The sequence below is a fragment of the Streptomyces sp. NPDC058773 genome, assembly GCF_042746015.1.
In the GTDB taxonomy this organism is placed as follows: domain Bacteria; phylum Actinomycetota; class Actinomycetes; order Streptomycetales; family Streptomycetaceae; genus Streptomyces.
The window spans coordinates 286,591-342,174 of the sequence record NZ_JBHYPE010000001.1 but is presented as its reverse complement, the minus strand read 5'-3'; the positions used below and the strand labels follow the sequence as shown (position 1 = coordinate 342,174).

The window sequence follows — 55,584 nt, the reverse complement described above, 5'->3', positions numbered from 1 at the left end:
GGGCGTGCTCGTCGAAGGGGCCGCCGAGCCGGATCCGCTGGGCGCGGGAGACCAGTTCGTCGGTGAAGGCGTCGTGCAGCTCCTCCTGGACGAGCAGCCGGGCGCCCGCCGAGCAGACCTGCCCGGAGTGCAGAAAGACCGCCATCAGCGCGTAGTCCACCGCGGCGTCGAAGTCGGCGTCCGCGAAGACGATGTTGGGGTTCTTGCCGCCCAGCTCCAGCGCGATCTTCTTCACGGTGGGCGCCGCGGCGGCCATGATGCGCCGTCCGGTGACCAGACCGCCGGTGAACGACACCATGTCCACCCGCGGGTCCTCGGTCAGCACCGCTCCCACGTCCGGGCCGGTGCCCAGCACCAGGTTGGCGGCCCCGGCGGGCAGCCCGGCCTCGTCCAGCAGCCGCATGAGGTGGACGGCGGTGTGCGGGGTCAGCTCACTGGGCTTCAGGACGAAGGTGTTGCCCGCGACCAGACAGGGGGCGACCTTCCAGGCGGTCTGCAGCAGCGGGTAGTTCCACGGGGTGATCAGCGCGCAGACGCCGACCGGTTCGTGGCGCACGGTGCTGTCGATCTCCGGGGCACCGGCGTCCACCACCCGGTCGGTGCCGCCGGCCGCGCCGAGGTTGCCGAAGTGGCGGAAGCAGTTGGCGATGTCGTCCATGTCGTAGCCGCTCTCGATGAGCCGCTTGCCGGTGTCCAGTGACTCCGCCCTGGCCAGCGTGTCCCGGTCGCGCTCCAGCAGCTCGGCGACGCGCAGCACCAGCCGGCCGCGCTCGGCGACCGGAGTGCGCGGCCAGGACCCGTCGTCGAAGGCCGTACGGGCGGCGGAGATCGCCGCCACCGCGTCCTTCGGCCCGCCCTCGTCGACGGTCGCGACCAGCGTGCCGTCCGCCGGGCAGCGGATCTCACGCACCTGCCCGTCGGCCGCTGCGGTCCACTGACCGCCGATGAACAGCTCCGGCATGGTGATGCCTCCGGTCTCCGGGCTCGTACGGGGCGGCCGCGGCAGGCGCGGCGCCCCGGCCGACGGCGTCAGGCCGCCGGGCGGCCCGCCGTGCGGACCTCGGTGACGCTCACTGCACCGAGAGTAAGGCGGCCGGTGTGGCTCCGCACGGTACGAGCGGCCGGGGGAGAGGGGAGCGGCACCGGGTGGGGCCGACGGAGTGAGGTGCGCCGGCAGGCGGGAGAATGGCGGGATGGACAGCGAGTGTGCGAGGACGCCGGAGCGGGAAGAGCCGGCCGCGGGGCCGTACCCCGTCCCCGACGTCGGGGCGTACTTCGCCGGCCGCTGGAGCATCGAGCGCACCGTCTCCGACCTGCGGAACGGTGCCGAGGGCAGCTTCCGCGGCACCGCCGGCTTCCGGCCGGGACCGGCGGGCGGGGGGCTGCTGCACCACGAGGAGGGGCGGCTCAGCTGGGGCGGGACGGTGCAGCCGGCGAGCCGCACACTGCGCTGGCGGCCCCGCCCGGACGGCACCGCCGCGATCGACTTCGCCGACGGGCGGCCGTTCCACGACCTCGACCTCAGGACCGGCCGGTGGACCGCCGTCCACCCCTGTGCCGCGGACCTCTACGAGGGGACCTTCACCGTCGTCGGGCCGGACACCTGGCATCTGGAGTGGCGGGTCGGCGGACCGGCCAAGGAGCAGCTGCTGTGCTCGGTGTACCGGCGGCTGGGCTGACGGCGCCCGTGTACGGAAGCACACCGGGCCGGACGCCGAGGGCACAGCGCACGGCACCCCCGGGGACAGCTGTCCCCGGGGGTGCCGGTGCCGGTCAGGAGCGCGATCAGGCGGGAGGCAGCTTGCCCCGTCCGAAGAGCTTGCGCTCGCCGTGCAGGGCGAACGGCGTGGTCCGCAGATCGGCGATCTGGATGCCGAAGATCTTCAGCTGCAGCATCAGCTCGGTCTTCAGGTCATAGCCCGCACTGAGTGCCCATGCCGGGGTGCCGCCGTCGGACGCGCCCGCGGCCCGTCCGGTGAGGTGGACGGACAGATCGCCGCCGACGCCCGCCGTGTCGTAGAGGAAGACCTTGGCCTGTGCCCCGATACGGGCCGTCGCGGTGGCCGCGCCCTCGACCCGCGGCGCCGTGCCCTTGGTCTGCTGCCGCGCTTCGTGCAGCGGCTGCCACCCCTGCTCGCGGTCGTACTTCGCGCCGACCGCGAACGAACCGGCGGTGCGCTGGTCGGCGTCGAGCACGATGCGGCCGTCCGCGGTGAAGCGGTAGGTGAAGGTGACCTCGGTGCTGACCACGACGGGGACCGGGCCCACCCAGAAGACGTGCCGTCCGGTGACCGCCGCGATCGGCACCGCGACCTGCCCGGTGTCCGCGGTACCCCGCACCTTGCCGTGCACCTGCCAGCCGTAGCCGTAGGTGCCGCCCAGGCCGATGGCCGCCTTCTGCGGCAGCAGGTTCAGCCCGCCGCGCTTCTCGTACTGGAAGATCAGCTCGGGCCGGAACGAGACCTCGCCGGACAGCCGGGCGGGAGACTTGGCGGTCGCCTGCACGCCCTTGGGCAGCGGCACATTGAGCCCCAGCCGCAGGGTGGTGAGCGCCTTCCGCGCCTCGGGCGACAGCGCGGTCCCGGAGGAGGAGGGCGACGGGCGGGTATCGGACGGGGCGAGCTGGGTGCGGACCCCGGAGGATTCGGACGCCGAGGGGCTCGGGGAGCCGGAGGCGCCGGCGTCGGGGCTGCCGGACGGGCTGCCCGGCTCGCCGGACGGAGTCGCCGTGCTGCCGCTGTCCGAACCGGCGCCGGACGGGGCCTGCTTCACGGTGACGCCCGAGGAGAGCGGCTTGACCGAGATCTCACCGGGGCGCAACGCCGTGCGCTGGTCCACCTTCTGATCGCCGAGCAGCTCCGACAGCGTGGCGGGCGTGGTGGTCACCCGGACCTTGCCGTCGTGGGAGCCGGTGACCTTGCGGACCTTGAACAGCGCACCCGAGGGGGCGTGCCGGTTGGGCGCGGCGGCGACCACATCTCCGGTCTTCACGGTCTTGCCGGCGGACGGCTTGAGCTCCGCCTGCTTGCGCTGCGCGTCGTACGACGAGAGCTGCACGGAGACCGAGTTGCCGGAACGGGTCGGCGCGTCGGACGGCCGGGCGACCGCGGCAGCGCCCTCCGGACCCGAGGCACGGGCATCGTCCGGCACGGCACCGGGAGCCGTCGGCCCGGAGGCGGGTATGCCGGCCGAGGGCTTGCGCGGCTCGTCGGGACCCGAGAGCAGGGCATGGGTGCCGAGGGCGGCGGGGACGAGCACGCCGACCGCGGCGGCGGGCACCGCGAGGCGACGCCAGGAAACAGCCATGGAATTCCTTGATGGTGCGGGGGGTGACGGGGGAACAGCGGGATCGCGCACCGAACTCCGGGACGAGCCGGACGGCAGGGGAAAAGTCGTCCAACATCGAACATCTGTAGGGGTTCGGGCGGCTTCCTCGTAGCATGGCGACGAATGATCGCTTTGGCCATGGAGAAAGTCACCGAGTCGGGAGGGGTCGGGTGGAGACTTCCACAACGGTGCCGGAGTCCGCCGCCGCGCTGCACGCGGGCATCGACGCGCTCACCGACGAGGTCATCGACGGCCTGCGGGCCCAACTCCCCTCCTACGCCGCGGTGTCGGCGGCCCATCTCCGGCCACGGGTGATGACATCGCTGCGCAACGGCCTCTCGCTGGTGCAGCGCTGGGCCGAGGAGCGGCGCACCGCGCGCGGAGCCGGCGAAGCGGACCCGGTGTACGGCATCCCGGAGACCCACCTCGACGAGGTGACCACCCTGGCCCACTCGCTGCCCCTTGAGGACGTCATCTCGGCCTACCGGATCGGTACGGACATCGTCTGGCGGCGGTTCGGCGAGGAGATGACGGCCCGGGGCGGCACCGCCGAGGACCTGCTGCCGATCGCCGAAACCCTCCGGGCCTGGATCGAGGCCAACACCCTGCGGATCGTGCGTAGTTCCCGGGCCGGACTCCAGGGCGACGACCCCACGGCGGACCGGCGGCACGCCACCCTGGTCCGCGCCCTGCTGCTCGGCGAGGTGCGCTGGGACAAGTCCCCGGCCGGCGCGGGTGCCCGGGGCGCCGGGAGCGCCGGTGACGGCCCGGCCGGCGGATACCGGCCCGAGCGTCCCGCCGACGACGCCGAGAGCACGGACGGCTCGCACGGGCACCGGGCCCTCCGCCTCCCTTTCCGTGCGCGGCTCCCGGACGACGCCCCGCCCGGCGACCCGGAGAGAGCCGCCGACCCCGGTCATCCCGGCCCCGGCGACCGGGCCTTCCAACGGATCGTCGCCCTGCTGCGTCCCTGGCTCGCCGTGGACGAGACGGGGCGGGCCCTGGTCACGACCGTGGACGGGGATGTGGCGGGACTGCTGGTCGGGCGGCCGGCCGGGCTCTGCCGCAGCCTGATCCTCGGACTGGGTGCCCCGGCGCCCGTGTCCGGTATCGCCATCGAATTCACCCGGGCCACCCAGGCGCTGCGGGCCGCCGCCGGGTTCGGGCTGGTCGGTGCCTACACCCGCGAGGAGCTGGGGCTGCGGGCCACGGTCGTGGCGTTGCCGGCCGTGGGGGAGCAGCTGGTGCGGCTCCGGCTCGCACCGCTGGCCGAACGGGGCGAGGACGGGGCTCAGTTGGAGGAAGCCGCGGCCGCCTATCTACGACAGGGGCTGCGCCTGGAGGCCGCCGCGCGGACCCTGTACGTCCACCCCAACACCCTGCGCAACCGCCTGCGGCGCTTCGAGGAGATCACCGGTACCAACCTCCGTGACCCGGCCGATCTGGCCGAGGTCTGGTGGGCGCTGACCCACCGCCGGTTCCACGGGCCGACGAGCTGAGACGCAGGCCGCGGACCTCGCCGGTCCCGGTGGCCGTGACGCCCACCGGGACCGTACGGAGCGCCCGCCGACGGCTCAGGGCTTGACCGCCCGCAGTGCGTACAGCAGCGGAACGATCGGCTCCGAGGGCGGAAGGCGCCACCAGCCGTTCTCCGCCGGGACCATGGTGTCGAACCGCTTCCAGGGCAGCAGCTCGGTCTCCCGCACCAGTTCGACGGTCAGCCCCGCGCCGATCACGGCGGAGATGACCTCCCCGAGGCCGTGCCGCCACTCATAGCTCGTCGTGGCGCCCTGCACCGGCGGACCATCGGTGTAGGTGCACGGCGTATCGCTCCTGAGGGGGCCGCGGCCCCCTAAGTAGTCGTTCCGGAGCCGCAGATCCTGCTGGTCCGGGCCACCGGCCGGCCCCAGTGAGTCCAGCAGCGGATGGAACTCCACCAGATAGAACGTCCCGCCGGGACGGAGCAGTGAGCTGACGATCCCCGCCCAGGTGGTGAGGTCCGGCAGGTAGCACAGTGCCCCCTTGCCGGTGTAGATCACATCGAAGCGCCGTGCGCCGAGCGCCTCCGGGGCCCGGTGCACATCCGCCTGGACGAACTCCATGCTCCGGCCGGTCTCCTGGGCGAGCCGCCGGGCCTCCGCGACCGCCGCCGCGGAGAAGTCGAGGCCGACCGTGTGCGCCGCGCCCCGTTCGGCGAACGCGGCCGTCTCGGTGCCCAGATGGCACTGCAGATGCAGCACGTCCCGCCCGGTCAGCTCGCCGAGGTCCGTCCACTCGAAGGGCGCGAACCAGTCCTCGGCGGTGCGCGAACCGTCCAGTCCGTAGAACGCGCTGGCCACATGGATCGGGGTACGGGCGTCCCAGTTGGCCTGGTTGGCCAGGACCATCTCCTCGGCGGTGGTGGGGATTCCCGGAAGGGGCGTCAGTTCACTCTCGTTCATGGTCATCCGTCCCTTGTACCCACCGGGCCCGGGTGCCCACCAGTGGGTGACGCAGGAACGGCGGGCGCCCTACCCCTCCCCGGCCGGGGTCGTCCACACCTCCCCGTCGAGGACATTGCGCATCCCCACCCACACCATGTTCATCAGCCGCACGGTGATCCGCTCCGGGTGCTCATCGGGGTGCAGCACCATCCAGTCGGTCAGCGAGTCCGCCGCCCCGACCAGGGTGTACGCCACGAAGTCGGCCTCGTCGTCGGGGCAGGCCGCCCCGGTGCCCTGTGCACTGCAGGTCCGGACGAGTCCGGAGACCTCGCTGAGCACCGCCCGCCGGGTCCGCACCAGCTCCGCCGCGATCGCCGGGCTCAGCTCCGATGCCTGGCGGTGCAGCACCACCCAGCTGTCCGGGTGCTCGGTGACGAAGGTGAAGAACGCCAGCAGCCCCGCCCGCAGCCGCAGTTCAGGGGAGGGCGCGGGGCCCGCGGCGGCCCGGAACACGGCCACCAGACGCTCGGCCTCGCGGCGCAGACAGGCGAGGAACAGCCCCTCCTTGGAGTCGAGGTAGAGATAGACCATCGGTTTGGTGATGCCGGCGAGTTCCGCGATCTCGTCGACCGAGGAGGCGTGATAGCCGCGCTTGGCGAAGACCCCGATCGCCGCGTCGATGATCAGCTGCTCCCGGACCGGCCGGGGCATGCGTCGCCTGCGTATATCGCTCATCCGTGGAGCCTACCCCAGCCTTACTGGCGAGTAAGTTTACTGCGATGTCAGATGACGGGAGGTCCCCGCCGCTGGTCGGCGCCGTGATCGACAGGTGTAAAGCGGGGGGACGGTGGTAGGCGTCCCGAAGCAACGCTCCTTTCCGCAACGGCAGTTGCTCGGGTGCCTGACGGTGCGGACCGGATGCGGCGGGGCCCGGAGGTGTTCCTGGGCGGGCCCGTGCCGCGCGGGGCGTGCCCGGCGTCGGGTGTCGCCGGAAAATGGAACGGGCCGCCGCCGGTGAGTGGCGCGGTGGCGGCCCGTACCCCGCGCCGTACGGCCGATCTCCCGTGATGGTTCCGCACGGTGACGGCCCATCACCTCACACACACCACCGGGTAACACTGCCGCTCGTCTGTAACAGCCGCCATCCGCTGGGTATGTTGGGGACTGCGGGGCGTGGTCGTACAATCACGCAACGGTCCGGCCGCTGCCCCCTGGCTGATGGCTGCCGAAGCGACGGGAAAGTGTGGAATGAGCCAAGAAATGCGACCGCCGGCCGGCGCCGTCGACGTCAGCATCCCGAGTGTGGCGCGGATGTACGACTACTACCTCGGTGGCAAGGACAACTACGCCGTCGACCGCGAGGCCTGCGACGAGCTGAGCAAGGTCGTCCCCAGCACCCAGGTGCTGGCGATCAACAACCGGCGCTTTCTGCAGCGGGTGGTCCGCTGGCTGGCCCGGGAGCACGGCATCCGGCAGTTCATCGACCACGGCTCAGGCCTGCCGACCCAGGACAACGTCCACCAGGTCGCCCAGCAGGTCGACCCGCGGTCCCGTGTGGTGTACGTCGACAACGACCCCATCGTGCTGGCCCACGGCCGTGCCCTGCTGGAGGAGAACGAGAACACCGCCGTCATCCAGGCGGACATGCGGGACACCGACGGCATCTTCGGCAGTCCCGAGGTCGAGCGGCTGATCGACTTCGACCAGCCCGTCGCCGCGCTGTTCGTCTCCGTGCTCCACTGCATACCGGACGCCGACGACCCGGCCGGTCTGATCAAGCGGGTCGCCGACCGGCTGGTGCCCGGCAGCTTCCTGGTGGTGTGTCAGCTGGTCAGCGAGGACGCCGCGACCCGTGATTTCGTCACCGAATTCATGCGGGTCAGTACGCACGGCCAGTGGGGCCGGGTGCGGCAGGAGCATGAACTGGCCGGTTTCCTGGACGGATTGGAGATTCAGGAACCGGGCCTGGTGGAGGTCTCCACCTGGAAGCCGGACGCGGACATCGGCCCCAAGCAGCTCACCCAGGAGTGGATCGAGTACGGCGGCGTCGCCCGCAAGCCGTAGCGCCCGGGCCCCGCAACGCGGAAGCGGGGCGCGGCACCCGGTGGGCACCCCGCCCCGCTCCGCGGACGCCGTGCGGATCAGCTCTCCTGCTTGAGCAGCCGCTCCAGTATCGCCACGGATTCGCGCGGCGACTCGGACTGGGCGCTGAGCCGGTCCATCACCGCGAGGTAGTGGTCCACGTCATCGCGCTTGTCCAGATAGAGCGCGCTGGTGAGCTGTTCCAGATAGACGATGTCCGGCAGGTCCGGCTCCAGGAACCGCAGGATCGTGATCGGACCACCGGCCGCTGCCAGTCCGCCGAGGCTGAACGGCGCGATCTGGAGCGTGACATTCGGCAGCTCGGTCATCTTCAGCAGATGTCTGAGCTGGCCCGTCATCACCTCAGGACCGCCGAGCGGGCGGCGCAGCGACGCCTCGTCGATCACCGCCCACACCCGCGGTGCGTCCGGGAGGGTCAACAGCTCCTGACGCTGGACCCGCAGCCGCACCCGGCGCTCGATCTCCTCGGGCGAGGACCGCGGATGGCCCAGCTGCGCCACCGCACGGGCGTAGTCCGCGGTCTGCAACAGGCCCGGCACGAACTGGACTTCGTAGGTGCGGATCACCGAGGCGGCCTCTTCCAGGCCGATGTGCGTCTCGAACCAGCCGGGCAGCACATCGCCGTACTGGTGCCACCAGCCGGGACTGCTGGTCCGGTTGGCCAGTTTGAGGAAGTCGGCGCGGACCGCCTCGTCCGTCACGCCGTAGAGCGTCAGCAGATCGGCGACATCCCGCTCCTTGCAGCTCACCCGGCCCAGTTCCAGTCGGCTGATCTTGGCGTGTGAGCCGCGGATGGCGTCTCCGGCGGCCTCCCGGGTGATGCCCGCCTCTTCCCGCAGCCGGCGGAGCTGGGTGCCCAGCACGATGCGCAGAACGGTCGGGCCGCCCCGCGGGTGGTCGAGATAGCGGCGCAGGGAAGGACCGCTGCTCGGCTGCGCGGCACTCATGCCGAAACCTCGCTTCGCTCGGCCTCGCCTCGGCGAGGCGCGCACCTCTTCAGGAATCTCCCCCGCTCCCCGGCCGGGGGACCGTCATGCGGCGCGTCGCTCATGCTGACTCCCCTGAGTGGTCGGGCGAACGCCCAGTGTCCCATCGCGCCAACTCTCCGTACAGCCGGGGGGACTATCCGGACGACATATGCGCCAATCGCGGCGCCGTCCGCGTCAGTCCGTCGCGATGAGATCGTCGAAGTCGCCGTCCTTGGCGCCCTGGACGAACGCCTCCATCTCGGCGCGGGTGTAGATGAGTGCCGGGCCGGAGGCGAACCGGGAGTTGCGCACGGCCACTCCGCCGTCCGAAAGAACCGCCAGTTCAACGCAGTTGCCACTGGGGTTGCTGCGACGGCTCTTGCGCCAGACGGCGCCCTCGATGCCGGTCGCCTGCATGCCGTTGCTCACCGACTCCATATCAACTGCTCCCTTGCTGGAGGGGATTCCTCCGACCGATGCCGGGCCCGCGACCACCTTGGCGTGAACGAGCCCCTGTGCCGCCGTCCTTACCGATGTAATTGCAGATGCACTTGCACCGGGCGACGGCTGCCGAGGATATTAGCCCTCCGAGGCAGTCCGGCCCAGCCCCGAAATCCCCTTCGCGGAGATGTTGATGACCACACATCCGGCAGAGTCCGTGCACGACGCGCTTCGGGAGGAACCCTGTGAGGACGTCGGATGGCTGCCCGCTCCCGACGGCTTCGCCGCCTGTGCCCTCAGCGGCTCCGCTCGCACCGTGCCGGAAGCCCGCCGGTTCACCCGGGCGACCCTCGAAGGCTGGCGGGTGTGCGCCGGACTCGCCGACGACACGGTCCTGGTCGTCTCCGAACTCGTCAGCAACGCGCTGCGTCACGGCTTCCCGCCCGCCGGGCCGGGCGACGAGGGCACCCCGGCACCCGTGCCCTTCTGCAACGCCTGGCTGGCACTGACCCGGCAGGAGACCACCGTGCTGTGCGCGGTCTCGGACGCCGGCCCCGGCGCGCCCGTCATCAGGCCGCAGAGCGTGCTGGCGGAATCGGGGCGAGGACTGCACATCGTCGACCTGCTGAGCGACTCCTGGGGATGGACGCCCCCCGACCGGTCGGGGAAGACGGTCTGGGCCTCGATGTCGATGGGCGGCTGAGGCCCGCCCGTACGGGACGTGGCGCCGGCCCGTCGGCCGAACGCCCGACCGCGCCGTTCCGGCTCCGGCCGGGCGTGACCGGGACGGCGGGGCGACTCAACACGTACAAGGATCAATCGGAATATTCCGGGCCTACTGCTCCTAAAGTGGCGTGGTGCACGGAGGCCGGAAGGTACGGGACGACGAGGGGAGTGCGACCCGGCTCCTCGCGTTGTCCGACGGTGTATTCGCCATCGCGATGACGCTGCTGGCGCTGGACATCGCGCTTCCCGACGGGCTGGACTCCGCGGGATTCGCCCAGGCGCTGCGGGACGTGATGCCGAAAGTGTGGGCGTACGCCCTCAGTGTGCTGGTCATCGCGGCGTTCTGGCGCGGTCATTACCAGCTCTTCCAGTACGTGCGGGACGTGGACGGCACGGTGATCAGGCTGGTCCTGCTGAGTCTGGGCCTGGTCGCCCTGATGCCTTTCCCCACCACTTTGCTGGCCGAGTACGGGGACCTGCCGCAGGCCGTGGCGGTCTACTCCGGCGCCGTCGCGGTCATGGGGGCGGCGCAACTCGCACTGACGCTGGTGCTCTGGAAGCGGCCGTGGCTGGGGAGCGCGGCGCTGCCCGACCCCATCGTGCGCAACGATGTCGTCGACATGGCGGCGACGGTGCTCGTCTTCGCCGTCGCCGTACCGCTCGCCTTCGTCTCGCCGACGGGCGCGAAGCTGTGGTGGGCGGTGCTGATCCCGCTCAGGACGGTGACGGGCAGACGGGGCAAGCGACTGCGCGCGGACGCACGACGCGAGTGAGTGCGCGGGAAGCGGCCACCGCCGGGCGGCTGTCTTCCCCCACACCTGGTTGGTGCCGTGGCTCCCGAAGTGACATCCTCCCGCGCCTCTCCGGGGACGGCTTCCCCCCCTCCTGTGCGAAGAACGCGCTACGAGCCCGCGGTGTCGTATGTCTCGCCGGCCTCCAGCCGGGTCCGGGAGCGCACCGCGACGTCACCGGCTCCCCGCGGTCGAGGCCGCCCGCGCCAGTCGGCCATTTCCATAAACTATGAATATAAAAACGCTATGCTTCGAGCATGAGTCGTCAAGACACCGCTTCTGGCGCGTCCGCCGCCATCGGGGCAGCCCTCTACGGCCTGGCCACCAGGGCCGCGAGACGCCTGCCCCGGGACATGAGCCTGACGTCCGCCGCCACCCTGGCCACCCTGGACCGGACCGGACCGCGGCGCATCACCGCTCTGGCCGCGGTCGAGGGCGTCACCCAGCCCGCGATGACCGCCCTGGTCCGGGTGATGGAGGAGTCCGGCCTGGTCGAGCGGCGGGGCGACGCGTCCGACAAGCGGGTCACGCTGGTGTGCCTGACCGAGGCCGGCGCCTCCTATGTCCGGACGCGGCGCCAGGCGGGCGTCCACGCGTTCGAGCGGTTGATCGGCGAGCTCACCGGCGACGAGGTCGAGGCGCTGGTGGCGGCCCTTCCGGCGCTGAAGCATCTGGCAGAGCTCGAAAGCCAGGACCGCGAAGGGCCGAAGCAGTGACCGGGCAGCCGGTGGGCGGGGCCGCGGTGGAGGCGTTCACGGTGGCGCGTTCCGAGGCGCGGCTGCTGGTCCCCGCCCTGATGTTCATCGCTCTGGTCGTGGCGGCGGTCGCCAGCCTCGGGACGCCGCTCATCACCAGCGTGGCGACCTCGTTCCACGTCTCGCTGGGCAGCGCGCAGTGGACGCTGACCGTCGCGCTGCTCAGCGGCGCCGTCGCCACGCCGGTCCTGGGCCGGCTCGGAGCCGGCCCGCACCGGCGGGCCACGATCCTCGCCACGCTGGCGGTCGTCGTCGCCGGCAGCGCGCTCACCGTATTGCCGCTGCCGTTCGCGTGGCTGCTGGCCGGCCGGGCGGCCCAGGGCATCGGGCTCGGGCTGACGGCGCTGATGATGGGCGTGGCCCGGGACCACCTCCCCGAGGAGCGCAGCGCGGCCGTGATCGCCCTGATCTCGGTGGTCTCGATCATCGGGGCCGGCGTCGGTTACCCGCTGGCCGCACTGCTCGCCGAGCTCGGCGGGGTACGGGCCGCCTACGGCCTCGGCCTGGTCGTCACCGCCGCCGCCCTCCTGACCGCGTGGCGCTCCATGCCCGAAGCCCCCGAAGGCCGCTTGGCCCACGTGGACGTGGCAGGCGCGGTCGTCCTGGCCGCTGCGCTGCTCCTGGTGCTGTTCCTCGCCGGCGAACGGAATCTGTGGAGCCGGCACCTCGCCGTGGCGGCGGGCCTCGCCGTCGTCGCAGTGGTGCTGCTCTGCGTCTGGGCCGTCATCGAGCTGCGCAGCACGACGCCCCTGGTCGATGTGCGGGCGGTGCGGCACCCGGCGGTCGCCGGGGCGAACCTCGCCATGTTCGTCGGCGGGATCGGCATGTACCTCCTGCTCACGCTCATCACCCGGTACGCGCAGACGCCGCACGGCGCCGGCTACGGCTTCGGGCTGACGACCTTCGTCGCCGGGCTGGTCCTCATCCCGTTCTCGGTGCTGGGGTTCGTCGCCGGCAAGCTCACGCCGCGGGTCCGGACGCGGATCGCCGACCCCCTGCTCCTGGCCGGCAGCGCCGTCGTGGTCGGCGGCGGGTTCGCCCTGTTCGCGGCGGCCCGGTCGGAACTGGCCGAACTGTTCGCGGCGATGGGCGTGCTCGGCTTCGGCGTCGGCGGCTTCTCGGCCGCGATGCCCGGCGTCATCCTGGCCGTCACCCCCAAGAGCGAGACGTCGAGCGTCATGAGCTTCCACTACGTCGTCCGCAGCGTCGGGTACTCCCTGGGCAGCGCCCTCGGCGGCCTGATCCTCGCCGCGGGCACCGGCCCCGGCCACCTCTTCCCCGACGACAGCGCCTACACCACCGCGGCGCTGGTCGGCATCGGCGCCATGGCGATCACGACGCTGACAAGCCTCGCTCTCGCCCGCCGACGCCCGTCGGAGACCAACCCGTAAGTCAGATGCACTCATCCCAACACTGGAGGTTCCATGCCCAAGGGCTACTGGGTCAGCGTCTACCGCACCATTTCGGACCCTGAGAAGCTGGCTGCTTACAACAAGCTGGCCCGCCTGGCCGTCGAGCCCGCGGGCGGTCGGACCCTCGTCCGTGGCGGTCGGGTCGTGGCGCATGACGCCGGAATCGCCGAGCGCACCGTCCTGGTCGAGTTCGACAGCTTCGAGCAGGCCGTCGCGGCGCACGAGAGTGCGGCCTACCAGGAGGCGCTGGTCGCCCTCTCCGACGGCGTCGAGCGCGACTTCCGCATCGTCGAAGGCATCGACTGACCGAGGTCCGGCCGGATCTTCACTGAGGTTCACCGGGTGAGATGCGCCTTCCGGTGATCTTCCAGCGGCTGGCAGGCATCTGGCATGGCGCGTAGGGAACTCACCGACGCTGAGCGGTAGTTGATCGAACCAGACCCTAGTTGCCCACGCCCTGGCCCTCCGCCGGCCCGCTCTCCGCCAGGCCGAAGGCCGCAAGGAGCTGTTCGGCGGCCAGGGTTGCGGTGATCTCGCCGTCGCGTACCGCGCGTTCGACCTCGGGGCCGACCCGGCGGACCTCGGGGTGTTCCTGGAGGCGGTCGATCAGCCGCTCGCGGACCATCGACCAGGTCCAGTCGACCTGCTGGACGCGGCGCCGCTCGGCCAGCGCGCCGGTGGACTCCAGCAGGGTGCGGTGCTGCTCGATCCGCTCCCAGACGCCCTTGAGGCCGGTGCCCTCGCGGGCGCTGCAGGTCAGTACGGGCGGTGTCCAGGCCGCGTCCGGGGGCTGCAACAGCCGTAGCGCACCGGCCAGTTCGCGGGCCGCCGAGCGGGCGTCGCGCTCGTGCGGGCCGTCGGCCTTGTTGACGGAGACCAGGTCCGCCAGCTCCAGCACGCCCTTCTTGATGCCCTGGAGCTGGTCGCCGGTGCGCGCCAGGGTCAGCAGGAGGAAGGTGTCGACCATGTTGGCGACGGTGGTCTCGGACTGGCCGACGCCGACCGTTTCCACCAGGATCACGTCGTAGCCCGCGGCCTCCATCACCACGATGGACTCGCGGGTGGCCCGCGCGACGCCGCCCAGTGTGCCGGACGTGGGGGAGGGGCGGACGAACGCCGCAGGGTCGGTCGCCAGCCGTTCCATCCTGGTCTTGTCGCCCAGGATGGAGCCGCCGGTACGGCTGGAGGACGGGTCGACGGCGAGCACCGCCACCCGGTGCCCCATCCCCGTCAGCAGCGTGCCGAGCGCGTCGATGAACGTCGACTTGCCGACGCCCGGCACCCCGCTGATGCCCACTCTGCGGGCCGAGCCGGAGTACGGCAGAAGCTCGACCAGCAGTCGCTGGGCCGCCGCCCGGTGATCCGGGCGGGTGGACTCGACCAGGGTGACGGCGCGGGCGATCCAGGCGCGCGAACCCGCCCGGACCCCCTCGGCGTACCGTTCGACATCGATCGTCGCAGGCATGACCCCCCGCTCAGAGCTCGTGGCCGAGGACCGACGCCAGGTCCCGCACCAGATCGTGCGCGGCCTCGGGGATGACCGTGCCGGGCAGGAAGACCGCGGCGGCGCCCATGTCCCGCAGCGGCTGTACGTCCGCCGGCGGGATCACCCCGCCCACCACGATCGTGATGTCCTCGCGGTCCTCCGCCGCCAGTGCCTCCTTCAGCGCGGGCACCAGCGTGAGGTGGCCGGCCGCCAGCGACGACACCCCGACGATATGGACGTCGGCCTCCACCGCCTGGCGGGCCACCTCGGCAGGCGTCTGGAACAGCGGGCCGACATCGACGTCGAAGCCCAGGTCGGCGAAGGCCGTGGCGATCACCTTCTGGCCGCGGTCGTGGCCGTCCTGGCCCATCTTGGCCACCAGGATGCGCGGCCGGCGCCCCTCGGCGCGCTCGAACTCGGCCACCAGCGCCCGGGTGCGCTCCACACCGGAGGAGGGGCCTGCTTCGTCTCGGTACACACCGGAGATCGTACGGATCTGGCCGGAGTGCCGTCCGTAGACCGACTCCAGTGCGTCCGAGATCTCACCGACCGTCGCCATCGCGCGGGCCGCGTCCACCGCCAGCGCCAGCAGATTGCCCTCCAGGCCCTCGCCGGGACCGGACTCGGCGGCCGCGGTCAGCGCGCGCAGCGCCTTCTGGCAGGCCTCCTCGTCGCGTTCGGCGCGCAGCCGCTGCAGCTTCTCGATCTGCTGGGCGCGCACCGCGGAGTTGTCGACCTTGAGGACTTCGATCTCCTCGTCGGTCGCGGTCCGGTACTTGTTGACGCCGATCAGCGCCTGCCGTCCCGAGTCGATCCGCGCCTGGGTACGGGCCGCGGCCTCCTCCACCCGGAGCTTGGGGATGCCCGCGTCAATGGCCTTGGCCATCCCGCCGGCCGCCTCGACCTCCTCGATGTGCTGCCAGGCCCGCTGCGCCAGATCGTGGGTGAGCTTCTCGACGTACGCGCTGCCGCCCCACGGGTCGATGACCCGGCAGGTGCCCGACTCCTGCTGGAGGAACAGCTGGGTGTTGCGGGCGATCCGGGCGGAGAAGTCGGTGGGCAGCGCCAGGGCTTCGTCGAGCGCGTTGGTGTGCAGGGACTGGGTGTGGCCCTGCGTCGCCGCCATCGCCTCCACACAGGTGCGGGTGACGTTGTTGAAGACGTCCTGCGCGGTCAGTGACCAGCCCGAGGTCTGCGAATGGGTGCGCAGGGAGAGGGACTTGGGGTTCTTCGGCTCGAAGCGCTGCACCAGGCGCGCCCAGAGCAGCCGGGCGGCGCGGAGCTTGGCGATCTCCATGAAGAAGTTCATGCCGATCGCCCAGAAAAAGGAGAGGCGTGGGGCGAAGGAGTCCACGTCCATGCCCGCCTCGATGCCCGCGTGCAGGTACTCCACCCCGTCGGCGAGGGTGTACGCCAGCTCCAGGTCGGCCGTCGCGCCGGCTTCCTGGATGTGATAGCCGGAGATCGAGATGGAGTTGTAGCGCGGCATCTTCTGCGAGGTGTACGCGAAGATGTCGGAGATGATCCGCATCGAGGGCTGCGGCGGATAGATGTAGGTGTTGCGGACCATGAACTCCTTGAGGATGTCGTTCTGGATGGTCCCGGCCAGCTTCTCGGGCGGTACGCCCTGTTCCTCCGCGGCCACGATGTAGAGCGCCAGCACCGGAAGCACCGCGCCGTTCATCGTCATCGACACGGTCATCTTGTCCAGCGGGATGCCCTCGAAGAGCTGCCGCATGTCATAGATCGAGTCGATGGCGACGCCCGCCATGCCGACGTCGCCGGTGACGCGCGGATGGTCGCTGTCGTAGCCGCGGTGGGTGGGCAGGTCGAAGGCGACCGACAGGCCCTTCTGACCGGCCGCGAGGTTGCGGCGGTAGAAGGCGTTGGACTCCTCGGCGGTGGAGAAACCGGCGTACTGCCGGATCGTCCAGGGCTGGTTGACGTACATCGTCGGGTACGGGCCGCGCAGATACGGCGTGATACCCGGGTAGGTCCCCAGGAAGTCCAGACCGTCGAGGTCCGCCTCGGTGTACAGCGGCTTGACGTCGATGCCCTCCGGCGTCTCCCACGTCAGATCCGCCACGCCCTTGCCGGTGGCCTGCTGTACGGCCGCGGCCCACGCATCGTCCGCGCCGGCGGTGTCCGTGCCGGCCGGGGCCCCGAGTTCGACGGTGCTGAAGTCCGGGACGGCGCCCGAGGGCACCGAGGAACCGTGCGGCGGCCCGCCGACGGCGCCCGTCTGCTGCGTCGTCTCCTCCATCACGCCACCTCCATGACATCCAGGGCCGAGGACAGCACCTCGACCGCATCGCAGCCCGTGAAGACGAAGGAGTCCACACCGGCCGCCATCAATTCGTCGCGCCGCTCGCCCGGCTTGCCCGCCAGATGCACCTGCCGCGCCCCCGCCGACTTCAGCGCGGCCGCCACGGCCGCCGCCTGCTCGCCGTACACCGTGTCGCTCGCACACAGACAGGCGATCCGCGCACCACTACGGGCGAACGCCTCGGCCGCCGACGCGGCATCCACCGGCGCGGGCCCGGCGACCGTCTCGATGCCGCCCGCCTGGAACAGATTGGCGGCGAACGCCACCCGTGCGGTGTGCGTGGCGACCGGGCCCAGCGCGGCCAGAAAGACCGCCGGGCGGGCGCCGTGTGCCGCCAGATGGGCATCGGAGCGCGCCCGCAGCCGCTCGAAGGCGTCGTCCCTGCGCACCCGCGGCAGCCCTCCGCCGATCGGCGCGGGCGCCGGCTCGCGGTCCACCGACGGCTCGGCGAGATGCGGGAACTCACTGACCCCGGTGACCGGTTCGCGCCGGTGGGCGAGGTCCGCGGAACGGCGCTCCCAGGTGGCGGCCAGCCGGCCGGCGATCTTCCCGGAGCGCAGCGCCGCGGCCTGGCCGCCGGCCCCCTCGATCTCCTGGAACCACGCCCAGGCGGCGCGGGCCAGCTCCTCGGTGAGGCTCTCCACGTACCAGGAGCCGCCCGCCGGGTCGATCACCTTCGACAGATGCGACTCCTCCAGCAGCACGGACTGGGTGTTCCGGGCGATCCGGCGGGCGAACGCATCGGGCAGGCCCAGCGCGGCATCGAACGGCAGCACCGTCACCGCGTCCGCGCCGCCCACCCCCGCGGACAGCCCAGCGACCGTGGTGCGCAGCATGTTCACCCACGGGTCCCGACGGGTCATCATCACCGTGGAGCTGACGGCGTGCTGCCGCTGCGCGGACGCGGCGGGGGAGGCCCCGCACACCTCGGCGACCCGCGCCCACAGCCGGCGGGCCGCGCGCAGCTTGGCGATCGTCTGGAACTGGTCCGCGGTGGCGGCGTAGCGGAACTCCAGCTGGCGGCAGGCGTCGTCGATGCCGAGGCCGGACTCCGTCAGCTGCCGCAGATAGGCCACGCCGGTGGCGAGCGAGGTGCCCAGCTCCTCGGCGGCCGAGCCGCCCGCCTCGTGGTACGGCAGCGCGTCGACCGCCAGGGCGCGCACACCGGGCGCATCGGCGGTGCAGCGCGCGGCCATCCGCGCGGCCGACTCCAACTGAAGGCGCAGCTTGGTGTCGTCACCCGTACGGGCCAGCAGTCCGAGGGGGTCGGCGCCCAGGCAGCCGGCCGCCTCGCGCAGCGGCGCACCGGACGCGGTGTACAGCCGCAGCAACTCCTCGGCGGCCGCGGCGAAATCGGCCCCCGCATCCAGCACCACAGCGGCCAGATCCAGGTAGACCCCCTGAAGCGCCTGTTCCAGACCGGCCACCGGTACCCCGCCGTCGCCGACGGTCAGCCAGACCGAGGTGACGCCGTTCTCCAGATCGGCCAGGACCGATTCGTTGGCGCGCTGCGGATCGGTGTGGACATGGCGCTGGCGTACGTCCCACCCGGCGACGGTCGTGCCCTCGGGCCGGCCGGCCCGTACGAACGGCGGGAAGCCCGGATGGCCCAGGGCAGCCGTACCGTCCTCGGCGGTGTAGAGCGGACGGACGCGGATGCCGTCCTGGAGGTCGGTGGCCAGCGCGTCCTCGGCGGCGGCGCCCGTTGCTTCTGCGACGCCCGATTTGCGCAGCACGCCTTCGACGAGGCGCTGCCACTGGGCGCGGTCGGCATCCGGGAAGGCTGCGGCCAGGGGGAGTTCGGGGGACTCGGCGGTCATGGCAGCAGGCTAGGCGAACGACCGTTAGCTGGAGCAGGGGCTCCAGCTGTGACGTTGCACTCGTTGACCGTGCAGAAATGTTGATATCCACGGGCCGGATGGGGCAGGTGGGACGCGTCGCCCGTATCGCGCGGAGTCGTCATGTGCGCCACCGGACGCGCCTGCGGCGGGCCGTCGGCCCAGGTTCAGTACGGTGGGCGCGGCACCCTCCCCCAAGCTCTTGAGGAGCAGGGGGTACCCCCAGAGGAGCGCGATGCCCAAGGCGCCGATGACCCGCACCGTGACCGCCGCCACCCTCCTCCTGGCCGTCGCCGGGCTCTTCTGGGCGTTTCCGCGCAGCGCCACTCCCGGCCGCGCCGCGGAGTGCGCCGGACGCCGGATCGCCTCCTGGTCCGCCGATTCCGGGCATAACGCGGAATTCACCCGATACGGCAATGACAACACCCGGGTGGACGACTGGACCGGCGGCGACGGCACCCACTCGGTACGGCTCCCCGACGGCCGGACGCTCTGGCTCTTCTCCGACACCTTCCTGGACCGCGTCCAGGAACCGCCCAACCCGCAAGGGGAGAAGCGTCGTTGGCGCACCGCCGACACCGGCGGTGCCCCGTACCTGCGGCACAACTCCGCCGTGGTGATGTCCCGTTCGGGCCGCCTGGAGCGCACTCTGACCGGCGGCACCGCGGCCGCCCCCGGGCCGTTCTTCCCCGACCCGCCCGGCGGCGGCTGGCGCTGGCCGGTGCGCGCGAGTGTGGAGCCCCGCCGCCCGGGATCGGCCGGGAAGGTGGTCCGGGTCCTGCTGTGGAACCGCGCCCCCGGCACCGGACCGTGGATCTTCGGCGTGCCGCACGGCACCGAGGTCGCCACCCTCTCGCTCCCCGGCCTGCGCCTGGAGGGCATCACCCGGACCGTCGGCCCGACCTCGGCGGACCCGGGCCGGCGCGTCCTCTACGGCGCGGCGGCGGTCCGCGACGGCGGCTGGACCTATGTCTTCGGCGGCGACGACCCGCCGTCGTCACCGGCCTCCAGCGCCTATCTCGCCCGGGTGCCGGCCGGGCGGCTCGGGGACCGCGGAAGCTGGCGGTTCTGGGACGGCGCCCGCTGGCAGCGGCGCGCCGGGCGGGCCGCGCCGGTGCTGCGGGACGGCGGCCGGCGCGGCGTCGGCAGCGCCTTCACCGTCGTCCGCGACGGCCCCGCCTGGGTGCTGATCACGATGGATGCCGGGGGCGGCGGCGGGGCCGGGGTGCGCGCCCTCACCAGCTACTGGGCCTGCTCACCCCAGGGCCCCTGGCACGGGCCGAACGGCCGGCTCACCCCACCCCGCCCGCCGGCCGCCGACCCGCAGTACGTGGCCGCCTACAACCCCCAGGCGCACCCCGAATTCTCGGCGGACGGCACCTTGCTGCTCAGCTACGACATCAACTGGCTCGGTCCGCCCGGTGTCCCCGCCGACCCCCGGCTCAACGGGGATGTGGACCTGTACCGGCCGCGGTTCCTGCGCGTACGGCTGGGGCCCGTCGGACGCTGAACCGGGGCGTGGGGACGGGGCCGGGCCTCCGGTGCGGGCGAGTCAACTCCCGTGCTGTTCACGCCACTTACGGGCTGCCTCGTCGATGTCGAACGGGGCGAGGTTCAGCGGTGGCCCTTCGAGCGGGGTGCGGAGCGCCGCGCCGATGCGCTCGTTGACCGCGGTCAGGATGCGGCGCAGCGCCGCCTCGGTGGGAGCGGCGGCCGCGGCCTCCTGGGCCTCCTCCGCCTCCTTGCGCAGCGCGAGCGTCGGCGGCAGACAGGAGACGTGCTCCCGGTGCATCTTTTCCTTGATCCACCACATCTCGTCATACGGCTGGTCGAGGCGGGGGAGGGGCTTGCCGGCGCCCGGGAGACCGGCGAAGTCGCCGCGCTCCGTCGCCTCGCGGATCTGCCTGTCGATCCAGGTCTCGAAGCTGACACCGGGGGGGTTGCGCTCGGTCATCGCGGACGTCTCCCGAGGGTTCCGTGGCGGCCGGCCGGTCTTCTCCGGACGGCGCGCGGGGCTGGGCCCGCACCTTCCTTCACGGTAGCGCGGAGCCGGGGAGCGACGGGCGGACCGCGGCGGTTCAGCCGGTCGGGCTCGGCTCCGCGGTGGACCCGCCGGGCGGGGCGGGACGGGTCGGGCTCGGCTCGACGACCGGAAAGGCGTTGTTGCCGCCGCACACCATGGGCCCGACCCGGTCGGTCTTGCTCATGAGCACCACGGTGACCTGCCCCGACGGCTTGTTCCCCGGCACCCGGGCGTTGGCCGCGGTGCACACCAGCTGGTTCAGTGAGGCGGAGTCCGGCATCCCGCCGGACATCGGCAGGGTGACCAGCACGGTGCCCTCGCCGGTCTCGGCGGTCAGCGAGTCGAGGAACTTCGGCAGCTCACTGGTCAGGCCGCGCATCCGCTCCGCGTGGTTCGGCCCCTTCAACAACAGCTGGAGGGCCTCTTCCGGTTCGACCGGCCGCTTCGCCGGCCGGGTCGCGGAGCGCAGCCCGGAGGGCCCGTAGAAGAACAGCTGGAGATCGGCCTCGGGCTGGCCCGGCGAGCGCACGCCGGTGGCCGGCTCACCGGCGTCGATGACATCGGTGGGGGCGATACCGCAGCCGGCCAGCGACCCGGACAGCGCGGCGGTCAGCGCCCCGATGACGGCACCGGCCGGGAGCAGCCGCCGGCCCCGCACCGCACGCACGGCGTTGAGCGCGTTGCTGCCGCTCATACGGGGCTCTCCTCTCCGGCCTCGGGGCGTACGCCGTCCCGCTTGTCCTCCACGGTCTCGTCAGCCTCCCATGGGCCGTCCGGTGCGCCGTCCGCGCCCTCGGCCGCCGCCCCGCCCGCCTGGTGGCGCAGCGGCAGATCGACCGTGAACACCGCACCGCCGTCGGGGGAGTTGGCCGCGCGCATGACACCGCCGTGCAGCCGTACGTTCTCCATCGCGATGGCCAGGCCCAGGCCGCTGCCCTCGGAGCGGGCGCGGGCGGAGTCCGCCTTGTAGAAGCGCTCGAAGACATGCGGCAGGACCTCGGGGTCGATACCGGGCCCGCTGTCGGAGATCTCGATCAGCAGCCGGTCCGCGTCCGGCTCCGGGGTGTGCAGCCGCACCCGGACCGGCTCGCCGCCGTGGTGCAGGGCATTGCCGACCAGGTTGGCGACCACCACATCGAGCCGCCGCGGATCGAGCCGGGCCCGGACATCGGCCGGCAGGTCCGCCGTCACCCGCTTCTGCCAGGCCCTGGCCTGCAGGGTCTTGCGGATGGTCTCGGCGACGTCCACCTCGTCGAGATGGAGCGCGGCGGCCCCCGCGTCGAACCGCGAGACCTCCATCAGATCCTCCACCATCCGCGCCAGCTTCCCGGTCTCCTGGCTGATCAGCCGGACCGCGGAGGCGGTATCGGGGTCGAGGGAGTCGGCGTCCTCGTCCAGCACATCGGTGACCGCGGTCATCGCCGCGAGCGGTGTCCGCAGCTCGTGCGAGACATCGGCCGCGAACCGGCGGGCGTTGGACTCCAGCCGGCGCAGCTCGGCCATGCTCTCCTCCAGCCGGGCCGCCATGTCGTTGAACGTCCGGGACAGATCGGCGAGTTCATCGGCGCCCTTGACCTCCAGCCGGGTGTCCAGCTTGCCCTCGGCGATCCGCCCGGCGGCCTGCCGCAGCCCCCGTACGGGCCGGAGCACCCCGCGGGCTGCGAGCAGCGCCGGGATCACGGTCAGCACCAGCACCGGCAGCGCGCCCCGCTGGGCGGCGGTCACCAGCGCCTCGACATTGGACTCCTCGGCGTACAGCGGAAGCTGGGCGTACACGGACAGCGCGGAGGCCTCGCCGTCGGTCTGCCGCACCGGCATCCCGATCAGCAGCCAGGGATCACCGCCCCGGTCCACCCGCTGGAAGACCGGCACATGGCGCTTCTCCACCGACTCCTTGAGCCCGGCCGGAATCTCGACGTTGCCGCGCAGGCTCCCCGCACCGCTGTCCCGCACGCCCCGGTAGAGCACCGAAATGTCCCAGTCCCGGGACTTTCCGGAGCGCTCCAGCTGGACCCGGAAGGAGTCCAGGTCGGCCTGCGACGGAGGCACCGGCAGCTCCGGCGCCAGCGAATTGACCTGTGCCCGCAGATCGTTGACGGCGATGTCCTGGGAGCGCTGGAGGATCGCGTTCCGGGCCTCCTGGTAGGTCAGCAGCGCCGTGGTCAGCGCACTGACGGCGGCGACCACCAGGAATCCCACGACGAGCCGGGCCCGCAGGCCACGCAGCAGCTGGGGGTTCTGGCCCCGCAGGCGGGGGAGGTCCGCCCAGCGGCGGGGGCGCTTCACAGGGGCCCGAAGCGATAGCCGAAGCCACGCACGGTCTGGACGTACCGCGGGCTGCGCGGAGTGTCTTCTATCTTCGTCCGCAGCCGCATGACACAGGCGTCGACCAGCCGTGCGTCGCCGTGGTAGCTGTGCTCCCACACCTGCTCCAGCAGCTGCTGGCGGCTGAAGACCTGTCCCGGGGTGGCCGACAGGAACAGCAGCAGCTTCATCTCCGAAGGGGCCAGCGCCAGATCCTGGCCGCCCTTGGCGACGACCAGACCGGCGCGGTCTATGGCCAGTTCGCCGTAGGTCTCGACCGGGGCGGGGCCCGGTTCGGCGGCGGGCGGTGCGCCGTCGGCCGGCAGCGCGGTACGGCGCAGGACCGCACGGATCCGCGCTTCGAGGACCTCGCCACGGGCCGGTTTGACGATGTAGTCGTCGGCCCCGGCCTCCAGTCCGAGCACCACATCGAGGTCGTCGCCACGGGCGGTGAGCATGATGATCGGCAGCTGCCGGTCGGCGCGGATCAGCCGGCAGACCTCGAAGCCGTCCTTGCCGGGGAGCATCAGATCCAGCAGCACGATGTCCGGGCGGAAGCCCGGCAGGACGTCGAGGCCCTCCTCGCCACTGGCCGCGGCGGCCACTTCATGGCCGCGCCGCCGTAGCGCGAGGGTCACTCCGTCCCTTACGGCGGCGTCGTCCTCGATCAGAAGTACACGTGGCATGGGTCCAGTATCAATAAGTTTCATGATGGATCCGTAACAGGAGCAGCCTGTTCGGTCCCTGACGCATCTGTCGTGGTGCAGGGCGGTGCGTGTGCAGCACATCCACCGCCGGTCGGAACGCACACGAGCACGGTACGAGGGACGGGATCGGGATGACACGGGGCTGGGGCAAAGAGGGTGGCATCATCGGGGTGGCCGCGGCGGCGGTCGTGGCACTCGCGACGGCGGGAACGCTCATCTTTTCCGGAGCCGGCACCGATTCCAGTGCGGCGGACGCCGCGAAACAGCCCAAGAAGGCGCCCCGGGTCGTACCGGTCGACCCCTCCATCGTGCACGCCTCGGACCGTCCCGGCCGCAGCCTGAACATCACCATCGACGACGGCCCCGACCCGGCCTGGACCCCGAAGGTGCTGGAGGTGCTCAAGCGGCAGAACGTCAAGGCGGTGTTCTGCATGATCGGCCCGCAGGCCAAGGCGCACCCCGACCTGGTCAAGCGGGTGGTGGCCGAGGGGCACAAGCTCTGCGACCACACCATCAGCCACAACACCGGTATGAATCACCAGCCGGAGAGCTACCAGTCGCAGCAGATACTCGACGCACAGAAGATGATCGAGGACGCGGCGGGCGGTGCACAGGTCGAGTACTACCGCGCCCCCGGCGGCGCCTTCACGCCCTACAGCCGGAAGCTGGCCGCGGACCACGGCATGCGACCGCTGGGCTGGAACGTCGACAGCAAGGACTTCGAAGGCGGCAGCGTCGAGATGATCGAGTCAACGGTCCGGAACGAACTCCCCAACGGCCCGACGGTCCTCTTCCACGACGGCGGCGGCGACCGCTCCCGGACCGTCGACTCGCTGGAGCGGCTGCTGCCGTGGATGAAGCAGCAGGGGTACGGGTTCGGGTTCCCGAAGCGCTGAGGTGCTCCAACGGATCAGGGCGGCCCCCCTCGGGCCGCCCTGATCGCCGTTTCGGATCGCGGTTCCGGGGGCGGCACCGGCGCCGCCCCCGTTCCGCCTCACGCCGTGCCGAACAGCTCCGCGAGGCCGCTCTCCAGGTCGAGGTGTGCCGACTCGGCGCCCGCGGGCACCGCCTGGTAGGAGCGGGCGAGGAACCGCCGTACATCCGTCGTCCTCAACTGGACCAGGGCGATGCCCTCGTCCGCGTGGAACTCCATCACCGTGCGGTTCGGACCGGCGGGCCGCACCCGCACATCGCCCCGCCCGGCCGGCATCCGCAGCCCCTCGTCGAGGAGTTCGCGGGCGAACGACCAGTCCACCGCCGAGCCGTCCAGCGAGATCTCCGGCGGGAACGACATCCGCACGGCCAGCGGGTCGGCGGGCTGGTACTGCAGCATCGCGGGCACCGCGTGCGGGCCGGGGGCGGTGGCGATGAGGCGGACCTGGACGGCTTGGTCGATGACGGGATTCATCGCGCTGCTCCCTCACGGCTGTCGGGCGGGTGGGTAAAGGCTCGTCCAGTTAGACGGTGTGTCCGGCCCGGTCGTGCACGCGACGCGGGTGTGAGGTATCTCATGTTGCGGTGGCGTCGGATGCGTGCCGTCACGGGGCGTGTGTCCGGGGCGTCCGGCGCCGGGCGGGCGGTCGGGCGGTGCCCGGCCCCAACCGCCGGCCCGGCACCCCGTCTTCCCCGCCGGACCGCCCGGCCGCTACCGGAGCCGCTGCCCCGGAAGGTGCTCCGGCCCGGCCGGATGCACCAGGAACTCGTCCAGGATTCCCGGGGCCGCCGCCGTGGCGAAGGCAGGGGCCTCGGCCTCCGGGAGGTCCGGGATGCGGTAGCCGTCCTCGCCCGCCGCGACCGCTGCGGTGAGGGTGACGAGACCGGCCCGGCGGGTGAACGGCGAGGTCGAGAACGTCCAGGCGGCGACGGCCTCGCGCTGGAGGGCGAGGGTGTCGCGGCTGAAGGTGCCCGAGCGGGCGACCAGATACCGGCCGTGCAGACCGTGCCCCAGATTGCGGTACGCGTCCCGGGCCAGCCACAGTGTCATCGCCGTGGTGACCACCGCGTAGATCCAGGCGCAGTGCAGCAGGACGGGCGTGAACGCCACGCCGAGACCGGCCAGGACGGCGGTGCCCGGCAGGACCGCGAACAGCAGACCACGCACCCGGCGCCGGCGCAGCGCGACCCGGGGGTGCGGTGTCAGCGCGGCCGGCGCCGCGCTTCCCGGGAAGGGCGCGCGCAGGGCGCCGTCCGCCACCCGCAGGGCCTCCGCGCGCGGCGCCGGCGGCAGCAGCCCGCTGCGCTTGCGGTTCTCCTCGCGGTTGCCCAGACCGCCCGCCACCGCGCGCACCAGCGCCCCGCCGCCGGCCCGCAGCAGCAGGGGCTCCCGCAGCAACACCCCGCGCAGCCGGGCGCGTTCGATGGTGACCGCACGGGTGGTGAGCAGCCCGCGGCGCACCGCCAGGGTGCGCGTGTCGGTCCACTCCAGGCGGTAGTTCCACCAGTTCTCGACGTACAGGACGACGGCGCCGACCGAACCGAGGGCGAGGACGACGAACAGCGCCGCCGGGATGGTCAGCCAGAGCGCACCGGCCCCGAGTTCGTGGAACGCCCGCTGGACGAAGCCGAGTCTCCAGGGCTCGATGCCGATGCCGTCCAGCACCCGGTAGACGCCTCCGGCCACCACGAACACCCCGCCGATGACCCAGAGCGTCAGCGGCGCGTAGCGCAGCCAGTGCCAGTTGATACGGGAGACCACCGGGTCGTTCGCGACCGCCTCGGTATCGGCGTAGGCGAGCAGCTCCGCCCGCAGCCGTTCCGCTTCGGGCACCGTGAGGGCCTCCAGCGACAGCTCGCTGCCGCCGTCCCCGGAGCCCGCTGTACCGGCCCGCAGCACCGTGACGCCCAGCAACCGGTGCACCGGTGTGGCGGTCAGATCGACGGTGCGGATGCGGTGCAGCGGCACACTGCGCAGCCGCCGGGTCAGCAGCCCGCTGCGCACGTCGAGGGTGGGGGAGGCACTCCCGCCCGGTTCGTCACGGTGCGGGGGCACGGTGATCCGGAACTCCGTACGGGCCCACCGGATCAGGCCGAGCGTGCTGACGACGGCGAACGAGGCGGCGATGGCGGCGAGCGTGATCCAGGCCCGGGTGGTGATCCGGCCCCCGGTGGCCAGCGCGGTCAGCGCCAGTGAACCGAGCGGCGCCGCCATCCAGCCGCAGTGCACCAGAAGGGTGCGCGGATCGAGGCGCCGCCACGGCGACTCCCCGGTCGGGGTGGCGGTGGTCCCGGGCCCGTTGGGGCGTATCCCGGGCGCACCGGGTTCCCGTGGCGTGCTCATGCGGCATCACCCGGCACGTCCTGCGCGGCCTCACCGATCCGCCGGGACAGCTCCTCGGCGTCCGCGTCGGACAGTCCGGCGATCTTGATGTCGCCCGCGGTCGAGGCGGTGGTGACGGTCACCGTGGCCAGCCCGTACCGCCGCTGGAGCGGGCCGCGCACGGTGTCCACCGTCTGCACCCGGCTCAGCGGCGCGATCCGCCGCTTCTGCCAGAACCAGCCGCCCGCCGCATAGACCGCCCGGCCGCCCAGCTCCCAGGCGTGCACCGCGTACCGCCACCGCGGCATCACCACGAGATACCCGAGGGCCGGCAGCACCAGCACGACCAGCAGCAGCGGGCCCAGCCACGGCAGCGCGCCGGGGAAGAAGAGCAGTGACAGCACCGTCATGGTCAGCGCGATGAGCAGCATCGGGCCGCTGAGCGTCAGCAGCGCCTGGAGCGTCCACCAGCGGCGGGCCCGGGGATCGACACGGTGGCGGGGTGGTCGCAGCAGCGGGGCGGCGTGCTCGGGCATGAGGGGTCACCGGTTTCCAAGTCAAGCGTATTGAGTAGCGGTACGTTATAACGGTACAAGCGACTTGTAAAAGTGGGCCGGGTCCCCGGGAACGACCCCACGCGCGAAACCGCGCACCGTACGAGGGAGGTCATCCGTGCCCAAGAAGGTGGACCACGAAGCCAGACGCCAGGAGATCTCCGAGGCGCTGTGGCGGATCGCCGGCACCCGTGGTCTGGACGGGACGAGCCTGCGCGATGTCGCCGCGGAGGCCGGTATCTCGCTCGGCCGGCTGCAGCACTACTTCCGCACCAGGGACGAGATGCTGCTCTTCGCCCTCCAGCACATCAACCGGCTGGCCGGGGACCGGATCAGGGAGCGCATCGAGGCGCTCAGCGCGGAGCCGACGCCGCGTGAGGTACTGCGGGCCTGCCTGTCGGGCATGCTGCCGCTGGACGACCGGAGCCGCGTCGGACTGCTGGTCGGCGCCGCCTACTACGCCCGCGCCGTCCACGACGAGCCCCTGCGCGCCGAGGCCAAGAACGGCATCCCTCAGCTCCGTGCCTTCTTCGCCGACCAGCTGCGGCGGGCCGCGGACCGCGGTGAACTGCCGCCGGAGCGCGCCACCGAGGACGAGGCGATGCTGCTGATCAGCGTGGCCGACGGGCTGGCCACCTACGTCCTGCTGGACGTGCACGGACCCGAGGCCGCGCTACGGCTGCTGGATCTGCATCTGGAGCAACTCTTCGGCGCGGAGGAGGAAGTGGGCGCCGGGGCCGGGCGGAAAGGGGAAGCCGCGGCGCGGCGCGAAGTGAAGGCCGGGTCGGAGAAGCCGGTGGAAGCCGGGTGAGGTGGGGGGAGTGGCGGATGCCCAGGTGGGGGGTGGCCTGGGTGGTGAAACGGGGGTGTCGTCCGGTCCGTGTCGCCGTGCCCGGCGGCGGCCCGACGCCATGGTGTGCCGGAACTCCGAACGGGCCCCGGCGCTGACGGGTGCGGCTCACGCCTCGCGCAGCAGAGCGGCGAGATCGGCCTCGACGTCCAGGTGCCCCGCCTCATCGCCCTGCGCGACCAGCTCGTACGACCGCGTCAGAAAGGTTCTCAGCTCCAGCGTCTCGAACTGCACCACCGCCATGCCGCCGGCGGCATGGAACTCCACCACCACGGCATCGGCGTCGTACGGCCAGATCTGCACATCGCCCGCACCGGCGGGACCGCGCAGCCCCTCCTCCAGCAGTTCGCGCCCGAAGGTCCAGGTCACCTCCGCACCGTCCAGCGACGCGGCGGGCGGGAAGACCAGCCGTACCGCGAAGGGGTCGGTGCGGTCGTAACGCAGGCTCGCCGGGATCATCTGCGACCGGGGGGCGGTCGCGATGAGACGGGCCTGAACGGCTTGGTCGATGACGCTGGACATCGCCGGCTCCCTGGATTCGGTGCGGTTCATTGAGTCTTCGACCACTAGGACGCACGGGCCATCGCGCCAGGTGCATTGGATTCCTACGTGACCTGTGTCACGGGCCTTTGGATGTACGCATTTGCCCTCTTTGTTGGGTGCCCGGAGTGGGCGGCCGGGGCTGGAGGGTTCAATGTGACTGCCTGTCAGGCATGTTGGTGTACGACGGCCGCGCCCCGCCCGCCACAGAGGGCTCGCGGGGGAGTGCGGGCAGTAACGGGTGGCGGAGGGGTGCGACGGCCGGGGGTGGTCCCGCGGTGGTCCGGCGGCGGTCTGGACGGCGCGGTCGGGCTGGGCTAGCTTCCAGCCCAAAACCAGAGCGGGGTGGGGCGAAATGCTGCGTACGGGACGTTTGTTGTGTCCGGGCTCGGAACCGGACCCGGACTCGGACCGGGGGACGGGACGGGGGTCGCGCCCGCGAAGAGCCGGGCGCCGGGTGGCGCTCGCGGCCGGTGCCGCGGCCCTCGCCACGATGGTGGCCGGCCCCGCGGCCGTGGCCCGGCCCACGAACGCCCCTATGGGCGCGGCCTCTTATCCGACCGTCTCCAGGACGTCCTCCGCGACCACGCACGCCCCGCCCCCTGGTCCGCCGGCGGCGGCAACGCTCACCACCCCGCACGCCGGCTGGCGGCTCAAGGACAGCGGAAGCACCGCCCGCTTCCGCGGTCTGGCGGCCGTCAGCCGCACGACCGCCTGGGTCGCCGGCACGGCCGGTACCGTGCTGCGCACCCACGACGGCGGCAAGCACTGGAACAACGTCTCCCCGCCCGGCGCCGGGGCGCTGGAGTTCCGCGACATCGAGGCGCTCGACGCGCGCCGCGCGGTCGTCCTCGCGATCGGCGAGGGGGCGGCCTCCCGCGTCTTCCGCACCGACGACGCGGGCGCCACCTGGACCGAGAGCTTCCGCAACCCCGACCCCCGTGCCTTCTACGACTGCCTGACCTTCTTCGACAAACGGCACGGCATCGCGCTCAGCGACCCCGTGGACGGCAGATACCGCATCCTGTCCACCAGGGACGGCGGCCGCAGTTGGCGGGTACTGCCGTCGGACGGTATGCCGCCGGCCCAGCCGGGCGAGGCCGCCTTCGCCGCCAGTGGCCAGTGCCTGGTCTCCGCCGGCAGCCGGGACGCCTGGATCGCGACCGGCGGCGCGGTCACCGCCCGTGTGCTGCACACCGCCGACCGCGGTCGTACGTGGTCGGTCGCCGACACCCCGGTGCCCGCGGGCGACCCGGCACGAGGCGTCTTCGCACTCGCCGTCCGTGACCGCGCCCACGCCCTCGCGGTCGGCGGCGACTACCGTCCCGACCAGCCCTCACCCCACGCCGCCGCGGCCAGCGACGATGCCGGCGCCACCTGGACGCCGGCCGCCGAACCCCCGCAGGCGTACCGCTCCGGCGCCGCCTGGCTCCCGCACACCCGCCGCATCGCCCTCGCGGTCGGCCCGTCCGGCAGCGACCTGACCTTCGACGGCGGCCGCACCTGGCGCACCGTCGACAACGGCTCGTACGACACCGTCGACTGCGCCCCCGACCTGGGCTGCTGGGCCGCGGGCGAACGGGGGCGAATCGCACGGCTGGAGCCGTGAGGGCGGGATGGCGGCGGGGGGAGCGGGCCCGCTGCGCAAGCCCGGGGGCTGCTCGGCCGCTCCCCGGGCGGCCTCAGCCTCCTGAGCGGTCTCAGCCTCCCCGGCCGGCGTCCGTCTTCCCGGGCGGCCGTCGTCCTCAGTCCAGCAGACTGCCGAGCCGCCCCTCCAAGACCACCAGCAACTCGCCCAGCGCCGCGGAGAGTTCCTCCTGCCGCTGATCGCCGATGCCGCCGAGCAGCGCCGCCTCGTACCGCAGCTGCTCGGGCAGCAGCCGGTCGATGGTCTCGCGCCCCTCGTCGGTGAGCGAGAGATGACTGACGCGGCGGTCCCGGTCGTCGGCGCGGCGGGCGATCAGCCCCCGCTCCTCCAACTGCCGTACGCGTTTGGTGACCGCGGCACCGGAGGCGAAGGTCTCACGCGCCACCCGCCCCGGGGTCAGCTCGCGGTCCATCCGGCGCAAGGTGCCGAGGATGTCGAACTCGGGACGGGTGAGTCCGGCCTGCCGCAGCGGTGCGTCGCTGGCCTGCTGGAGCAGCGCGGAGCAGCGGTTGAGCCGTCCGATCACCGCCATCGGGCCGGTGTCCAGCCCTGGGTGCACCTGCTGCCACTGGCGCAGCACCCCCGCGACGATGTCCTCGGTCACCCGCAGTCTCCTCTCAGCCGTGCGTACGCCGCCAATTGTGCCTGCCGTACGGCGCCGGGCGGGCGCACGGGTCAGGCCGCGAGCGTCGGCGCCGAGAGCCGCCGGACGAGACCGGCCAGCGCCCGGTGGCCGCGCTGTTCGGCGTGGGCGATCCGCTCCTCAGGAAGGACCGGCTGCCACCACTCGCCGGCCGCGACGTCCGCGGCCTCCCGCAGCTCGATCAGACACCCCGCCAGCCGGTCGCGAGCCCGGCGGATTTCCCGGGGATCGTCGACGTCGGTGGCGGGCCCCGCCGCGAGCAGCCGGGCCGCGATGGTCTCCGCGGCCGCGACCCGCCCCAGAGCGACCTCGATACGGTCCGCGGCCCGCCGGTTGGTGACCAGAACGCAGCAGACCAGGCCCACCGCCGCCCCCACCACGGTGTCGATCCAGCGGTCGGCGATCAGCGTCGTCGCCGGCACCTGACTGCCGAACTGCGTCAGCAGCAGCGCCATCGGGGTGACACACACCGAACCGAGCCAGTAGTTCCGGGTGATACCCGCCTCCGTGCCGAGCTGACAGGCCAGCGCGAGCCCGATCATCGCGAGCGGTCCCATGTGCACCAACGGCAGAAGCGCGGTGTAGAGGAGCAGCCCGAGCAGATTGCCGAGGACGCGCTGCAGCGCCCGTTGCCAGGAGAGCGTGGTGTTGGCCTGGTAGATGGAGGCCGCGGTGACCACGGCCCAATACGGGTGCCCGACTCCTACGGCCATCGACACCCAGCCCGCCAGCACACATCCGGCGACGACCCGCGCACCGATGGGCAGCAGAGGTGACCCGGGCGCCATCCGGGCGAGCACGGCCCGCACCCCGTACGGCTGGCCGGGCGCCGGCCGTCGCGGTCCCGGCGCCTCCGCCGCGGCGCCCGCCAGCTCCTCGGCCCGCGCCGCGGACAGCCCGGCCTCGGGCACCGGCCGCCCGCTACGCAGTTCACGCGCCCAGCCGGTCAGGCAGTCGGCCTCGGTCGTGGCTCCGGTCCCGGTGCAGGCTTCGGCTGCGGTCCGGGGCTGGGGCCGGGCCTCGGTAACGGTCCCGGCTGTGGCCCTGGTCTCGGCTGCGGCCCTGGTTTCGATTGGGGTCCGGGCCTCGATGTCTGCGTCGGCGTCGGCGAGGTGGGCTTCGCGCCCGCCGGAGCCGGCGGCAGTCCCGACGGCGTCCCCCGCGCTGCCCAACGCCGACTCGGCGCGCACCAGCAGCCGTTCGAGTCCGGCCCGCGCCGCGGCCCTGGCCGGAGTGGGCACCGGGACCAGGAACAGCGTGTGCCAGGCGGCGTTCACCGCGGACGCCGTGGCGTGCCGGGCGTGCGCCACCCCGGCCGGTTCCCCGCCGCCGGCACCCGCTTCCGTACGCAGCAGCCCCGCGGCGGCCTCCAGCGCGCGGGCGACCACGGTCCGCTCCGGCCCCTGCGGCCGTATCAGCGCCGGAGCCATACAGACCAGCCAGGCGAGCACCCCGGTGCCGAGTGCCAGCGCCAGGTGCAGCGGCACCTGCCCGAGGCGTTGCGGCACGAAGAACGCCGTCGAGGCGACAAAGGTCAGGATGATGTTGCCCGGCGGGCCGATGCGCGTCGCCTCGCAGGCCACCTTGTGCGCCGCGGCGACCAGCGACGCGCACACGACGAGCAGTGCGGTCGAGGTGACCAGCGATGCGGCGGTCAGCGCGACGCCAAGGCTCGCGACCATGCCGAGCACCACCCACGGCAGCGTGCGGGCGCGGGCGGCGTAGGGCAGACCGTGCGCGTACAGGGCACACATCGCCCCGGCCGAGGTGTAGAGGATCAGATCCAGCCGCCCCAGCGCCCACAGCGTGAGGTCGGGGATCGCCAGTGCCACCACCGCGCTGAGCGCCGGCTTGTGCCAGATGTCGACGGGACGCCGCAGCCGCACGGCACTCCGGACCGGCAGGGCACGAACCCGCACCGTGCCGGCCGGAGCATCGCTCGCACTCTTCCCGGACGGCTTGGCATGCTTCCTCATGGGGAGAAGATTAACAGGTATTTTATTTGTGAAATATGCGCCCTGTCGTCGCTGTGGCGGGAGGGGGTGGGGGAGTGTCGAGCGGGGTGGGCGAGGCGGGCGACAGCGGTAAGGGACGGGGCTTCCGTGCCGTGCCGGGAGGCGGCGAGCGGGACGCGCTGGGTGCCAAGAGGAGCGGGGGCGACGGAGGGGAAGAAAGCCGATCGACGGGCGGTCGACGAGGGATCGACGGGGGATCGACGAGCGGGGCGGTCCGGAGGGTGACAATGGCCGGGTGCCAGCCGCCAAGAAGAAGACGACGACCGCGAGCGCCTCGCCCGAGCGTCGCCGCGAACTGCTCACCATCGCGGCGGAGGTGTTCGCCGCGCACGGCTACAACGCCACCACCGTCCGCCGCATCGCGGACGAAGCCGGCATGCTCGCCGGCAGTCTCTACTACCACTTCGACTCGAAGGAATCGATGCTGGACGAGATCCTGTCCAGCTTCCTGACCGAGCTGTGGGACGGCTATGACGCCGTACTCGACGCCGGCCTCGGCCCCAGGGAGACCATCGAGGCCCTGGTCACCGAGTCCTTCAGGGAGATCGACCGGCATCGCGCGGCCGTCGCCATCTACCAGAAGGAGTCCAAGCATCTCGCCGCACAGCCCCGCTTCGGCTATCTCACCGACTCCCAGCAGAAATTCAAGAAGGCCTGGCTGGGCACCCTGGAGCGCGGTGTGGCCGACGGGGTGTTCCGCGCGGACCTCGACATCCGGCTCACCTACCGCTTCGTCCGCGACACCGTCTGGGTGGCGGCGAGCTGGTACCGGCCGGGCGGGCAGCACAGTCCCGAGGAGATCGCCCGCCAGTACCTCTCGATGGTGCTGGACGGCATCGCCCTGCACACCTGACCCGCTGCCTTCAACGGGCGGTGGCCCCCGCAACCGCCCCGCACGCCCCTTGGTCGTGGTCGCTCAGCAGGGAACGTTCTTCACGAACAGTGCCCGCGGCGCCCCGGTCGAGCCGTAACGCACGTCCTTGGTCACGCCCTTGAGGAGACGGCCATGAGGATCGGGGCGATGGGGGACGACGATGGTGAAGCATGAGGTCCGCCGCGTGCACAGATTTTTCAGGCGGACATAGCGCGTGTGGCCCTTGCTGAAGTACTTCTGCACCATGACGCAGTGCGGCACCCGGCCGGCGGCGGCCGCATTCGGGGCGGTGGCCAGGGTGAGCGAGGCGCTGCACGCGACAGTTGCGAGCGCTATGGCCATGATCTTCCGCACGTGATCTCCCCCGTTGAAGGCCTTGGAACGTCCTTGCGAACCCCTACCGTGTTCGCACGTCCGTTCCTCATTGTCCATACCTGCCCAATGGAAATCAGCCCCGGGGGCCACACAGGGACACAAGCGCTACATAAGCGCGACGGTTTCGGAACGGGGCCGGGCCTTTGCCCTACAACTCGTCGATACGCAGATAGTCCAGTGCGCGGCGGGTCAGCTCCGCCACGTCCTCCGGTTCGTCCTGCCACGCCCAGTGCTCGAAGGCGACGCTCAGCGCGTCGAGCAACGCGCAGGCCAGGAGCCGTACCTCCATGCTGTTCTCCGGTACGCCCTTGCGTGCCGCGAGCACCGGCACCAGTTGGTCCTGCATCTCCCGTCCCGCCGCGAGCCACCGCATCCGAATGGCCGGAACGGTGCCCATGACCCGGACCAGGCGACGGGCCTGTTCGAGATCCGCGAGCCGCCGGGCCGAGGCCGACGAGGTGAACGACGCCTCCACGGCACGGCTCAGCGGTTCCTCGACGGGCCGCCCGGCCAGCTCCTCGACGAGCACACCGACGCTGGAGGTCATGACGGGAGTCAGCGCGTCCTCCTTCGCCGCGCAGTAGCGGTAGAAGGTACGCAGCGAAATGCCGGCCGCCGACGCGATGTCCTCGACCGTCGTCGCCTCATACCCCTGATCCGAGAACAGCGCCGCCGCAGACTCGGCGATCTCCAGCCGCGTCTCCTGCCGCCGCCGCTCGGTCAACGATGGCCTGCCTCGCGCCGCCGCCATCACCTCTCCTGCCCGTGTGGCCGCCATATCCGTCAGCCGCCATTATTGTCACAGACTAACTTTCTGGCATGCCATGCCAAAAAAGCGCTATGTTGGCACCACCCGCACGTACCTGTCATTCGGCGACGCTGTCCCGATGCCGATGCCGATGCCGATGCCGATGCCGATGCCGATCCCGACGCCGATGCAACGGGGTATGCCCGCTCCCGCGTACCGCCACCTACTCGTCGCACTTCGGGCCGGCGTCGGGCCGGCGGCCGGCGCCGCGGTCACCGACCAGCGCGGGACCGGAAACCAACACCGAGGCCGGACCGGTGTTGGGAGCCACCAACCAACACCGAGGCCACGGACTGGTGTTGGGAGCCACCAACCAACACCGGACCATGTCAACGAAGGAGTCGACCATGTCCACACCGGAGACCGACCCCCGCACCTATCTCGTCACCGGAGCCGCCTCCGGCATAGGCAGGGCCACCACGGACTACCTCCGCGCGCAGGGCCACACCGTCATCGGCGCCGACCTCAAGGGCACCGATATCTCCGCCGACCTCGCCACCCCCGACGGCCGCACGCAACTGGTGGACCGTGCCCACGAGTTGACCGGCGGCCGACTCGACGCCGTGATCGCTTCCGCCGGTCTCGGCCAATTCCTGCCTCTCACCGTCCAGGTCAACTACTTCGGTGTCGTCGCCACCCTTGAAGGCCTGCGTCCACTGCTCGCCGCCGGTACACACCCACGCGCCGTGCTGATTTCGTCCGTCGCCTCGGTCTACCCGGCCGACCAGGCCATCGTCGAGGCATCGCTCGCCGGCGACGAGGAGTCAGCCGTTGCCGCGGCGCAGGCCGCCATGGACCGGGGCGAGGGGTATGCGATCTACGGAGCTTCCAAGCAGGCGATCGCCCGCTGGCTCCGCCGTACGGCCGTCTCCGGTGACTGGGCCGCCGCCGGCATCCCCCTCAACGCCGTTGCCCCCGGCACGACCGTGACACCCATGACCGCGCCCATGCTCGCCGACGCCGATACGCGCAAGGCCGTCGACGCGGCCGTCCCCATGCCGCTGAACGGCCACGCTCGCCCCGAGCAGGTCGCCCCCCTCCTCGCCTGGCTGACCTCCCCCGAGAACACCCACGTCACCGGCCAGGTCATCTTCCTCGACGGCGGCGCCGACGCCGTCATCCGGGGCGACGAGATCTGGTAACCCGTCCTCTGGCCACACCGCCCCTGGTCATAGGGCACATCCAAGAGCCCTCTCACGACGCACCCCTCCGTTGCACGTGGCGGCGGCGCGTCACCCGTCGGTAGACGGGCGTGCCGTCACCACTTTCAGTCCCCGGTCCGCGAACTCACGGCGGGCTGCCTCCTTCGCTCCGTTGTCCGTGATGAAGGTGTCAAAGACATCCGCGTCGCCGACCCGGGCGAAGCAGCGCTCGCCGATCTTGGACGAGTCCGCGACGACCACGGCACGCCGGGCGCGCTCGGCCATGAGGCGGTTGACCCGGGCCTCCGCCTCGTCGTGCACCGTCGCTCCCATCATCGGGTCCATCCCGTTGGCCCCGATGAACGCGATGTCGATGGAGATCTGCTGCAGCACCAACTCGCTGAACGGACCCACCAGTTCGAACGACCGGGAGTGCGCGACCCCGCCGGTGAGCACGATCTTGATCTGCGGCCGCACGGCCAGCTCGTTGGCGATGTTGAGAGAGTTGGTGACAATCGTCAGGTGCGGTTGCGGGCCTGCCTCAGCGAAGTCGGGACGGGTGGCGAGCACCCGGGCGATCGCCGTGGTCGTCGTGCCACCGCTCAGGCCGACCACATCACCCCGCTCCACCAGCTTCGCCGCGGCTTGCGCCACCGCCTCCTTCTCTGCCGACCGGTGAGCGTGCTTGTAGCGGATCGGCAGGTCGTACGCCACCGAACTGAGCACCGCCCCGCCCCGGGTGCGGGTCAGCAGTTGCTGCCCGGCCAGGGCATCCATGTCGCGCCGCATCGTGGCGGCCGAAACCTCCAGCGCGGTCGCCGCCTCCTCGACGTCCACCCGGCCTCGCTCCCCGAGCAGCTCAAGCAGTGCGTTCATCCGTTCATGGCGCTTCATGGCGTGAGCCTAATTCGTTTCGGCACGTCAGGGTGGCGCGCGGTGGATGCCCCGGTGGACACCGCGGCCGGGTCCGCCGCCCTGCGCACGGAGCCGACCACCTCCCGCCGGCTCAGCCCCGCGCCGACGCCTGGGCCGCGTACTGGCCAGGAACCGCCGCCGGGGTCCCCAGGACACCCAGCAGCCTCGCCGCTTCCTCGGCCACCGCCTCCCGGGCCGGCTTGACGTACTTGCGGGAGTCGACGAGCGAAGGGTTGGCCCCCAGCGTCTGCCGTATCGACTGGGTAAAGACGGAGACCAGATGCGTGGAGATATTGATCTTCGTCATTCCGGCGGCGATGGCGCGCCGCAGCTCCTCGTCCGGCACACCCGAGGAGCCGTGCAGGACCAGCGGTACCGGCAAAGCGGTGTGCAGCGCCGAAATCAGGTCCTTGTCCAGTACGGCCGTGCGCTCATGCATCGCATGCGAGGAACCGACGGCCACGGCGAGGGCATCCACGCCCGTGGCGCGGACAAAGGCCAGGGCTTCGGCCGGGTCCGTGCGCACCCCCGGCGCGTGGACCCCGTCCTTGCCGCCGACCTCGCCGAGTTCGGCCTCGACATACGCGCCACGGTCATGGCACCAGGCGGCCAGCTCGGCGGTGCTGGCGACGTTCTCCTCGTACGGAAGAGCGGAGGCGTCCACCATGACGGACCCCACTCCGGCGGTGATGCCCTGATGGACGAGGCCGGCCTCGGTGATGTGGTCGAGGTGGACCGCGATCCGGGCCGTGGAATCCTCGGCGAGGGCGAGTGTGGCGCGGGTGATGGGCAGCAGGCTGCCGTGGTAGCGGATGCAGTTCTCGCTGATCTGGAGGATCAGCGGGATACCGGTGCGCTCTGCGGCGGTGACGAGTGCCTCGGCGGTTTCCAGATGGATGACGTTGAAGGCCGCGGCACCGACCCGCGCCTCACGCGCGGCGTCGACGATCGATGAGGTCGGAACGAGTGGCATGGGATGCCGGCTCCCTTCTCCTGTGCGGGCAGGGCGGGTTGAGAGGGGGAGGTGGGTGATTACGAGGCGGCCGGCGCTTCGAGCATCACCGAACGGGTCAGGCTCCGTGGGTTGTCCGGGTCCAGACCGCGGGCGCGGGCCCGCTCCAGCGCGACCCGCTGGACCAGCACCAGATCCGCCAGCGGATCGCGCGCATGGTGCACGAACTGCGCCCCGGTCCGCGCCACATCGGCCTCCAGCCCGTCCGGTGCCTGACCGAACAGCCACGTCACCCGGCCCGGTGCAGCTATCGCGATGGGACCGTGGCGGTACTCCATCGCGGGATAGGACTCCGTCCAACTCTGCGAGGCCTCGCGCATCTTGAGCGCCGCCTCATTGGCCAGACCGAACGTCCACCCCGAGCCGAGGAAGGAGAACTGCTCGGCGTCCACCCACTCCTTCTCCACCGGCGAGGTCAGCGCCTCCTCCGCGTCGGTCACCGCCCGTGAGAGGTCCTCGCCCAGGTGCGCGCGCAGCAGCGTCAGCGCCGTGGTCGCGAAGCGGGTCTGCACCACGGACTTCTCGTCGGCGAACGGCAGCGCGACCGTCGCGTCCGAGAGTGCCACCGCCGGCGTCTGGGGATCACCGATGATCGTCACCGCCGGGATACGCCCCTTGACGGCGTCGAGCACCCGCAGGACCTCAGTCGTGGTGCCGGACCGAGTGATCGCCACCACCGCGTCATAGCCGCGGTCGCTGCCGAGGAACGCCTCGGATGCGGCGAACGGATCCGTCACCCCCTGTCCGGCGGACTCGCGCAGTGCCGCATACGACTGGGCCATGAACCACGAGGTGCCGCAGCCGACGACGGCCACCCGCTGGCCGGCTTTCGGCAAGGGGCCCGCCGCCGCCCCGATCGTCGCGGCCAGCCGCCAGGTCTCCGGCTGACTGTTCAGCTCCTGCTCCATGTACGAGGTCTCGCTCATGACCCACCCTCCCGTGATGTGGCAATCGGATGCGTGAAAGTGCAAAATTTGGCTTCGTTGCAATCGACTGTACGCAGAATCCCGACCGCGATCCATCCCTCGTACGAGTGGATGCGCCCGAGGGGTGCGACGGGTGTAGGTGCCGGTGTTACCGCTTGGGTGTGCTGGAGGCGAGGTGTGTGGGGGTGTGCGGGAGGCTGGAAGAAGCGGGAAGGAGGGTGTTGACAGCTGCGTGAAAGGAGTCGAATATTCGCAAGATCACTCATCCGGATTTGTCATGCAGCAAGGCCCGCTCCGCCGCACAGAGGACTTCGCATGTCCATTGCCACGCGCTCGGCGACCCCGCCGCCGGCCCCCAAGACCGCACACCGCACCGGCAGGATGTTCGCGCTCACCGGCGCCGTCGTCGGCGTCATCTACGGCTACGACACCGGCAGCATCTCCGGTGCCCTGGTGTTCCTGAGCAAGGACTTCCATCTCACCGAGGCCGAAAAGGGCCTGGTCAACAGCATTTTGGTGTTCGGCTCGATCATCGGCGCGCTGATCGGCGGCAAGCTCGCCGATGCCCTGGGGCGTAAGGCCGCGATGCTGATCGTCGCCGGTTCCTACGCCGTCTTCGTCGCGCTCTCGGCGGTCGCGCCCAACGTCATCGTGCTGGACGCCGTCCGCTTCCTCCTCGGCATCGCCATCGGCGTCTCGATCGTCGCCGCCCCGCTCTATGTCGCCGAATCGACCCCGGCCCGTATCCGCGGAGCCTCCGTCGCCGCCTACCAAGTCGCCACGGTCGCGGGCATCGTCCTCACGTACTTCGTCAACTGGGGCCTGTCCGGCGGCGGCCACTGGCGCTGGATGCTCGGCCTGTCCGCGATCCCCGCCGCGCTTGTCCTGATCCCCCTGCTCAAGCTGCCGGACACCCCCCGCTGGTACGTCCTCAAAGGGCGTACGGACCGAGCCGTCGAGGTCATGGCGATGACCGACCCCGACGTCGATCCGCGTGCGGAGGTCGCGGCCGTGCAGGCCGCGCTGGCCGAGGAGAGCGGCGGGTCGGCGCGCTCCTTGCTGCGCAAGCCGTATGCCTGCGCGGCGGTCTTCGTCGTCGGCCTCGGATTCTTCTGCCAGATCACCGGCATCAACGCCGTGACCTACTACAGCCCGCAGATCTTCGAGGAGATGGGGTTCACCGGCAACGGCCAGAACTTCTTGCTGCCGTCCTTCGTCCAACTCGCTTCGCTGGCCGCGACGGTGCTTGCGATCCTCATCATCGACCGGCTCGGCCGCCGGGTGGTGCTGCTCTCCGGCATCGGCACGATGGTCGTCATGCTCGCCGTCCTGACCGCCGTCTTCGGCACGGGCGAGCTGCGGGGCGCGACGACCTGGGTGGGATTCGCCGCAGTCCTGTTGTTCACCGCGGCGTTCAACTTCGGTTTCGGATCGCTGATCTGGGTCTATGCGAGCGAGGCATTCCCCGCCCAGCTGCGCTCGACCGGTGCCTCGGTGATGCTCACCGCGGACCTGGTCGCCAATCTGCTGATCGCCCAGTTCTTCCCGTCCCTGATGGCCTGGGCGGGCGCCGCCCTGACCTTCGCGGGCCTCGGCGTCCTCGCCCTCGCCGCCCTGGTCTTCGCCTCCGTCACCGCACCCGAGACCAAGGGGCGCCAGCTGGAGGACATCCAGGACTACTGGCGCAACGGGGGACGCTGGCCCGCGCCGGCCGCGCCCACCTCCGCGAGCCCTGGCCCGCTCGGCAACTCGGCGGCGCCTCCGACCACGACTCCGTAGCGTCGGGCCAACGGGCGAGGGAGGTAACGACCGGGCCCCTGTCCACCAGGGCCACCGCCCCCCCCGTGACCACAGCCCACCGCGGCCCCCTCCACCACACGGGCGGACGGGCAGTCCGAGTGCCTGGGGCGGTGCTTCAGGAGGGCAGCTGCTCCCGGTACCGCTCCAGTGCCGGGGCGGTCGTCGTCGCCACGAACTCCGTGATCCGGTACTCACACACCGAGGCGAGCACGAAGGGGTCCTGGGCAACGATCCGCTCAACGGTGGCCCGGTCCATCCCGGCGGCGAGAATCACGCCGCCGTCCCGTGGGACCTTGTGGCCGGCGGCGAGGAAGTGCCCGGCGGCGTACTCCTTCTGCAGCCACTCCACATGCAGCTCCAGTACGGCATCGACGCGTTCAAGGGGCGCGGTATAAGTCAGTTCCAGTACGAACATGGGGGCAATATAAGGCAGATGCCGGGGCGGGGCAGCGAATGCCGCCGGGCAAGGAAGCCGCAGGCAGAGGGGAAGCGGGGCCGGCCGGGAGCGGCCGTTGAAGTCAGGCCGTCGGCAGGTCCGGGCGACGCCGGCCGTGCCGTGTCGCGCCCTCGTAGGCGTGCCCCGCCTGGAGGACGGCGAGATCGGCGCGCGGCGGACCGATGAACTGCAGCCCCACGGGCAGACCGGCCGGGGTGAATCCCGCGGGGACCGAAAGGGCGGGCACACCGAGGACCGAGATGAGGTAGGCGGACCGCATCCAGTCCAGATAGTCGTGTGTCGGCCGGCCCGCGACCTCAAGCGGATACTCCAGCTCCGCGTCGAACGGCGTGACCTGACTGACCGGGGCGAGGAGCAGGTCGTACCGGGAGAAGAAGTCCAGCATCCCGAGGTAGAGCCGGCTGTGGTTCGTGGTGGCCGTGTGGAGGTCGGCCATGGTCAGCCGGCGGCCCTGCTCGATGTTCCGGACGATGGTGGGTTTGAGTGCCTGCCGGCCGGAGTCGAGCAGGTCACCGAGGGCGAGATCGAAGCTGTGCGCCCGCAGCGTACGGAAGGTCTCGTCGGCGTCCACGAGATCCGGGCAGGCGGCCTCGACACGGCAGCCGAGTTCTTGCAGGACCCTCAACTGGGGCTCCAGAACGGTGAGTACATCCGGGTCGGCCGGCGCGAATCCCCCGAGGTCGGGCGCCCAGGCGACACGTAGCCCGCGCAGCTCGCGGTCGAGCGGCACGCGGAACGCCGCTCCCGGGGTCTCCAGGCTGAGGGGGCAGCGCGGATCCGGACCGGCCATCGCCGACAGCAGCAGCGCGGTGTCGGCGACGGTCCGCCCCATGGGGCCCGCGACCGACAGGGTGTCCCAGAGGTCGCTGCCGGGGTGCGACGGGACGCGGCCCGGCGTCGGCCGCAGTCCCACCACATTGCAGAAGGAGGCGGGGTTGCGGAGTGAGCCACCCATGTCACTGCCGTCGGCGAGCGGCTGCAGCCCGGCTGCCAGCGCCGCGGCGGCTCCGCCACTACTGCCGCCCGCCGAACGCGTGAGGTCGTACGGATTGCGGGTGAGGCCGAAGACCGGGTTGAAGGTGTGCGAACCGGCGGCGAATTCGGGGACATTGGTCTTGCCGAGGCGGATGGCGCCCGCCCGCTGCAGCCGCTCGACCAGCAGATCGTCCTCGTCCGGCACATGGTCGGCAAAGAGCGGCGAGCCGTGTGTGGTGCGCATCCCGCGGGTGAGACGGGTGTCCTTGAAGGCGATCGGCAGCCCGTGGAGGGGCGGGACGGCGGCGCCCCGGACGAGGCGCTCGTCGGCGCGTGCGGCGGCGGCGAGGGCGCCTTCGGGGTCGAGGGTGACGAGCGCATTGACCGCCGGGTTGACCTGCTCGATGCGGTCCAGATGGGCCTGCACGAGCTCTCGGGCGGAGATCTCGCGGCGGCGCAGCCGGGCGGCGAGGTCGGTGGCATCGAGCAGATGGAGTGCGTCGGACATCAAGGACCTCCAGGGGCGCCGGGGAGACAGCGGTCGACCGGTGTGGTCATGGGCACGATCACCGATTCGGTAGCGTTGAGGCCACCATGGACACTCCCGGAATGATCTCCTGCGACGACGAACTGCGGAACTGGCCGGCCGACGAAGACGGGGCGCGGGCGGTCCAGGACAGGCTGCGGTCCTGTGTACGGCTCGACGAAGCGGGCCCGGAACCGGGGTTCGACGGCACCGTGGCCGGGGTGGACGTCGCCTACGACGACGAACGGAATGTCGTCGCCGCGGCCGCGGTCGCCCTGGACGCCCGCACCCGCGCCGTCATCGACCGGGCCACCGCCGTCGGGCAGGTCTCCTTCCCGTACGTCCCCGGCCTGCTCGCCTTCCGTGAGATCCCTACCGTGCTCGAGGCGCTCGGCCGCCTCGCCCGCACCCCTGACCTCGTGGTCTGCGACGGCTACGGGCTGGCACACCCGCGCCGCTTCGGGCTCGCCAGCCACCTGGGCGTGCTGACCGGGCTGCCCACCATCGGCGTCGCCAAGAACCCCTTCACCTTCCGGTACGCACCTCCTGGCCCGGACCGTGGCGCCACCTCGCCGCTTCTGGACGGGACCGAGGAGGTGGGACGTGCCCTGCGTACCCAAAAGGGCGTCAAGCCGGTCTTCGTCTCCGTGGGGCACCGCACGAGCCTGGACCGGGCCTGTGCGCACACCCTCCATCTGGCGCCCGATTACCGGCTTCCGGAGACGACCCGGGCCGCCGACGCCCTGTGCCGGCGGGCACTCGCCGACGCCTGACGGCGGGACCTGGTGCCGGGCCTCGGGCTACCGCTGGACGACGCCGAACGTGATGCCCGCTTCCTGGAGACGGGCCGTCAGCGCGTCCCCCATGGCCACCGCCGTCGTCACCTGGCCCGCGGTCTCCGGCAGCTCGTCGAAGGCCAGGCTGAGCGCCGATTCGGCGAGCATTTTCGCCGTCTCCTCATAGCCTGGGTCGCCCCCCGAGACCTCGGTGATCAGACGAGTGCCACCGCCGGAGGCGACGAAGCGCACCTTGAACCAACTACGGGCCCGACGCTCGGGGCTCGGCCCGTCGCCCGGCTCCAGACGCCCCGACAACCAGCGCCGCGCGGGCGGCACCTGAGCGAGTGCCCCCAGCACCCCCGCCCCCAGCGCCCCGCCGACGGCGACCGGCAGCCGCCGCACCCCCGCGTAGTGGCGGTAGCGGAAGTCGGGCCCGTAACGGTCCAGCGCGGCGGCCGAGCGGGCGACGATCTGCGGGTCGAGGGTCGGCAGTGGCACACCCCAGGTGCGCGTTTCACTGCTCCGAATGGGCGGGCCGAAGGGGGCGCTGACCGTACGGCCGGCCGGTCGGGGCTCGGCCCGCTGACGCTCGCGTGCGGCCCGTGCCATGGCGACCGGACGCGAGGCGGCGGTCAGCGCCGAGTTCAGCGTCCCGCCGGAGAACGTGGCGTTCGTCCGTACGAAGCCGTCGATGCGAACCGGGACACCTTCGGGCAGGAGCCCCACCGTGTAGTGGACGCCGAGGTCGTACGGGACGGAGTCGAACCCGCTGGCGTGCACGAGGCGCGCGCCGGATGTGCGGGCCGTCGCGTCGTGCTTCACATACATACGGTCGATGAATTCCGACTCACCGCACAGGTCGACATAGTCGGTGCCGGCCGCGGCGCAGGCCGCCACCAGCGGCTCACCGTGGATCAGATACGGCCCGACGGTCGTCACCAGCACCCGGGTACCGGCGGCGAGGTCACGCAGCGAGCCGGGATCGTTGCTGTCGGCCCGCAGCAGCGGCAGGTCGGCACAGGCCGGGTCGGACTCCGCCAACCGGTCGCGCAGCTGCTCCAGTTTGGCGGTGCTGCGCCCGGCCAGGGCCCACCGGCAGCCCTTGGGGACATGCGCGGCCAGGTAGGCGGCGGTGAGGGCGCCGGTGAAACCGGTCGCTCCATAGAGGACGAGGTCATAGGCCCGTCCGGAGGTGTCCTGCCGTGGCATCGCGCATCCTCTCGACCGCCCACCGGCCCTGGAGTCCGGACCCGGTCCGTCGTCGCACCCGTCAATGTCCGCTCCTGGCGGCCCTCTTGGCCGTTCTGTGGGTGGTAGGGAGTCTGGCATGCAGCCTTGACAGGTCGTCTCACGGGGGCCACATTCACCGTTGGCGCGATGACGTAGGACATCCCATGTCTGGTTCCATCGACTGCTGGAGGAGGCCGGGCCGCTGTGACGACGCTCCCCACGGACAACCCTGAGCGGACGCGGAGATGGTGGCAGGAGGTCAGCCCGCCCCAGTGGAAGGCGATGTTCGCCGCCTGGATCGGCTATCTCCTCGACGGTTTCGACTTCGTTCTGATCACGCTGGTGCTGACCGAAATCGCCGCGGACTTCCACCTGGACACCGCCACTGCCGCCTCGCTGATCTCCGGCGCCTTCATCACCCGCTGGCTGGGCGGTGCCGTCCTGGGGGCGGTGGGCGACCGCCACGGGCGCAAGTCCGCCATGATCAGCAGCATCCTGCTCTACTCGCTCGGCACCTTCGCCTGCGGATTCGCCTGGGACTACACCAGCCTGTTCGTCGCCCGGCTGGTGATCGGCGTGGGCATGGCGGGGGAGTACAGCGCGAGCGCGACCTATGTACTGGAGAGCTGGCCCACCCGATGGCGCAACCGTGCCTCCGGATTCCTGATCTCCGGTTACACGGGCGGCACGGTTGTCGCGGCCGAGCTCTACAAGTGGGTGGTGCCGCACTGGGGCTGGCGCTGGATGTTCTGGATCGGCGTGCTGCCCGTCCTGGTCGCCCTCTGGGTGCGCCGGGCACTGCCGGAGGCCGGGGACTGGGAACGGGAGATCGGCGCCGACGCCACCCGTTCGGCAGAGGGGCGCCCGAACCCCTTCCGGCCGCTGTTCACCGGCCGGGTCCGCTCCGGGGCCAACGCGGCCCTGGCGGTGGCCGCCTCGGTGGCGCTGTTCTGCGTCTTCACACCCTTAGGCGCGGGGTACGTCCCCTGGCTGTCCGCCGTCGCGGCGCTGTGCCTGACCGCTTTCGCCGCCCAGCTCGGCGGCCGCCGCGGATGGCTGCTGTACGTCTCCCTGATGGCGACGGTCTTCTGCGCCTTCCTCTACAGCTGGCCGATCCAGGCGCTGCTGCCCACCTACCTCAAGACCGGCCTCGGCTACGCCCCCGGGCAGGTCACCGACGTGATGTTCTACGCGGGCTTCGGCACCATGGCGGGCTGCTGGCTGGCGGGCTACACCGGCGACCGGCTCGGTACCCGGCGCGCCTACGCGGGCACCCTGCTCGCCTCGCTTGTCTTCGTCTTCCCGGTTTTCGCGGTGCGGGACAGCCTGCCCGCGCTCGGCGTGCTGGTCTTCGTGCTGCTCGCGCTCAGCCAGGGCATCTCCGGCATCCTGCCGAAGTACCTCGCCGGCCACTTCCCGACCGCCGCCCGGGCCGCCTCCGTGGGCTTCGTCTACAACGTCGGCGCCCTGGGCGGGGCGGTGGCGCCCGTCCTCGGCGCCCATCTGGCCGAAGGCATGCCCCTGGGGCGGGCACTCGCCGTGCTCACCTTCGGGCTGACACTCGTGGTCATCCTCCTGGTGGGCGGCAACGTTCCCCAGCGGCTGGGGCGTCTGGTGGGCCGTCAGGCGCCCGGCGATCACCTGGTACCGGCGGCCGGGGGAGCGGGGACCCGGCCCGAAGCGGCGTGATCCCGGCGGCTGGGGAAGTCCGACGGGGCGGCGGCGAGTTGCAGGTCGGACAGGGCGTCACGGATCCCCCGGCCGGCCCTCCGCCGGGCGCTCCGCGGGCCGTTGTCAGTGGTCGCCGTTAGCGTGGAATGCGTGGGCCGGCCCGCGCGTCCGAGCGTGCGGCCGGGCGGCAGCGCAGGGCGGTGTCGCAGGGGAACGGACATGGAGGAGCGCATGGCGAAGGCGGCCGGGCCGGCAGCGGTGCGGGAGCGGGTGCGCGCGTTCGCGCTCGGGCTTCCCGGCGCCGTGGAGGAGTTTCCCTGGGGCGAGAGCGTCATCAAGGTCAACAAGAAGGTCTTCGTCTTCCTCGGCGTCGACGACGGCAGCCATCCGCTCGGGGTCACCCTGAAGCTCACGGCCCCGGAGGCGCACGCCCATGCGCTGACCTCGCCCGGCGCCCGTCCCGCGGGCTACGGCCTGGGCAAGTCCGGATGGGTGCAGGTCCCCCTGACGGAATCGGGCGCACCGCCGGCCGAGCTGCTCTGCGACTGGGCGGAGGAGTCCTATCGCGTCATAGCCCCCAAGAAGCTCATCGCCGAGCTCGACGGGGCATAGCGCACAGCGGCGGCAGACGCGCAAGGGCCTGTGGCGGCGATGGCAGTTGAGCCTCGTCGGCACGGGCCTTTTCCGTGGTCGCCACTTGGCAGGGGGGCTTGTGGAAAGTGGAACACGTTCTTAACATCACGAGTGTTACATCAGAAGTGTCACAGTGCGGAAAGGCATGGGGCGCGATGGCAGAGCCAGGCAACGGCCCGCTGAGCGGCGTCCGGGTCGTCGAACTCGCGGGCATCGGCCCCGGCCCCTTCGCGGCCATGCTGCTGGCCGACCTCGGCGCCGATGTCGTCCGCGTCGACCGGCCCGGCGGCGCGGGACTGGGCGTCGATCCGGCCTACGACATCACCAACCGCAACAAGCGCTCCGTGCTGGTGGACCTGAAGAGCCCCCAGGGGGTGGCGCAGGTGCTCGAACTGGTCGAGCGCGCCGATGTGCTGGTCGAGGGGTATCGCCCCGGTGTGGCCGAGCGGCTGGGGGTGGGTCCCGAGGAGTGCCTGGCACGCAACCCCCGGCTGGTCTACGGCCGGATGACCGGCTGGGGGCAGCAGGGCCCGCTCGCCGACACCGCCGGACACGACATCGGCTACATCGCCATCACCGGCGCGCTCGGCATGATCGGCCCGCCCGACGGCCCGCCCGCCGTCCCCGCCAACCTCGTCGGTGACTACGCCGGCGGCTCCCTCTACCTCGTCATCGGAGTCCTCGCCGCCCTCCAGCACGCCCGCGCCGAGGGCGGAAAGGGCCAGGTCGTGGATGCCGCCATCGTCGACGGCACGGCTCATCTGACGGCGATGATCCACGGCATGCTGGCGGCCGGCGGCTGGCAGGACCGGCGCGGTGCCAATCTGCTCGACGGCGGGACGCCGTTCTACGGGGCCTACGAGACCGCCGACGGCGGCTATATGGCGGTCGGCGCGCTGGAGAAGCGGTTCTACGGTGAGTTCATCCGGCTGCTGGGCATCGAGGAGGAGGCGCCCAGCCGCGACGACCTCGCCGCCTGGGGCGACCTGCGTACCGCCATCGCCGCCCGCTTCAAGACCCGTACCCGGGAGGAGTGGACGGCCGTCTTCCAGGAGTCCGACGCCTGCGTGGCGCCCGTGCTCTCCCTGCGCGAGGCCCCGCGGCATCCGCATCTCGCCGCCCGCGGCACCTTCGTCGAGCACGGCGGGATCACCCAGCCCGCCCCCGCGCCGCGCTTCTCGCGCACCCCCGGCGCGGTCCGCAGACCCCCCGCGCAGCCCGGCGCGGACACCGAGGAGATCGCCCGCGACTGGCAGGCCCCCGGCCTCCTCCCCCCGTCACCGGCTCCCGGCGCCCCGCCCGCCGCCGGCCCGAGCGCCGCCGAGCAGAAGGACACCGCCGGCTGATGGAACCCGCCCGCCCCCTCCGGCACGCGGCCCACCCCCGCCGGACCGCCGACGAAGCCGCCGCCATGGACGGACTGCAAGCCCTCCGGGCCCGAAGCGGCCGGACCGCACCCGTTCCGCAGTCCGAAGCCGCTCCACGGGCCCGCCGGTACGTCCGCGACCGGACCACGGGTCGCCGTATTACGGACGGGTCGCGGCCCCACGCCCGCCCCGCCGCGGTGGCGCCCGCCCCGTTGAGCCGACGCCCGCCGAGTTCACCGACCCCGTCAAGCACCGGCTCCGAGGAGGGCCCGCAGACATGACCGCGCAGATGAAGCGCCAGATCTTCACCGAGGACCACGAGGCCTTCCGCGAGATCGTGCGGACCTTCCTGGCCAAGGAAGTGACGCCCCATTACGAGCAGTGGGAGAAGGACGGCATCGTCAGCCGGGACGCCTGGCGGGCCGCCGGCAAGCAGGGGCTGCTGGGGCTGGCGGTGCCGGAGGAGTACGGCGGGGGCGGGCAGCAGGACTTCCGCTACAGCGCGGTGCTGGCCGAGGAGTTCACCCGGGCCGGCGCCGCCGGGCTCGCCGTGGGCCTGCACAACGACATCATCGGCCCCTATCTGACGACCCTCGCCACCGAGGAGCAGAAGCGCCGCTGGCTGCCCGGCTTCTGCAGCGGCGAGATCATCACCGCCATCGCCATGACGGAGCCCGGCGCCGGCTCCGACCTCCAGGGCATCCGCACCCACGCCGAGGACGCCGGCGACCACTGGGTCCTCAACGGTTCCAAGACCTTCATCTCCAACGGCATCCTCGCCGACCTGGTCATCGTCGTGGCCAGGACGACACCGGAGGGCGGGGCGCACGGACTGAGCCTGCTGGTCGTCGAGCGCGGAATGGCGGGCTTCGAGCGGGGCCGCAACCTCGACAAGATCGGCCAGAAGTCCCAGGACACCGCCGAGCTGTTCTTCCACGACGTACACGTCCCCAAGGAGAACCTGCTCGGTGAGCTGAACGGCGCCTTCGTCCATCTGATGACCCACCTCGCCCAGGAGCGGATGGGCATCGCGGTCGCCGGTATCGCCGGCGCCGAGTACCTGCTCGAGATCACCAGCAGCTATGTCAAGGAGCGCGAGGCGTTCGGGCGGCCGCTGGCCAAGCTCCAGCACATCCGCTTCGAGATAGCCGAGATGGCCACCGAATGCGCCGTCACCCGCGCGTTCCTCGACCGCTGCATCGCCGACCACGCAGCCGGGGAACTGAACGCGGTGCACGCCTCGATGGCCAAGTGGTGGGCCACCGAGCTGCACAAGCGGGTCGCCGACCGCTGTCTGCAACTCCACGGCGGCTACGGCTATATGGCGGAATACCGCGTGGCCAGGGCCTTTACCGACGGCCGTATCCAGACGATCTACGGAGGGACCACCGAGATCATGAAGGAGATCATCGGACGCTCCCTCCTCGACTGACCCGGACCGCCCCCGGTCCCCCCGCTGCCCCTCCTCCACCCTCATGCGAAAGGCTTCCTGACTTGAGTACCGAAGCGTACGCATACGACGCGATCCGCACCCCGCGCGGCCGCGGCAAGGCCAACGGCGCACTGCACGGCACCAAGCCGATCGACCTGGTCGTCGGCCTGATCCACGAGGTGCGCCGGCGCTTCCCCGGGCTCGACCCGGCGGCCGTCGACGACATCGTGCTCGGCGTCGTCGGACCGGTCGGCGACCAGGGCTCCGACATCGCCCGGATCGCGGCGATCGCCGCCGGGCTGCCGGACACCGTCGCCGGCGTCCAGGAGAACCGCTTCTGTGCCTCGGGCCTGGAGGCCGTCAACATGGCCGCCGCCAAGGTGCGTTCGGGCTGGGAAGACCTGGTCCTGGCGGGCGGCGTCGAATCCATGTCGCGGGTCCCGATGGCCTCGGACGGCGGCGCCTGGTTCGCCGACCCGATGACCAACTTCGACACCGGCTTCGTCCCGCAGGGCATCGGCGCCGACCTGATCGCCACCATCGAGGGCTACACCCGCCGGGATGTCGACGAATTCGCCGCGCTCTCCCAGGAGCGCGCCGCCGAGGCGTGGAAGGACGGCCGCTTCGACCGCTCCGTCGTCCCGGTGCGCGACCGCAACGGCCTCGTCGTCCTCGACCACGACGAGCACATGCGCCCCGGCACCACCGCCGACTCCCTGGCCGGCCTCAAGCCGTCCTTCGCCACCATCGGCGACGCCGGCGGCTTCGACGCGGTCGCCCTGCAGAAGTACCACTGGGTCGAAAAGATCGACCACGTCCACCACGCCGGCAACTCCTCCGGCATCGTGGACGGCGCGGCGCTGGTAGCCATCGGCTCCAAGGAGGTCGGTGAGCGCTACGGCCTGACCCCGCGGGCCCGCATCCTCTCCGCCGCGGTCTCCGGCTCCGAGCCCACGATCATGCTCACCGGCCCCGCGCCCGCCAGCCGCAAGGCCCTCGCCAAGGCCGGGCTGACCATCGACGACATCGACCTCGTCGAGATCAACGAGGCCTTCGCCGCCGTCGTGCTGCGCTTCGTCCGGGACATGGGCCTGAGCCTGGACAAGGTCAACGTCAACGGCGGCGCCATCGCCCTGGGCCACCCCCTCGGCGCCACCGGCGCAATGATCCTCGGCACCCTGATCGACGAGCTGGAGCGGCAGGACAAGCGCTACGGCCTGGCCACCCTCTGCGTCGGCGGCGGTATGGGCATCGCCACCGTCATCGAGCGCCTCTGACCGCCCGTCCCATCCCCCTTACGGAGAAGCCACAGTGAGCGAGTCCCCTGCGTCGTCGACCATCCGCTGGGAACAGGACGAGACCGGCATCGTCACCCTGGTCCTGGACGACCCCGACCAGTCCGCCAACACCATGAACAATGCCTTCAAGGCCTCCCTGACCGCGGTCGCCGACCGCCTGGAGGCCGAGAAGGACAGCGTCCGCGGCATCATCTTCACCTCCGCCAAGAAGACCTTCTTCGCCGGCGGCGACCTGCGCGACCTGATCGCCGTCACCCCCGAGAAGGCCGAGCAGGCATTCGAGGCGGGCAATGGCATCAAGCGCGATCTGCGGCGTATCGAAACCCTCGGCAAGCCCGTCGTCGCCGCGATCAACGGCGCGGCGCTGGGCGGCGGCTACGAGATCGCGCTCGCCTGCCACCACCGCATCGCGCTCGACACCCCCGGCACCAAGATCGGCCTGCCCGAGGTCACCCTCGGTCTGCTGCCGGCCGGCGGCGGCGTCACCCGTACGGTGCGGCTGCTCGGCATCGCCGACGCGCTGCTGAAGGTGCTGCTCCAGGGCACCCAGTACAACGCCACCCGCGCCAAGGACGCCGGTCTGATCCACGAGGTCGCGGCCACCCCCGAGGAGCTGCTCGCCAAGGCCCGCACCTTCATCGAGGAGCACCCCGAGTCCCAGCAGCCGTGGGACGTGAAGGGCTACCGCATCCCGGGCGGCACCCCGGCGCAGCCGAAGTTCGCCGCGAACCTCCCGGCGTTCCCCGCCAACCTCAAGAAGCAGCTCAACGGCGCCCCCTACCCCGCCCCGCGCAACATCCTCGCCGCGGCGGTGGAGGGCTCCCAGGTCGATTTCGAGACCGCGCAGACCATCGAGGCGCGCTACTTCGTCGAGCTGGTCACCGGCCAGATCTCCAAGAACATGATCCAGGCGTTCTTCTTCGACCTGCAGGCCGTCAACTCCGGCGCCAACCGCCCCAAGGACATCGAGCCCCGCAAGGTCGAGAAGGTCGCGGTGCTCGGCGCCGGAATGATGGGCGCGGGCATCGCCTACTCCTGCGCCAGGGCCGGGATGCAGGTGGTCCTCAAGGACGTCTCCCTGGAGGCGGCCCAGAAGGGCAAGGCGTACTCGGAGGGGCTGCTCGCCAAGGCGCTCTCCCGGGGCCGTACGACCGAGGAGAAGCGCGACGAGCTGCTGGCCCGCATCACGCCGACCGCCGAGCCGGCCGACCTCGCGGGCTGCGACGCCGTCATCGAGGCGGTCTTCGAGGACGTAGGCCTCAAGCACAAGGTCTTCAAGGAGATCCAGCACATCGTCGCGCCCGACGCGCTGCTGTGCTCCAACACCTCCACGCTGCCGATCACGACCCTGGCCGAGGGCGTCGAGCGCGACCAGGACTTCATCGGTCTGCACTTCTTCTCGCCGGTCGACAAGATGCCGCTGGTGGAGATCATCAAGGGCGAGCGGACCGGCGACGAGGCGCTGGCCCGCGCCTTCGACCTGGTCCGCCAGATCAAGAAGACCCCGATCGTCGTCAACGACTCCCGCGGCTTCTTCACCTCCCGCGTCATCGGCCACTTCATCAACGAAGGCGTGGCGATGATCGGCGAGGGCCTCGACCCGGTCTCCGTCGAGCAGGCCGCCGCCCAGGCCGGCTACCCGGCCAAGGTGCTGTCCCTGATGGACGAGCTGACCCTCACCCTCCCGCGCAAGATCCGCGAGGAGACCAAGCGGGCGGTCGAGGAGTCCGGCGGCACCTGGCAGCCGCATCCGGCCGACGCCGTCATCGACCGGATGGTCGACGAGTTCGGCCGGCCCGGCCGCAGCGGTGGGGCCGGCTTCTACGAGTACGGCGAGGACGGTAAGCGCACCGGTCTGTGGCCGGGGCTGCGCGAGCACTTCACCAAGAAGGACGCGGCCGTCCCGTTCCTCGACATGCAGGAGCGGATGCTCTTCTCCGAGGCGCTGGACACCGTCCGCTGCTTCGAGGAGGGCGTGCTCACCTCCGTCGCGGACGCCAATATCGGTTCCATCCTCGGCATCGGCTTCCCGGGCTGGACCGGCGGCGTGCTCCAGTACATCAACGGCTACCAGGGCGGCCCGGGGCGGGAGGAGCTCGTCGGTCTGCCCGGCTTCGTGACCCGCGCCCGTGAGCTTCAGGAGGCCTACGGAGACCGGTTCGCGCCGTCCGCGCTGCTGGTCGAAAAGGCCGAGAAGGGCGAGAAGTTCAGCGACTGACCGGGCAGGGGCGGGCCCCGGCGGCCCGCCCCTCACCCCTCGGAGGTGTGGTCCCCCTGGCCCCGGTCACCCTCCCTACCGAATGACTCCCGCAGCTCCTGTTTCATCGACCGCTGAAAGGCGGTCACCAGCGCCTGCACCACCATCGGCTGCATATGGGCCGAGAGCGACTTCATCCGCGCCATCTCGTCCTCCTCCGGTCCGCCGCCCCGGTTCGGCTCCCACACCTCGTCCTTGAAGAGCCGGCTCAGTTCCCGGGCCGCCGAGCGGGTGTGCTCGATGACGACGCTGCGTGCCGCGAGGATGGTCTCCAGGGAGATCGGGACGTCCAGCAGCCGGGTGCCCAGGTGCAGCAGCCCCGGGTCGACGCGGAAGACCCGGGGATCATCGGTCCGTACGAGCACACTCATGGCCGCCAGCCGGTCCAGATCCTCTTCGGTGAGCGCCCGGCCGACCCGCCGCTCCAGCTGGTCCCGGGTGGCGTCCTCGGCCTTGTCCGGGATCCAACTCGCCACCAGCGCCCGGTGGATGGCCAGATCCTGGGCGCTCAGATCGGGCGGCAGCTGCTCCAGATAGCGTTCGATCGCGGACAGCGTCAGGCCCTGGTGCTGGAGCTCCTCGATGAGGGCGAGCCGTGAGAGATGGTCCGGTCCGTAGCGGCCGACCCGGCGGGGCCCGATCTCCGGCGGTGGCAGCAGACCGCGCGTGCTGTAGAAGCGGATCGTGCGGACCGTGACGCCGGCGCGGGCGGCCAGTTCGTCGACCGTCAGGTCGGTGGCGGGCTCCATCATGTTCAACAGTATTGCTGTCTCACCACTCCTGTGAAACCTCCGGGACGCCGTTCACCCGTGCACGGCTCTTGCTGCGTCCGGTGCCCGTGCCCGACCCTTCTCGGTGGGGGCGCCGAGCGCCTTCACGGCGATGCCGGCCGGTGCGGGAGTCGCCCGGTTACGCCGATTGTGCGAATCGGAGCGGAACGAGCTGTTGCGAAGGAGAACGCAGCTCGCAACCGATCTGAACAGGTCAAGAAATCCTCCTTTCCGGCCGACGGCTGACGCCCGGAATCGGGTGAACTGACGCCCTCCTTGAAATTGATGTGCCAGGAAATTCACTACAAATACGGACAAATCTTGGATGGCCTATACACGATGTGATCTTGCCCACAGACGGGGGAGGGCTCTTCAGGGAAGGTGTGCCGTCGGCCGTCCACGCGATCTGCGGGACTTCTAGGCCATGGCTTCAGCGCCTGCCCGAAAGCGAGATACACCAGCAGTGAGCACAGAAACCGTCACCGAGACAGCCCACAGGTCACCTGACGGGGGGAGCGGCGCGCAGCAGGATGCGGGCGACGCGGGCTACAGCAAGGGCCTCAAGGGCCGGCACGTCAATATGATCGCCATCGGTGGGGCGATCGGTACCGGCCTCTTCCTGGGCGCGGGTGGCCGACTGCACTCCGCCGGCCCCGCCCTGGCCATCGCCTACGCGGTCTGCGGCCTCTTCGCCTTCTTCGTCGTACGGGCCCTGGGCGAGCTGGTGCTGCACCGCCCGTCGTCCGGTTCGTTCGTCTCCTACGCCCGGGAGTTCCTCGGGGAGAAGGGCGCGTACGTCGCCGGCTGGATGTACGTCGTCAACTGGTCGACGACCGGTATCGCCGACATCACCGCGATCGCGCTCTACACGCACTACTGGAGCCTGTTCACCGATATCCCGCAGTGGGTCATGGCGCTCATCGCGCTCGCGGTCGTGCTGACGGTGAACCTGATCTCGGTGAAGATCTTCGGTGAGCTGGAGTTCTGGTTCGCGATCATCAAGGTCGCGGCGCTGGTCGTCTTCATGTTCATCGGCATCTTCCTGCTGGCCACCCAGCACCCGGTCGGCGGCCACACACCCGGGCTGGATCTGCTCACCGACCACGGTGGAATCTTCCCGACCGGTCTGCTGCCCGTGGTGATCGTGCTCCAGGGTGTCGTCTTCGCCTACTCCGCGGTCGAGCTGGTCGGTGTGACCGCC

At 71.6% G+C, this 55,584-nt stretch carries 51 protein-coding genes (2 of these 51 cut by a window edge); 23 read left to right on the top strand and 28 right to left on the bottom strand.

The window, feature by feature from the left end:
- On the bottom strand, positions 1–961 hold the 5' portion of the coding sequence (locus ACFW5B_RS01515) for an aldehyde dehydrogenase family protein (RefSeq protein ID WP_386431424.1). The gene continues 509 nt to the left of window position 1, outside the view; 961 of the gene's 1,470 nt are visible here — the first part of the coding sequence; the start codon lies at positions 959–961; the stop codon falls past the left edge of the window.
- Positions 962–1,193: 232 nt separating this feature from the next.
- Between ACFW5B_RS01515 and ACFW5B_RS01510 the strand changes: the two genes are divergently transcribed.
- On the top strand, positions 1,194–1,679 hold the full coding sequence (locus ACFW5B_RS01510; RefSeq protein WP_386431421.1) for a DUF6314 family protein: 486 nt from the start codon (positions 1,194–1,196) through the stop codon (positions 1,677–1,679).
- 106 nt (positions 1,680–1,785) lie between these two features.
- On the opposite strand, the gene ACFW5B_RS01505 is transcribed toward ACFW5B_RS01510, so the two are convergent.
- Positions 1,786–3,306, bottom strand: a complete 1,521-nt coding sequence (locus tag ACFW5B_RS01505) for a hypothetical protein (RefSeq protein WP_386431418.1) — start codon at positions 3,304–3,306, stop codon at positions 1,786–1,788.
- Positions 3,307–3,497: 191 nt separating this feature from the next.
- Here ACFW5B_RS01505 and ACFW5B_RS01500 point away from each other — a divergent pair, with 191 nt between their 5' ends.
- On the top strand, positions 3,498–4,826 hold the full coding sequence (locus tag ACFW5B_RS01500) for a PucR family transcriptional regulator (protein ID WP_386431415.1): 1,329 nt from the start codon (positions 3,498–3,500) through the stop codon (positions 4,824–4,826).
- Positions 4,827–4,901: 75 nt separating this feature from the next.
- Here the strand turns inward: ACFW5B_RS01500 and ACFW5B_RS01495 are convergent, their stop codons facing one another.
- Both ACFW5B_RS01495 and ACFW5B_RS01490 read right to left on the bottom strand, forming a co-directional pair.
- A complete protein-coding gene (locus ACFW5B_RS01495; RefSeq protein ID WP_386431412.1) occupies positions 4,902–5,774 on the bottom strand; it encodes a class I SAM-dependent methyltransferase in 873 nt (290 codons plus the stop codon).
- Positions 5,775–5,837: 63 nt separating this feature from the next.
- Positions 5,838–6,485, bottom strand: coding sequence for a TetR/AcrR family transcriptional regulator (locus ACFW5B_RS01490; RefSeq protein ID WP_386431409.1), 648 nt, complete (start codon positions 6,483–6,485; stop codon positions 5,838–5,840).
- 513 nt (positions 6,486–6,998) lie between these two features.
- Here ACFW5B_RS01490 and ACFW5B_RS01485 point away from each other — a divergent pair.
- Positions 6,999–7,814: an SAM-dependent methyltransferase gene (locus tag ACFW5B_RS01485; protein ID WP_386431407.1), complete on the top strand. Its 816-nt coding sequence runs from the start codon at positions 6,999–7,001 to the stop codon at positions 7,812–7,814.
- Between the two features lie 77 nt (positions 7,815–7,891).
- Here the strand turns inward: ACFW5B_RS01485 and ACFW5B_RS01480 are convergent, their stop codons facing one another.
- Positions 7,892–8,800, bottom strand: a complete 909-nt coding sequence (locus tag ACFW5B_RS01480) for a helix-turn-helix domain-containing protein (protein ID WP_386431404.1) — start codon at positions 8,798–8,800, stop codon at positions 7,892–7,894.
- 216 nt (positions 8,801–9,016) lie between these two features.
- Entirely contained in the window at positions 9,017–9,259 is a 243-nt protein-coding gene (locus ACFW5B_RS01475; protein ID WP_386431402.1) for a DUF397 domain-containing protein, read from the bottom strand.
- A gap of 196 nt (positions 9,260–9,455) precedes the next feature.
- On the opposite strand from ACFW5B_RS01475, the gene ACFW5B_RS01470 reads away from it, so the two are divergent.
- The 5 genes from ACFW5B_RS01470 (at position 9,456) to ACFW5B_RS01450 (ending at position 13,252) form a co-directional block, all read left to right on the top strand.
- Positions 9,456–9,965 (top strand): ATP-binding protein, encoded by a 510-nt coding sequence (locus ACFW5B_RS01470; RefSeq protein WP_386431399.1) that lies wholly within the window; start codon positions 9,456–9,458, stop codon positions 9,963–9,965.
- A gap of 151 nt (positions 9,966–10,116) precedes the next feature.
- Positions 10,117–10,761 (top strand): TMEM175 family protein, encoded by a 645-nt coding sequence (locus tag ACFW5B_RS01465; protein ID WP_386431396.1) that lies wholly within the window; start codon positions 10,117–10,119, stop codon positions 10,759–10,761.
- 371 nt (positions 10,762–11,132) lie between these two features.
- Complete coding sequence (locus ACFW5B_RS01460; RefSeq protein WP_386431705.1) at positions 11,133–11,495, top strand: MarR family winged helix-turn-helix transcriptional regulator; 363 nt, start codon at positions 11,133–11,135, stop codon at positions 11,493–11,495.
- Positions 11,492–12,925: an MFS transporter gene (locus ACFW5B_RS01455; protein WP_386431393.1), complete on the top strand. Its 1,434-nt coding sequence runs from the start codon at positions 11,492–11,494 to the stop codon at positions 12,923–12,925. Before ACFW5B_RS01460 ends, ACFW5B_RS01455 begins: the two co-directional genes overlap by 4 nt.
- 33 nt (positions 12,926–12,958) lie before the next feature.
- Positions 12,959–13,252: a DUF1330 domain-containing protein gene (locus ACFW5B_RS01450; RefSeq protein WP_386431391.1), complete on the top strand. Its 294-nt coding sequence runs from the start codon at positions 12,959–12,961 to the stop codon at positions 13,250–13,252.
- Positions 13,253–13,388: 136 nt separating this feature from the next.
- Here the strand turns inward: ACFW5B_RS01450 and meaB are convergent, their stop codons facing one another.
- From meaB to ACFW5B_RS01435, 3 genes are read right to left on the bottom strand one after another with little or no spacing between them, the layout of a single operon-like run.
- On the bottom strand, positions 13,389–14,411 hold the full coding sequence (meaB, locus tag ACFW5B_RS01445; RefSeq protein WP_386431388.1) for a methylmalonyl Co-A mutase-associated GTPase MeaB: 1,023 nt from the start codon (positions 14,409–14,411) through the stop codon (positions 13,389–13,391).
- 10 nt (positions 14,412–14,421) lie between these two features.
- Positions 14,422–16,695 carry a methylmalonyl-CoA mutase gene (gene scpA / locus ACFW5B_RS01440; RefSeq protein ID WP_386431385.1) on the bottom strand — a complete coding sequence of 758 codons (2,274 nt, stop codon included), beginning with the start codon at positions 16,693–16,695 and terminating at the stop codon, positions 14,422–14,424.
- Entirely contained in the window at positions 16,695–18,578 is a 1,884-nt protein-coding gene (locus tag ACFW5B_RS01435; RefSeq protein ID WP_386431382.1) for a methylmalonyl-CoA mutase family protein, read from the bottom strand. Before ACFW5B_RS01435 ends, scpA begins: the two co-directional genes overlap by 1 nt.
- A 253-nt stretch (positions 18,579–18,831) precedes the next feature.
- On the opposite strand from ACFW5B_RS01435, the gene ACFW5B_RS01430 reads away from it, so the two are divergent.
- Entirely contained in the window at positions 18,832–20,106 is a 1,275-nt protein-coding gene (locus tag ACFW5B_RS01430; protein WP_386431380.1) for a DUF4185 domain-containing protein, read from the top strand.
- A 42-nt stretch (positions 20,107–20,148) separates the two neighbouring features.
- On the opposite strand, the gene ACFW5B_RS01425 is transcribed toward ACFW5B_RS01430, so the two are convergent.
- The 4 genes from ACFW5B_RS01425 to ACFW5B_RS01410 all read right to left on the bottom strand — a co-directional run bounded on the left by ACFW5B_RS01425 (position 20,149) and on the right by ACFW5B_RS01410 (position 23,609).
- Positions 20,149–20,550 carry a DUF1992 domain-containing protein gene (locus ACFW5B_RS01425; protein WP_386431377.1) on the bottom strand — a complete coding sequence of 134 codons (402 nt, stop codon included), beginning with the start codon at positions 20,548–20,550 and terminating at the stop codon, positions 20,149–20,151.
- 124 nt (positions 20,551–20,674) lie between these two features.
- Entirely contained in the window at positions 20,675–21,313 is a 639-nt protein-coding gene (locus ACFW5B_RS01420) for a hypothetical protein (RefSeq protein ID WP_386431374.1), read from the bottom strand.
- The gene (locus ACFW5B_RS01415; RefSeq protein WP_386431372.1) at positions 21,310–22,905 is read right to left on the bottom strand and encodes an ATP-binding protein; all 1,596 of its coding nucleotides are present in this window, start codon (positions 22,903–22,905) and stop codon (positions 21,310–21,312) included. Before ACFW5B_RS01415 ends, ACFW5B_RS01420 begins: the two co-directional genes overlap by 4 nt.
- The gene (locus ACFW5B_RS01410; protein ID WP_386431369.1) at positions 22,902–23,609 is read right to left on the bottom strand and encodes a response regulator; all 708 of its coding nucleotides are present in this window, start codon (positions 23,607–23,609) and stop codon (positions 22,902–22,904) included. Before ACFW5B_RS01410 ends, ACFW5B_RS01415 begins: the two co-directional genes overlap by 4 nt.
- A 152-nt stretch (positions 23,610–23,761) precedes the next feature.
- Here ACFW5B_RS01410 and ACFW5B_RS01405 point away from each other — a divergent pair, with 152 nt between their 5' ends.
- Positions 23,762–24,526: a polysaccharide deacetylase family protein gene (locus ACFW5B_RS01405; RefSeq protein WP_386431366.1), complete on the top strand. Its 765-nt coding sequence runs from the start codon at positions 23,762–23,764 to the stop codon at positions 24,524–24,526.
- 98 nt (positions 24,527–24,624) lie between these two features.
- Here ACFW5B_RS01405 and ACFW5B_RS01400 read toward each other — a convergent pair whose 3' ends face one another.
- The 3 genes from ACFW5B_RS01400 to ACFW5B_RS01390 form a co-directional block, all read right to left on the bottom strand.
- A complete protein-coding gene (locus tag ACFW5B_RS01400) occupies positions 24,625–25,038 on the bottom strand; it encodes an SsgA family sporulation/cell division regulator (RefSeq protein WP_386431364.1) in 414 nt (137 codons plus the stop codon).
- 237 nt (positions 25,039–25,275) lie between these two features.
- Positions 25,276–26,907 (bottom strand): PH domain-containing protein, encoded by a 1,632-nt coding sequence (locus ACFW5B_RS01395; protein WP_386431361.1) that lies wholly within the window; start codon positions 26,905–26,907, stop codon positions 25,276–25,278.
- The gene (locus tag ACFW5B_RS01390; RefSeq protein WP_386431358.1) at positions 26,904–27,422 is read right to left on the bottom strand and encodes a PH domain-containing protein; all 519 of its coding nucleotides are present in this window, start codon (positions 27,420–27,422) and stop codon (positions 26,904–26,906) included. The genes ACFW5B_RS01395 and ACFW5B_RS01390 overlap by 4 nt, the downstream gene beginning before the upstream one ends.
- 136 nt (positions 27,423–27,558) lie before the next feature.
- On the opposite strand from ACFW5B_RS01390, the gene ACFW5B_RS01385 reads away from it, so the two are divergent.
- Positions 27,559–28,251 carry a TetR/AcrR family transcriptional regulator gene (locus tag ACFW5B_RS01385; RefSeq protein ID WP_386431355.1) on the top strand — a complete coding sequence of 231 codons (693 nt, stop codon included), beginning with the start codon at positions 27,559–27,561 and terminating at the stop codon, positions 28,249–28,251.
- Between the two features lie 147 nt (positions 28,252–28,398).
- Here the strand turns inward: ACFW5B_RS01385 and ACFW5B_RS01380 are convergent, their stop codons facing one another.
- On the bottom strand, positions 28,399–28,812 hold the full coding sequence (locus ACFW5B_RS01380) for an SsgA family sporulation/cell division regulator (protein ID WP_386431352.1): 414 nt from the start codon (positions 28,810–28,812) through the stop codon (positions 28,399–28,401).
- Between the two features lie 511 nt (positions 28,813–29,323).
- Here ACFW5B_RS01380 and ACFW5B_RS01375 point away from each other — a divergent pair.
- Positions 29,324–30,439: a WD40/YVTN/BNR-like repeat-containing protein gene (locus ACFW5B_RS01375; RefSeq protein WP_386431702.1), complete on the top strand. Its 1,116-nt coding sequence runs from the start codon at positions 29,324–29,326 to the stop codon at positions 30,437–30,439.
- 136 nt (positions 30,440–30,575) lie between these two features.
- Here the strand turns inward: ACFW5B_RS01375 and ACFW5B_RS01370 are convergent, their stop codons facing one another.
- Positions 30,576–31,082: a MarR family winged helix-turn-helix transcriptional regulator gene (locus ACFW5B_RS01370; RefSeq protein WP_386431350.1), complete on the bottom strand. Its 507-nt coding sequence runs from the start codon at positions 31,080–31,082 to the stop codon at positions 30,576–30,578.
- A 71-nt stretch (positions 31,083–31,153) separates the two neighbouring features.
- Positions 31,154–33,097, bottom strand: coding sequence for an FUSC family protein (locus ACFW5B_RS01365; RefSeq protein ID WP_386431348.1), 1,944 nt, complete (start codon positions 33,095–33,097; stop codon positions 31,154–31,156).
- Positions 33,098–33,371: 274 nt separating this feature from the next.
- Here ACFW5B_RS01365 and ACFW5B_RS01360 point away from each other — a divergent pair, with 274 nt between their 5' ends.
- Positions 33,372–33,989, top strand: coding sequence for a TetR/AcrR family transcriptional regulator (locus ACFW5B_RS01360; protein ID WP_386431346.1), 618 nt, complete (start codon positions 33,372–33,374; stop codon positions 33,987–33,989).
- A gap of 63 nt (positions 33,990–34,052) precedes the next feature.
- Here ACFW5B_RS01360 and ACFW5B_RS01355 read toward each other — a convergent pair whose 3' ends face one another.
- Together ACFW5B_RS01355 and ACFW5B_RS01350 are read right to left on the bottom strand one after the other, a co-directional pair.
- Positions 34,053–34,364 carry a hypothetical protein gene (locus ACFW5B_RS01355; protein ID WP_386431343.1) on the bottom strand — a complete coding sequence of 104 codons (312 nt, stop codon included), beginning with the start codon at positions 34,362–34,364 and terminating at the stop codon, positions 34,053–34,055.
- A gap of 169 nt (positions 34,365–34,533) precedes the next feature.
- Positions 34,534–35,136 carry a TetR/AcrR family transcriptional regulator gene (locus ACFW5B_RS01350; protein WP_386431340.1) on the bottom strand — a complete coding sequence of 201 codons (603 nt, stop codon included), beginning with the start codon at positions 35,134–35,136 and terminating at the stop codon, positions 34,534–34,536.
- 404 nt (positions 35,137–35,540) lie between these two features.
- On the opposite strand from ACFW5B_RS01350, the gene ACFW5B_RS01345 reads away from it, so the two are divergent.
- Positions 35,541–36,335 carry an SDR family oxidoreductase gene (locus ACFW5B_RS01345; protein WP_386431337.1) on the top strand — a complete coding sequence of 265 codons (795 nt, stop codon included), beginning with the start codon at positions 35,541–35,543 and terminating at the stop codon, positions 36,333–36,335.
- Between the two features lie 90 nt (positions 36,336–36,425).
- On the opposite strand, the gene ACFW5B_RS01340 is transcribed toward ACFW5B_RS01345, so the two are convergent.
- The 3 genes from ACFW5B_RS01340 to ACFW5B_RS01330 form a co-directional block, all read right to left on the bottom strand.
- On the bottom strand, positions 36,426–37,229 hold the full coding sequence (locus ACFW5B_RS01340; RefSeq protein ID WP_386431334.1) for a DeoR/GlpR family DNA-binding transcription regulator: 804 nt from the start codon (positions 37,227–37,229) through the stop codon (positions 36,426–36,428).
- Between the two features lie 112 nt (positions 37,230–37,341).
- On the bottom strand, positions 37,342–38,223 hold the full coding sequence (locus ACFW5B_RS01335; protein ID WP_386431332.1) for a class II fructose-bisphosphate aldolase: 882 nt from the start codon (positions 38,221–38,223) through the stop codon (positions 37,342–37,344).
- A 59-nt stretch (positions 38,224–38,282) separates the two neighbouring features.
- Positions 38,283–39,188 (bottom strand): SIS domain-containing protein, encoded by a 906-nt coding sequence (locus ACFW5B_RS01330; protein WP_386431330.1) that lies wholly within the window; start codon positions 39,186–39,188, stop codon positions 38,283–38,285.
- A gap of 315 nt (positions 39,189–39,503) precedes the next feature.
- Between ACFW5B_RS01330 and ACFW5B_RS01325 the strand changes: the two genes are divergently transcribed.
- Positions 39,504–40,967, top strand: coding sequence for a sugar porter family MFS transporter (locus ACFW5B_RS01325; protein ID WP_386431327.1), 1,464 nt, complete (start codon positions 39,504–39,506; stop codon positions 40,965–40,967).
- A gap of 136 nt (positions 40,968–41,103) precedes the next feature.
- Here ACFW5B_RS01325 and ACFW5B_RS01320 read toward each other — a convergent pair whose 3' ends face one another.
- Positions 41,104–41,403, bottom strand: coding sequence for a YciI family protein (locus ACFW5B_RS01320; RefSeq protein ID WP_386431324.1), 300 nt, complete (start codon positions 41,401–41,403; stop codon positions 41,104–41,106).
- Positions 41,404–41,506: 103 nt separating this feature from the next.
- The gene (locus tag ACFW5B_RS01315; protein ID WP_386431321.1) at positions 41,507–42,928 is read right to left on the bottom strand and encodes an amidase; all 1,422 of its coding nucleotides are present in this window, start codon (positions 42,926–42,928) and stop codon (positions 41,507–41,509) included.
- Between the two features lie 86 nt (positions 42,929–43,014).
- Here ACFW5B_RS01315 and ACFW5B_RS01310 point away from each other — a divergent pair, with 86 nt between their 5' ends.
- Positions 43,015–43,719, top strand: a complete 705-nt coding sequence (locus ACFW5B_RS01310; protein WP_386431318.1) for an endonuclease V — start codon at positions 43,015–43,017, stop codon at positions 43,717–43,719.
- A gap of 27 nt (positions 43,720–43,746) precedes the next feature.
- Here the strand turns inward: ACFW5B_RS01310 and ACFW5B_RS01305 are convergent, their stop codons facing one another.
- Entirely contained in the window at positions 43,747–44,934 is a 1,188-nt protein-coding gene (locus ACFW5B_RS01305) for a saccharopine dehydrogenase family protein (RefSeq protein WP_386431315.1), read from the bottom strand.
- 303 nt (positions 44,935–45,237) lie between these two features.
- Between ACFW5B_RS01305 and ACFW5B_RS01300 the strand changes: the two genes are divergently transcribed.
- The 6 genes from ACFW5B_RS01300 (at position 45,238) to ACFW5B_RS01275 (ending at position 53,574) form a co-directional block, all read left to right on the top strand.
- On the top strand, positions 45,238–46,644 hold the full coding sequence (locus ACFW5B_RS01300) for an MFS transporter (RefSeq protein WP_386431700.1): 1,407 nt from the start codon (positions 45,238–45,240) through the stop codon (positions 46,642–46,644).
- Between the two features lie 201 nt (positions 46,645–46,845).
- Positions 46,846–47,238: an MmcQ/YjbR family DNA-binding protein gene (locus ACFW5B_RS01295; RefSeq protein ID WP_386431312.1), complete on the top strand. Its 393-nt coding sequence runs from the start codon at positions 46,846–46,848 to the stop codon at positions 47,236–47,238.
- Between the two features lie 176 nt (positions 47,239–47,414).
- Complete coding sequence (locus tag ACFW5B_RS01290; protein ID WP_386431310.1) at positions 47,415–48,605, top strand: CaiB/BaiF CoA transferase family protein; 1,191 nt, start codon at positions 47,415–47,417, stop codon at positions 48,603–48,605.
- 310 nt (positions 48,606–48,915) lie between these two features.
- Positions 48,916–50,058, top strand: coding sequence for an acyl-CoA dehydrogenase family protein (locus ACFW5B_RS01285; RefSeq protein WP_386431697.1), 1,143 nt, complete (start codon positions 48,916–48,918; stop codon positions 50,056–50,058).
- A 62-nt stretch (positions 50,059–50,120) separates the two neighbouring features.
- Entirely contained in the window at positions 50,121–51,335 is a 1,215-nt protein-coding gene (locus ACFW5B_RS01280; RefSeq protein ID WP_386431307.1) for an acetyl-CoA C-acetyltransferase, read from the top strand.
- A gap of 34 nt (positions 51,336–51,369) precedes the next feature.
- Positions 51,370–53,574, top strand: a complete 2,205-nt coding sequence (locus ACFW5B_RS01275; protein WP_386431304.1) for a 3-hydroxyacyl-CoA dehydrogenase NAD-binding domain-containing protein — start codon at positions 51,370–51,372, stop codon at positions 53,572–53,574.
- 32 nt (positions 53,575–53,606) lie between these two features.
- Here ACFW5B_RS01275 and ACFW5B_RS01270 read toward each other — a convergent pair whose 3' ends face one another.
- Positions 53,607–54,365 (bottom strand): MerR family transcriptional regulator, encoded by a 759-nt coding sequence (locus ACFW5B_RS01270; protein WP_386431301.1) that lies wholly within the window; start codon positions 54,363–54,365, stop codon positions 53,607–53,609.
- A gap of 481 nt (positions 54,366–54,846) precedes the next feature.
- Between ACFW5B_RS01270 and ACFW5B_RS01265 the strand changes: the two genes are divergently transcribed.
- A protein-coding gene (locus ACFW5B_RS01265) for an amino acid permease (RefSeq protein ID WP_386431298.1) crosses the window boundary here: on the top strand, positions 54,847–55,584 show its 5' portion. It continues 723 nt past the right edge of the window; the window shows 738 of its 1,461 coding nt (coding positions 1–738); the start codon lies at positions 54,847–54,849; its stop codon lies off the right edge, out of view.

Excerpts from the sequence above, each read along its gene's own strand:
- ACFW5B_RS01460 (WP_386431705.1), top strand. The coding sequence starts at position 11,133 with ATGAGCCTGACGTCCGCCGCCACCCTGGCCACCCTGGACCGGACCGGA.
- ACFW5B_RS01315 (WP_386431321.1), bottom strand. The coding sequence starts at position 42,928 with ATGTCCGACGCACTCCATCTGCTCGATGCCACCGACCTCGCCGCCCGG.
- ACFW5B_RS01365 (WP_386431348.1), bottom strand. The coding sequence starts at position 33,097 with ATGAGGAAGCATGCCAAGCCGTCCGGGAAGAGTGCGAGCGATGCTCCG.
- ACFW5B_RS01490 (WP_386431409.1), bottom strand. The coding sequence starts at position 6,485 with ATGAGCGATATACGCAGGCGACGCATGCCCCGGCCGGTCCGGGAGCAG.
- ACFW5B_RS01340 (WP_386431334.1), bottom strand. The coding sequence starts at position 37,229 with ATGAAGCGCCATGAACGGATGAACGCACTGCTTGAGCTGCTCGGGGAG.
- ACFW5B_RS01505 (WP_386431418.1), bottom strand. The coding sequence starts at position 3,306 with ATGGCTGTTTCCTGGCGTCGCCTCGCGGTGCCCGCCGCCGCGGTCGGC.
- ACFW5B_RS01330 (WP_386431330.1), bottom strand. The coding sequence starts at position 39,188 with ATGAGCGAGACCTCGTACATGGAGCAGGAGCTGAACAGTCAGCCGGAG.
- ACFW5B_RS01305 (WP_386431315.1), bottom strand. The coding sequence starts at position 44,934 with ATGCCACGGCAGGACACCTCCGGACGGGCCTATGACCTCGTCCTCTAT.
- ACFW5B_RS01300 (WP_386431700.1), top strand. The coding sequence starts at position 45,238 with ATGTTCGCCGCCTGGATCGGCTATCTCCTCGACGGTTTCGACTTCGTT.
- ACFW5B_RS01450 (WP_386431391.1), top strand. The coding sequence starts at position 12,959 with ATGCCCAAGGGCTACTGGGTCAGCGTCTACCGCACCATTTCGGACCCT.
- ACFW5B_RS01290 (WP_386431310.1), top strand. The coding sequence starts at position 47,415 with ATGGCAGAGCCAGGCAACGGCCCGCTGAGCGGCGTCCGGGTCGTCGAA.
- ACFW5B_RS01435 (WP_386431382.1), bottom strand. The coding sequence starts at position 18,578 with ATGACCGCCGAGTCCCCCGAACTCCCCCTGGCCGCAGCCTTCCCGGAT.
- ACFW5B_RS01470 (WP_386431399.1), top strand. The coding sequence starts at position 9,456 with ATGACCACACATCCGGCAGAGTCCGTGCACGACGCGCTTCGGGAGGAA.
- ACFW5B_RS01285 (WP_386431697.1), top strand. The coding sequence starts at position 48,916 with ATGAAGCGCCAGATCTTCACCGAGGACCACGAGGCCTTCCGCGAGATC.
- ACFW5B_RS01390 (WP_386431358.1), bottom strand. The coding sequence starts at position 27,422 with ATGCCCGAGCACGCCGCCCCGCTGCTGCGACCACCCCGCCACCGTGTC.
- meaB (WP_386431388.1), bottom strand. The coding sequence starts at position 14,411 with ATGCCTGCGACGATCGATGTCGAACGGTACGCCGAGGGGGTCCGGGCG.
- ACFW5B_RS01320 (WP_386431324.1), bottom strand. The coding sequence starts at position 41,403 with ATGTTCGTACTGGAACTGACTTATACCGCGCCCCTTGAACGCGTCGAT.
- ACFW5B_RS01410 (WP_386431369.1), bottom strand. The coding sequence starts at position 23,609 with ATGCCACGTGTACTTCTGATCGAGGACGACGCCGCCGTAAGGGACGGA.
- ACFW5B_RS01495 (WP_386431412.1), bottom strand. The coding sequence starts at position 5,774 with ATGACCATGAACGAGAGTGAACTGACGCCCCTTCCGGGAATCCCCACC.
- ACFW5B_RS01430 (WP_386431380.1), top strand. The coding sequence starts at position 18,832 with ATGCCCAAGGCGCCGATGACCCGCACCGTGACCGCCGCCACCCTCCTC.
- ACFW5B_RS01475 (WP_386431402.1), bottom strand. The coding sequence starts at position 9,259 with ATGGAGTCGGTGAGCAACGGCATGCAGGCGACCGGCATCGAGGGCGCC.
- ACFW5B_RS01420 (WP_386431374.1), bottom strand. The coding sequence starts at position 21,313 with ATGAGCGGCAGCAACGCGCTCAACGCCGTGCGTGCGGTGCGGGGCCGG.
- ACFW5B_RS01310 (WP_386431318.1), top strand. The coding sequence starts at position 43,015 with ATGGACACTCCCGGAATGATCTCCTGCGACGACGAACTGCGGAACTGG.
- ACFW5B_RS01405 (WP_386431366.1), top strand. The coding sequence starts at position 23,762 with ATGACACGGGGCTGGGGCAAAGAGGGTGGCATCATCGGGGTGGCCGCG.
- ACFW5B_RS01325 (WP_386431327.1), top strand. The coding sequence starts at position 39,504 with ATGTCCATTGCCACGCGCTCGGCGACCCCGCCGCCGGCCCCCAAGACC.
- scpA (WP_386431385.1), bottom strand. The coding sequence starts at position 16,695 with ATGGAGGAGACGACGCAGCAGACGGGCGCCGTCGGCGGGCCGCCGCAC.
- ACFW5B_RS01425 (WP_386431377.1), bottom strand. The coding sequence starts at position 20,550 with ATGACCGAGCGCAACCCCCCCGGTGTCAGCTTCGAGACCTGGATCGAC.
- ACFW5B_RS01395 (WP_386431361.1), bottom strand. The coding sequence starts at position 26,907 with ATGAGCACGCCACGGGAACCCGGTGCGCCCGGGATACGCCCCAACGGG.
- ACFW5B_RS01380 (WP_386431352.1), bottom strand. The coding sequence starts at position 28,812 with ATGTCCAGCGTCATCGACCAAGCCGTTCAGGCCCGTCTCATCGCGACC.
- ACFW5B_RS01485 (WP_386431407.1), top strand. The coding sequence starts at position 6,999 with ATGAGCCAAGAAATGCGACCGCCGGCCGGCGCCGTCGACGTCAGCATC.
- ACFW5B_RS01335 (WP_386431332.1), bottom strand. The coding sequence starts at position 38,223 with ATGCCACTCGTTCCGACCTCATCGATCGTCGACGCCGCGCGTGAGGCG.
- ACFW5B_RS01295 (WP_386431312.1), top strand. The coding sequence starts at position 46,846 with ATGGAGGAGCGCATGGCGAAGGCGGCCGGGCCGGCAGCGGTGCGGGAG.
- ACFW5B_RS01345 (WP_386431337.1), top strand. The coding sequence starts at position 35,541 with ATGTCCACACCGGAGACCGACCCCCGCACCTATCTCGTCACCGGAGCC.
- ACFW5B_RS01400 (WP_386431364.1), bottom strand. The coding sequence starts at position 25,038 with ATGAATCCCGTCATCGACCAAGCCGTCCAGGTCCGCCTCATCGCCACC.
- ACFW5B_RS01375 (WP_386431702.1), top strand. The coding sequence starts at position 29,324 with ATGGTGGCCGGCCCCGCGGCCGTGGCCCGGCCCACGAACGCCCCTATG.
- ACFW5B_RS01510 (WP_386431421.1), top strand. The coding sequence starts at position 1,194 with ATGGACAGCGAGTGTGCGAGGACGCCGGAGCGGGAAGAGCCGGCCGCG.
- ACFW5B_RS01480 (WP_386431404.1), bottom strand. The coding sequence starts at position 8,800 with ATGAGTGCCGCGCAGCCGAGCAGCGGTCCTTCCCTGCGCCGCTATCTC.
- ACFW5B_RS01350 (WP_386431340.1), bottom strand. The coding sequence starts at position 35,136 with ATGGCGGCGGCGCGAGGCAGGCCATCGTTGACCGAGCGGCGGCGGCAG.
- ACFW5B_RS01270 (WP_386431301.1), bottom strand. The coding sequence starts at position 54,365 with ATGATGGAGCCCGCCACCGACCTGACGGTCGACGAACTGGCCGCCCGC.